This is a genomic window from Pseudomonas sp. F(2018), from assembly GCF_005508865.1.
Lineage (GTDB): Bacteria > Pseudomonadota > Gammaproteobacteria > Pseudomonadales > Pseudomonadaceae > Aquipseudomonas.
On the sequence record NZ_SCOM01000002.1, the window covers coordinates 606,306 to 661,553 of the forward strand.

The 55,248-nt window shown below is 65.7% G+C and carries 60 protein-coding genes (2 of these 60 running past the window's edge); 54 read left to right on the plus strand and 6 right to left on the minus strand.

Annotated elements, in window-relative coordinates; all coding sequences use genetic code 11:
- The 17 genes from fliF to flhB form a co-directional block, all read left to right on the plus strand.
- On the plus strand, window positions 1-885 hold the final stretch of the coding sequence (fliF, locus tag FFS62_RS10900) for a flagellar basal-body MS-ring/collar protein FliF (protein ID WP_137972840.1). It extends 912 nt beyond the left edge of the window; only the last 885 of its 1,797 coding nucleotides appear in the window; its start codon lies beyond the left edge, outside the window; its stop codon occupies window positions 883-885.
- Window positions 878-1,894, plus strand: coding sequence for a flagellar motor switch protein FliG (fliG, locus tag FFS62_RS10905; protein WP_137972841.1), 1,017 nt, complete (start codon window positions 878-880; stop codon window positions 1,892-1,894). Before fliF ends, fliG begins: the two co-directional genes overlap by 8 nt.
- 3 nt (window positions 1,895-1,897) lie before the next feature.
- On the plus strand, window positions 1,898-2,680 hold the full coding sequence (gene fliH / locus FFS62_RS10910) for a flagellar assembly protein FliH (RefSeq protein ID WP_371920119.1): 783 nt from the start codon (window positions 1,898-1,900) through the stop codon (window positions 2,678-2,680).
- Complete coding sequence (gene fliI, locus FFS62_RS10915; RefSeq protein WP_137972842.1) at window positions 2,670-4,028, plus strand: flagellar protein export ATPase FliI; 1,359 nt, start codon at window positions 2,670-2,672, stop codon at window positions 4,026-4,028. The genes fliH and fliI overlap by 11 nt, the downstream gene beginning before the upstream one ends.
- 3 nt (window positions 4,029-4,031) lie before the next feature.
- A complete protein-coding gene (fliJ, locus tag FFS62_RS10920; protein WP_137972843.1) occupies window positions 4,032-4,481 on the plus strand; it encodes a flagellar export protein FliJ in 450 nt (149 codons plus the stop codon).
- Between the two features lie 70 nt (window positions 4,482-4,551).
- Entirely contained in the window at window positions 4,552-4,857 is a 306-nt protein-coding gene (locus FFS62_RS10925; RefSeq protein WP_137972844.1) for an STAS domain-containing protein, read from the plus strand.
- Window positions 4,858-4,862: 5 nt separating this feature from the next.
- The gene (locus FFS62_RS10930) at window positions 4,863-6,557 is read left to right on the plus strand and encodes a fused response regulator/phosphatase (protein ID WP_137972845.1); all 1,695 of its coding nucleotides are present in this window, start codon (window positions 4,863-4,865) and stop codon (window positions 6,555-6,557) included.
- A gap of 29 nt (window positions 6,558-6,586) precedes the next feature.
- Complete coding sequence (locus tag FFS62_RS10935; protein ID WP_137972846.1) at window positions 6,587-6,937, plus strand: Hpt domain-containing protein; 351 nt, start codon at window positions 6,587-6,589, stop codon at window positions 6,935-6,937.
- Window positions 6,938-7,007: 70 nt separating this feature from the next.
- Entirely contained in the window at window positions 7,008-8,300 is a 1,293-nt protein-coding gene (locus FFS62_RS10940; protein ID WP_137972847.1) for a flagellar hook-length control protein FliK, read from the plus strand.
- 209 nt (window positions 8,301-8,509) lie between these two features.
- A complete protein-coding gene (fliL, locus tag FFS62_RS10945; RefSeq protein WP_137972848.1) occupies window positions 8,510-9,046 on the plus strand; it encodes a flagellar basal body-associated protein FliL in 537 nt (178 codons plus the stop codon).
- A gap of 12 nt (window positions 9,047-9,058) precedes the next feature.
- Entirely contained in the window at window positions 9,059-10,030 is a 972-nt protein-coding gene (gene fliM / locus FFS62_RS10950) for a flagellar motor switch protein FliM (RefSeq protein ID WP_137972849.1), read from the plus strand.
- Between the two features lie 85 nt (window positions 10,031-10,115).
- Window positions 10,116-10,592: a flagellar motor switch protein FliN gene (gene fliN / locus FFS62_RS10955; protein WP_137972850.1), complete on the plus strand. Its 477-nt coding sequence runs from the start codon at window positions 10,116-10,118 to the stop codon at window positions 10,590-10,592.
- Window positions 10,593-10,596: 4 nt separating this feature from the next.
- Entirely contained in the window at window positions 10,597-11,037 is a 441-nt protein-coding gene (fliO, locus tag FFS62_RS10960) for a flagellar biosynthetic protein FliO (RefSeq protein ID WP_171016307.1), read from the plus strand.
- On the plus strand, window positions 11,034-11,789 hold the full coding sequence (gene fliP, locus FFS62_RS10965; RefSeq protein ID WP_137972852.1) for a flagellar type III secretion system pore protein FliP: 756 nt from the start codon (window positions 11,034-11,036) through the stop codon (window positions 11,787-11,789). The genes fliO and fliP overlap by 4 nt, the downstream gene beginning before the upstream one ends.
- Before the next feature lie 11 nt (window positions 11,790-11,800).
- Entirely contained in the window at window positions 11,801-12,070 is a 270-nt protein-coding gene (fliQ, locus tag FFS62_RS10970; RefSeq protein ID WP_137972853.1) for a flagellar biosynthesis protein FliQ, read from the plus strand.
- A complete protein-coding gene (fliR, locus tag FFS62_RS10975) occupies window positions 12,070-12,846 on the plus strand; it encodes a flagellar biosynthetic protein FliR (protein WP_137972854.1) in 777 nt (258 codons plus the stop codon). Before fliQ ends, fliR begins: the two co-directional genes overlap by 1 nt.
- 12 nt (window positions 12,847-12,858) lie before the next feature.
- Window positions 12,859-13,995, plus strand: coding sequence for a flagellar biosynthesis protein FlhB (flhB, locus tag FFS62_RS10980; protein ID WP_137972855.1), 1,137 nt, complete (start codon window positions 12,859-12,861; stop codon window positions 13,993-13,995).
- A gap of 4 nt (window positions 13,996-13,999) precedes the next feature.
- Here the strand turns inward: flhB and sodC are convergent, their stop codons facing one another.
- Entirely contained in the window at window positions 14,000-14,521 is a 522-nt protein-coding gene (gene sodC / locus FFS62_RS10985; RefSeq protein WP_137972856.1) for a superoxide dismutase family protein, read from the minus strand.
- 181 nt (window positions 14,522-14,702) lie between these two features.
- Between sodC and flhA the strand changes: the two genes are divergently transcribed.
- From flhA to FFS62_RS11060, 15 genes are all read left to right on the plus strand, one after another.
- Complete coding sequence (gene flhA, locus FFS62_RS10990) at window positions 14,703-16,826, plus strand: flagellar biosynthesis protein FlhA (protein WP_137973406.1); 2,124 nt, start codon at window positions 14,703-14,705, stop codon at window positions 16,824-16,826.
- A 12-nt stretch (window positions 16,827-16,838) separates the two neighbouring features.
- Window positions 16,839-18,164: a flagellar biosynthesis protein FlhF gene (flhF, locus tag FFS62_RS10995; RefSeq protein ID WP_137972857.1), complete on the plus strand. Its 1,326-nt coding sequence runs from the start codon at window positions 16,839-16,841 to the stop codon at window positions 18,162-18,164.
- Between the two features lie 96 nt (window positions 18,165-18,260).
- Window positions 18,261-19,094 carry a flagellar synthesis regulator FleN gene (gene fleN / locus FFS62_RS11000; RefSeq protein WP_137972858.1) on the plus strand — a complete coding sequence of 278 codons (834 nt, stop codon included), beginning with the start codon at window positions 18,261-18,263 and terminating at the stop codon, window positions 19,092-19,094.
- Window positions 19,091-19,837 carry an RNA polymerase sigma factor FliA gene (gene fliA / locus FFS62_RS11005; RefSeq protein WP_137972859.1) on the plus strand — a complete coding sequence of 249 codons (747 nt, stop codon included), beginning with the start codon at window positions 19,091-19,093 and terminating at the stop codon, window positions 19,835-19,837. The genes fleN and fliA overlap by 4 nt, the downstream gene beginning before the upstream one ends.
- Window positions 19,838-19,920: 83 nt before the next feature.
- Window positions 19,921-20,295 (plus strand): chemotaxis response regulator CheY, encoded by a 375-nt coding sequence (locus tag FFS62_RS11010; RefSeq protein ID WP_171016308.1) that lies wholly within the window; start codon window positions 19,921-19,923, stop codon window positions 20,293-20,295.
- Window positions 20,296-20,314: 19 nt separating this feature from the next.
- On the plus strand, window positions 20,315-21,103 hold the full coding sequence (locus FFS62_RS11015; protein ID WP_137972860.1) for a protein phosphatase CheZ: 789 nt from the start codon (window positions 20,315-20,317) through the stop codon (window positions 21,101-21,103).
- A 29-nt stretch (window positions 21,104-21,132) separates the two neighbouring features.
- Window positions 21,133-23,355, plus strand: coding sequence for a chemotaxis protein CheA (locus FFS62_RS11020; protein WP_137972861.1), 2,223 nt, complete (start codon window positions 21,133-21,135; stop codon window positions 23,353-23,355).
- A gap of 39 nt (window positions 23,356-23,394) precedes the next feature.
- A complete protein-coding gene (locus FFS62_RS11025) occupies window positions 23,395-24,516 on the plus strand; it encodes a chemotaxis response regulator protein-glutamate methylesterase (protein WP_137972862.1) in 1,122 nt (373 codons plus the stop codon).
- The gene (locus tag FFS62_RS11030) at window positions 24,516-25,256 is read left to right on the plus strand and encodes a flagellar motor protein (protein WP_137972863.1); all 741 of its coding nucleotides are present in this window, start codon (window positions 24,516-24,518) and stop codon (window positions 25,254-25,256) included. The genes FFS62_RS11025 and FFS62_RS11030 overlap by 1 nt, the downstream gene beginning before the upstream one ends.
- A 14-nt stretch (window positions 25,257-25,270) precedes the next feature.
- Window positions 25,271-26,155: a flagellar motor protein MotD gene (motD, locus tag FFS62_RS11035; RefSeq protein WP_137972864.1), complete on the plus strand. Its 885-nt coding sequence runs from the start codon at window positions 25,271-25,273 to the stop codon at window positions 26,153-26,155.
- Window positions 26,156-26,207: 52 nt separating this feature from the next.
- Window positions 26,208-26,996, plus strand: a complete 789-nt coding sequence (locus tag FFS62_RS11040) for a ParA family protein (protein ID WP_137972865.1) — start codon at window positions 26,208-26,210, stop codon at window positions 26,994-26,996.
- 85 nt (window positions 26,997-27,081) lie between these two features.
- The gene (locus FFS62_RS11045; RefSeq protein ID WP_137972866.1) at window positions 27,082-27,906 is read left to right on the plus strand and encodes a CheW domain-containing protein; all 825 of its coding nucleotides are present in this window, start codon (window positions 27,082-27,084) and stop codon (window positions 27,904-27,906) included.
- A gap of 79 nt (window positions 27,907-27,985) precedes the next feature.
- Entirely contained in the window at window positions 27,986-28,465 is a 480-nt protein-coding gene (locus FFS62_RS11050) for a chemotaxis protein CheW (RefSeq protein WP_137972867.1), read from the plus strand.
- A 3-nt stretch (window positions 28,466-28,468) separates the two neighbouring features.
- Window positions 28,469-28,873: a DUF2802 domain-containing protein gene (locus FFS62_RS11055; protein ID WP_137972868.1), complete on the plus strand. Its 405-nt coding sequence runs from the start codon at window positions 28,469-28,471 to the stop codon at window positions 28,871-28,873.
- Between the two features lie 119 nt (window positions 28,874-28,992).
- Window positions 28,993-29,460: a rhodanese-like domain-containing protein gene (locus FFS62_RS11060; protein WP_137972869.1), complete on the plus strand. Its 468-nt coding sequence runs from the start codon at window positions 28,993-28,995 to the stop codon at window positions 29,458-29,460.
- Here FFS62_RS11060 and FFS62_RS11065 read toward each other — a convergent pair.
- Both FFS62_RS11065 and FFS62_RS11070 read right to left on the minus strand, forming a co-directional pair.
- Window positions 29,414-29,758: an EscU/YscU/HrcU family type III secretion system export apparatus switch protein gene (locus FFS62_RS11065; RefSeq protein ID WP_137972870.1), complete on the minus strand. Its 345-nt coding sequence runs from the start codon at window positions 29,756-29,758 to the stop codon at window positions 29,414-29,416. The genes FFS62_RS11060 and FFS62_RS11065 overlap by 47 nt on opposite strands.
- A complete protein-coding gene (locus FFS62_RS11070) occupies window positions 29,755-31,305 on the minus strand; it encodes a flagellar hook-length control protein FliK (protein ID WP_137972871.1) in 1,551 nt (516 codons plus the stop codon). Before FFS62_RS11070 ends, FFS62_RS11065 begins: the two co-directional genes overlap by 4 nt.
- A gap of 149 nt (window positions 31,306-31,454) precedes the next feature.
- Between FFS62_RS11070 and ccmA the strand changes: the two genes are divergently transcribed.
- The 10 genes from ccmA to FFS62_RS11120 are packed head-to-tail and all read left to right on the plus strand — an operon-like array spanning window position 31,455 to window position 38,665.
- The gene (gene ccmA, locus FFS62_RS11075) at window positions 31,455-32,090 is read left to right on the plus strand and encodes a cytochrome c biogenesis heme-transporting ATPase CcmA (RefSeq protein ID WP_137972872.1); all 636 of its coding nucleotides are present in this window, start codon (window positions 31,455-31,457) and stop codon (window positions 32,088-32,090) included.
- Window positions 32,087-32,758 (plus strand): heme exporter protein CcmB, encoded by a 672-nt coding sequence (gene ccmB / locus FFS62_RS11080; RefSeq protein ID WP_137972873.1) that lies wholly within the window; start codon window positions 32,087-32,089, stop codon window positions 32,756-32,758. Before ccmA ends, ccmB begins: the two co-directional genes overlap by 4 nt.
- A gap of 13 nt (window positions 32,759-32,771) precedes the next feature.
- Window positions 32,772-33,530: a heme ABC transporter permease gene (locus FFS62_RS11085; protein ID WP_171016309.1), complete on the plus strand. Its 759-nt coding sequence runs from the start codon at window positions 32,772-32,774 to the stop codon at window positions 33,528-33,530.
- Window positions 33,527-33,703 carry a heme exporter protein CcmD gene (gene ccmD, locus FFS62_RS11090; protein WP_137972875.1) on the plus strand — a complete coding sequence of 59 codons (177 nt, stop codon included), beginning with the start codon at window positions 33,527-33,529 and terminating at the stop codon, window positions 33,701-33,703. Before FFS62_RS11085 ends, ccmD begins: the two co-directional genes overlap by 4 nt.
- A complete protein-coding gene (gene ccmE, locus FFS62_RS11095) occupies window positions 33,700-34,155 on the plus strand; it encodes a cytochrome c maturation protein CcmE (RefSeq protein WP_137972876.1) in 456 nt (151 codons plus the stop codon). The genes ccmD and ccmE overlap by 4 nt, the downstream gene beginning before the upstream one ends.
- Window positions 34,156-34,166: 11 nt before the next feature.
- Window positions 34,167-36,140 carry a heme lyase CcmF/NrfE family subunit gene (locus tag FFS62_RS11100; RefSeq protein WP_137973407.1) on the plus strand — a complete coding sequence of 658 codons (1,974 nt, stop codon included), beginning with the start codon at window positions 34,167-34,169 and terminating at the stop codon, window positions 36,138-36,140.
- Window positions 36,137-36,670 (plus strand): DsbE family thiol:disulfide interchange protein, encoded by a 534-nt coding sequence (locus FFS62_RS11105; RefSeq protein ID WP_137972877.1) that lies wholly within the window; start codon window positions 36,137-36,139, stop codon window positions 36,668-36,670. The genes FFS62_RS11100 and FFS62_RS11105 overlap by 4 nt, the downstream gene beginning before the upstream one ends.
- Window positions 36,667-37,149: a cytochrome c-type biogenesis protein gene (locus FFS62_RS11110; RefSeq protein WP_137972878.1), complete on the plus strand. Its 483-nt coding sequence runs from the start codon at window positions 36,667-36,669 to the stop codon at window positions 37,147-37,149. Before FFS62_RS11105 ends, FFS62_RS11110 begins: the two co-directional genes overlap by 4 nt.
- On the plus strand, window positions 37,149-38,345 hold the full coding sequence (gene ccmI, locus FFS62_RS11115; RefSeq protein ID WP_137972879.1) for a c-type cytochrome biogenesis protein CcmI: 1,197 nt from the start codon (window positions 37,149-37,151) through the stop codon (window positions 38,343-38,345). The genes FFS62_RS11110 and ccmI overlap by 1 nt, the downstream gene beginning before the upstream one ends.
- Entirely contained in the window at window positions 38,342-38,665 is a 324-nt protein-coding gene (locus tag FFS62_RS11120; protein WP_137972880.1) for a hypothetical protein, read from the plus strand. Before ccmI ends, FFS62_RS11120 begins: the two co-directional genes overlap by 4 nt.
- Here the strand turns inward: FFS62_RS11120 and FFS62_RS11125 are convergent.
- Window positions 38,662-39,276 (minus strand): hypothetical protein, encoded by a 615-nt coding sequence (locus FFS62_RS11125; protein ID WP_137972881.1) that lies wholly within the window; start codon window positions 39,274-39,276, stop codon window positions 38,662-38,664. The two genes, FFS62_RS11120 and FFS62_RS11125, sit on opposite strands and share 4 nt — an antisense overlap.
- 185 nt (window positions 39,277-39,461) lie before the next feature.
- Here FFS62_RS11125 and smc point away from each other — a divergent pair, with 185 nt between their 5' ends.
- The 3 genes from smc (at window position 39,462) to ligA (ending at window position 46,380) form a co-directional block, all read left to right on the plus strand.
- Complete coding sequence (gene smc / locus FFS62_RS11130; protein WP_137972882.1) at window positions 39,462-42,950, plus strand: chromosome segregation protein SMC; 3,489 nt, start codon at window positions 39,462-39,464, stop codon at window positions 42,948-42,950.
- 185 nt (window positions 42,951-43,135) lie between these two features.
- Window positions 43,136-43,942 carry a cell division protein ZipA gene (gene zipA / locus FFS62_RS11135; RefSeq protein ID WP_137972883.1) on the plus strand — a complete coding sequence of 269 codons (807 nt, stop codon included), beginning with the start codon at window positions 43,136-43,138 and terminating at the stop codon, window positions 43,940-43,942.
- A gap of 68 nt (window positions 43,943-44,010) precedes the next feature.
- Complete coding sequence (gene ligA, locus FFS62_RS11140; RefSeq protein WP_137972884.1) at window positions 44,011-46,380, plus strand: NAD-dependent DNA ligase LigA; 2,370 nt, start codon at window positions 44,011-44,013, stop codon at window positions 46,378-46,380.
- A 36-nt stretch (window positions 46,381-46,416) separates the two neighbouring features.
- Here ligA and FFS62_RS11145 read toward each other — a convergent pair whose 3' ends face one another.
- Window positions 46,417-46,725: a TRL-like family protein gene (locus FFS62_RS11145; RefSeq protein WP_137972885.1), complete on the minus strand. Its 309-nt coding sequence runs from the start codon at window positions 46,723-46,725 to the stop codon at window positions 46,417-46,419.
- A gap of 130 nt (window positions 46,726-46,855) precedes the next feature.
- The gene (locus tag FFS62_RS11150; protein ID WP_137972886.1) at window positions 46,856-47,731 is read right to left on the minus strand and encodes a response regulator transcription factor; all 876 of its coding nucleotides are present in this window, start codon (window positions 47,729-47,731) and stop codon (window positions 46,856-46,858) included.
- Window positions 47,732-48,136: 405 nt separating this feature from the next.
- Between FFS62_RS11150 and FFS62_RS11155 the strand changes: the two genes are divergently transcribed.
- The 9 genes in view from FFS62_RS11155 to FFS62_RS11195 are tightly spaced (at most 37 nt apart) and all read left to right on the plus strand, a layout consistent with a single transcriptional unit that may run on beyond the window.
- On the plus strand, window positions 48,137-48,346 hold the full coding sequence (locus tag FFS62_RS11155; protein WP_137972887.1) for a Flp family type IVb pilin: 210 nt from the start codon (window positions 48,137-48,139) through the stop codon (window positions 48,344-48,346).
- A 21-nt stretch (window positions 48,347-48,367) separates the two neighbouring features.
- Window positions 48,368-48,913, plus strand: coding sequence for a prepilin peptidase (locus tag FFS62_RS11160; RefSeq protein WP_137972888.1), 546 nt, complete (start codon window positions 48,368-48,370; stop codon window positions 48,911-48,913).
- Between the two features lie 12 nt (window positions 48,914-48,925).
- Window positions 48,926-50,245: an AAA family ATPase gene (locus FFS62_RS11165; RefSeq protein ID WP_137972889.1), complete on the plus strand. Its 1,320-nt coding sequence runs from the start codon at window positions 48,926-48,928 to the stop codon at window positions 50,243-50,245.
- 12 nt (window positions 50,246-50,257) lie between these two features.
- Entirely contained in the window at window positions 50,258-51,058 is an 801-nt protein-coding gene (gene cpaB / locus FFS62_RS11170; RefSeq protein ID WP_137972890.1) for a Flp pilus assembly protein CpaB, read from the plus strand.
- Window positions 51,059-51,095: 37 nt separating this feature from the next.
- On the plus strand, window positions 51,096-52,571 hold the full coding sequence (locus FFS62_RS11175) for a type II and III secretion system protein family protein (protein WP_137972891.1): 1,476 nt from the start codon (window positions 51,096-51,098) through the stop codon (window positions 52,569-52,571).
- Between the two features lie 13 nt (window positions 52,572-52,584).
- The gene (locus FFS62_RS11180; protein ID WP_137972892.1) at window positions 52,585-52,854 is read left to right on the plus strand and encodes a hypothetical protein; all 270 of its coding nucleotides are present in this window, start codon (window positions 52,585-52,587) and stop codon (window positions 52,852-52,854) included.
- Window positions 52,855-52,866: 12 nt separating this feature from the next.
- Window positions 52,867-54,288 (plus strand): TadE/TadG family type IV pilus assembly protein, encoded by a 1,422-nt coding sequence (locus tag FFS62_RS11185; RefSeq protein WP_137972893.1) that lies wholly within the window; start codon window positions 52,867-52,869, stop codon window positions 54,286-54,288.
- 11 nt (window positions 54,289-54,299) lie between these two features.
- A complete protein-coding gene (locus tag FFS62_RS11190) occupies window positions 54,300-54,800 on the plus strand; it encodes a TadE/TadG family type IV pilus assembly protein (RefSeq protein ID WP_256662192.1) in 501 nt (166 codons plus the stop codon).
- On the plus strand, window positions 54,797-55,248 hold the 5' portion of the coding sequence (locus tag FFS62_RS11195; RefSeq protein WP_137972894.1) for a TadE/TadG family type IV pilus assembly protein. It continues 64 nt past the right edge of the window; 452 of the gene's 516 nt are visible here — the first part of the coding sequence; it begins with the start codon at window positions 54,797-54,799; the stop codon falls past the right edge of the window. The genes FFS62_RS11190 and FFS62_RS11195 overlap by 4 nt, the downstream gene beginning before the upstream one ends.

Consider the following 55,248-nt stretch of genomic DNA (forward strand, 5'->3'; position numbering starts at 1 on the left):
GCTCTGCGCAGCGAGCAGCAGGTCAACGAGCAGCGCTCCAGCAGTATGCCGCCGCAAGGCGTGCCGGGTGCCCTGAGCAACCAGCCGCCGGGTGCCGCCTCCGCTCCCGAGCAGGCCGCAGCCGCCGCACCGGCGCCGGCCGGCCCGGTCGCCCCCGGCCAGCCGCTGCTGGATGCCAACGGCGCGCAAATCATGGATCCGGCCACCGGCCAGCCGATGCTGGCGCCGTATCCGGCGGATAAGCGCGAGCAGTCCACCCGCAACTTCGAGCTGGACCGTTCGATCAGCTACACCAAGCAGCAGCAGGGCCGCCTCAAGCGCCTGTCGGTGGCTGTGGTGCTGGACGACAAGGTCAGCATCAATCCCGAAACCGGCGAGACCACCAGCAGCCCCTGGGGCGCCGATGACCTGGCGCGCTTCACCCGCCTGGTACAGGACTCGGTGGGCTTCGACGCCAGCCGCGGCGACAGCGTCAGCGTGATCAACGCGCCGTTCTCCGCCGAACTCGGTGAGGTCATCGAGACCCCCTGGTATCAGAGCGAGCTGTTCCTGATGGGGATGGGCGCCCTGAAGCAACTTTTCCCCGCGCTGTTGATCTTCCTTCTGGTGTGGTTCGTTTTGCGCCCGGTGCTCAACAACATTGCCGGTGGCGGCAAGAACGCCGCGGGCGAAGGCCGCGAGGGCGATGTGGAGCTGGGCGACATGGGTGGCCTGGAAGGCGAGCTGTCCTCCGATCGGGTAAGCCTCGGCGGCCCGCAGAGCATCCTGCTGCCAAGCCCCTCCGAGGGTTATGATGCACAACTGAACGCCATCAAGAGTCTGGTGGCGGAAGATCCGGGCCGCGTCGCCCAGGTAGTCAAAGAGTGGATCAACGCCGATGAGTGACAATCGCACCGCCGTCAAGCTGAACAAGGTCGACAAGGCCGCCATTCTCCTGCTGTCCCTCGGCGAGACGGACGCGGCGCAGGTGCTGCGTCACCTCGGGCCGAAGGAAGTGCAGCGGGTCGGCGTGGCCATGGCCGGCATGCGCAACGTGCAGCGCGAGCAGGTCGAGCAGGTGATGGGCGAGTTCGTCGACATCGTCGGCGACCAGACCAGCCTGGGCGTGGGCTCTGACGCCTATATCCGCAAGATGCTCACCGCAGCGCTGGGCGAGGACAAGGCCGGCAACCTGATCGACCGCATCCTGCTCGGCGGCAGCACCAGCGGCCTGGACAGCCTGAAGTGGATGGAGCCACGCGCCGTGGCCGACGTGATCCGCTACGAGCACCCGCAGATCCAGGCCATCGTGGTCGCCTACCTCGATCCGGACCAGGCCGGCGAGGTGCTCAGCCACTTCGACCACAAGGTGCGCCTGGACATCATCCTGCGCGTTTCCTCGCTCAACACCGTGCAGCCGGCGGCGCTCAAGGAGCTCAACCAGATCCTCGAGAAGCAGTTCTCCGGCAGCGCCAACACCACCCGCGCCAACCTGGGCGGCGTGAAGCGCGCGGCGGACATCATGAACTTCCTCGACAGCTCGGTGGAGGGCCAGCTAATGGACTCCATCCGCGAGGTCGACGAGGACCTGTCCAGCCAGATCGAGGACCTGATGTTCGTTTTCGACAACCTGGCCGACGTCGACGACCGCGGCATCCAGGCGCTGCTGCGCGAGGTCTCCTCGGACATCCTGGTGCTGGCCCTCAAGGGCGCCGACGAGGGCATCAAGGAGAAGGTCTTCAAGAACATGTCCAAGCGCGCCGCCGAGCTGCTGCGCGACGACCTGGAGGCCAAGGGCCCGGTGCGCGTCAGCGAAGTGGAGACGGCGCAGAAGGAAATCCTCACCATCGCCCGGCGCATGGCCGAGTCCGGCGAGATCGTCCTCGGCGGTGCCGGTGGCGAGGCGATGATCTAAACCATGGTGCCGCCCAAGGATGCCCCCAGCGAGCTGATCCGCGCCAAGGACGTGGCGGGCTTCGACCGCTGGGCCATACCCAGCTTCGATCCCGAGGTTGAGACCCCGCCCGAACCCGAGCCGGAACCCGCGCCGGCGGTCGAGGCCGAGCAGGTTCAGGTGGAGGAGGTGGCGGTCGAGGACGTCAAGCCGCTGACGCTCGACGAACTCGAGGCGATCCGCCAGGACGCCTACAACGAAGGTTTCGCCACCGGCGAGAAGGACGGCTTCCGCGCCGGCCAGCTCAAGGCCAAGCAGGAGGCCGATGCCGCCCTGGCCGGCAAGCTGGCGCAGCTGGAACAACTCATGGGCCATCTGATGGCACCCATCGCCGAGCAGGACCAGGAACTGGAGAAGGCGCTGGTCAACCTGGTCAGCCAGATGACCCGCCAGGTGATCCAGCGCGAGTTGGCCAGCGACTCCAGCCAGATTCGCCATGTGCTGCGCGAGGCGTTGAAGCTGCTGCCCATGGGCGCCAGCAACGTGCGCATCCATATTCATCCGCAGGACTTCGAGTTGGTGAAGGCCCTGCGCGAGCGCCACGAGGAGAGCTGGCGCATCCTCGAGGACGACTCCCTGCAGCCCGGCGGCTGCCGGGTCGAGAGCGAGCACAGCCGCATCGACGCCAGCGTCGAGACGCGCATGGCCATGGCCCTCAAGCAGCTGTTCGAGCAGCAGCGGGCCCAGGCCACCAATCCGCCAGAGGCTGATATCCAGGTCGATCTGGAGAGCCCCGATGCGCCTTGAGCGCACCAGCTTCGCCAAACGCATGGCCGGCTACGAAGAGGCCGTCGAGCTGCCGACCCAGCCGGTGGTGGAAGGCCGCCTGCTGCGCATGGTCGGCCTGACCCTGGAGGCCGAGGGCCTGCGCGCCGCGCTGGGCAGCCGTTGCCTGGTAATCAACGACGACAGCTACCATCCGGTGCAGGTCGAGGCCGAGGTGATGGGCTTCTCCGCCGGCAAGATCTATCTGATGCCGGTCGGCAGCCTGGCCGGCATCGCCCCTGGCGCCCGCGTGGTGCCGCTGCCGGACACCGGCCGCCTGCCCATGGGCATGTCCATGCTCGGCCGGGTGCTGGACGGTGCCGGCCGCGCCCTGGACGGCAAGGGCGGGATGAAGGCCGAGGACTGGGTGCCGATGGACGGCCCGACCATCAACCCGCTCAATCGCGACCCGATCCATGAGCCGCTGGACGTCGGCATCCGCTCCATCAACGGTCTGCTCACCGTCGGTCGTGGCCAGCGCCTGGGCCTGTTCGCCGGTACCGGCGTGGGTAAATCGGTGTTGCTGGGCATGATGACCCGCTTCACCGAGGCGGAAATCATCGTGGTCGGCCTGATCGGCGAGCGGGGCCGCGAGGTCAAGGAGTTCATCGACGAGATTCTCGGCGAGGAGGGCATCAAGCGCTCCGTAGTCGTCGCCTCGCCGGCGGACGATGCGCCGCTGATGCGCCTGCGCGCCGCCATGTACTGCACACGCATCGCCGAATACTTCCGCGACAAGGGCAAGAACGTCCTGCTGCTGATGGATTCGCTGACCCGCTTCGCCCAGGCCCAGCGCGAGATCGCCCTGGCCATCGGCGAGCCGCCGGCGACCAAGGGCTATCCGCCGTCGGTGTTCGCCAAGCTGCCGCGCCTGGTGGAGCGAGCCGGCAACGCGGAGCAGGGTGGCGGTTCGATCACCGCCTTCTACACCGTGCTCAGCGAGGGCGACGACCAGCAGGACCCGATCGCCGACGCCGCCCGCGGCGTGCTCGATGGTCACTTCGTGCTGTCGCGCCGTTTGGCCGAGGAAGGTCACTATCCGGCCATCGATATCGAGGCCTCGATCAGCCGGGTCATGCCCCAGGTGGTCAGCCCCGAGCACCTCAAGCAGGCCCAGCGCTTCAAGCAGCTGTGGTCGCGCTACCAGCAGAGCCGCGACCTGATCAGCGTCGGCGCCTACGTGCCGGGCGGCGATCCCGACACCGACCTGGCCATCGCCCGCCAACCGGCCATGGCGCGCTACCTGAAGCAGAGCCTGGGCGAGAGCGAGTCGATGGCCGAGAGCGTCAGCCAGCTGGCGCAGGTGTTCAACCCGCAGGCGCAGGCCTGATAGATGGCCAACAGCCGCGCCGCGCGCCTGGCGCCGGTGGTCGAGATGGCCGAGCGCGCCGAGCGCGAAGCGGCCCGCCAGATGGCGCATATGCAGGGTCTACTGGCCAAGGCCGAGGCGCAGCTGGGCGAACTGGAGCGCTACCGCGCCGATTACCAGCAACAGTGGATCAGCGAAGGCAGCAAGGGCGTGTCCGGGCAATGGCTGATGAACTACCAGCGTTTCCTCAGCCAGCTGGAAACCGCCATCGGCCAGCAGCTGCAGAGCATCAACTGGCACCGGCAGAACCTCAACAAGGCCAGGGCCGCCTGGCAGCAGCGCTATACGCGGGTGGAAGGTCTGCGTAAGCTCGTCCAACGCTACCTGGACGAGGCGCGTGCGGCCGAGGACAAGCGCGAGCAGAAGCTGCTCGACGAGCTGTCGCAACGCCTGCCGCAACGCGAGCAGAATTGACGCGCGGTTGCCGCCGTCACTTGCGGGTGCTACATCTTCTCTTTGCATAAGAATCAACAAGGAGTGCTACATGGCCATCACCGCGCTACCTTCGGGCGACGGGCAGGAGCTGACCATTCACATCCAGGGACGCTTCGATTTCTCTGCGCACCAGGAATTTCGCGATGCCTACGAGCGGGTGAGCGCGACTCCCAAGCGCTACGTGGTGGACCTCAAGGGCGCCACCTACCTGGACAGCTCGGCCCTGGGCATGCTCCTGCTGCTGCGTGACCACGCCGGCGGCGATCATGCGCGGATCAGCCTGGTGAACTGCAATCCGGACGTGCGCAAGATCCTCTCGATCTCCAACTTCGAACAGCTGTTCCAGATCGGCTGACCGCCATGCCCAACCGCCTGTCCATCCTGATCGCCGAGGACAGCGCAGCGGACAGGATGCTGCTGTCCACCATCGTCAGCCGTCAGGGGCATCGGGTGCTCACCGCCAGCAACGGCTTGGAGGCGGTCGGCCTGTTCGAGCAGGAGCGTCCGCAGCTGGTGCTGATGGACGCGCTGATGCCGGTGATGGACGGCTTCGAGGCGGCGCGACGGATCAAGGAGCTGGCTGGCGAGGCGCTGGTACCGATCATCTTCCTCACCTCGCTGACCGAGAGCGAAGCGCTGGTGCGCTGTCTGGAGGTCGGTGACGACTTCCTCGCCAAGCCCTACAACCAGGTCATCCTGCAGGCCAAGATCAGCGCCATGGACCGCCTGCGCCGCCTGCAGAAGACGGTGCTGGAACAGCGCGACCTGATCGCCAAGCACAACGAGCACCTGCTCACCGAGCAGCGGGTGGCCAAGGCGGTGTTCGACAAGGTGGCCCACTCCGGTTGCCTCAGCGCGGCGAACATCCGCTACCTGCAATCGCCCTTCGCCCTGTTCAACGGTGACCTGCTGCTGGCCGCGTTCAAGCCCTCCGGTGGCATGCATGTGCTGCTCGGCGACTTCACCGGCCACGGCCTGCCGGCGGCCATCGGGGCCATGCCGCTGTCCGAGGTGTTCTACGGCATGACCGCCAAGGGTTTTTCCATGGCGGAAATCCTTCGCGAGATGAATGCCAAGCTCAAGCGCATCCTGCCGGTGGGAGTGTTCTGCTGCGCCACCATGCTCAACCTGAGTTTCCAGCGCCGGGTGGTTGAGGTGTGGAATGGCGGCCTGCCGGATGGCCACCTGCTGCGCGTCAGCAGCGGCGAGCGGGTGCCGCTGGTATCGCGCCACCTGCCGCTGGGCGTGCTGGACCCGGCGTCCTTCAACGAGGCCTATGAGGTTCATCCGCTGCAGCCTGGTGATCGCATCTTCCTGCTTTCCGACGGTGTGCTGGAGACCCGCGACGCCAGCGAGCAGCTGTTCGGCGAGGAGCGCCTGTTGCAGGTGTTCACCAGTGGTCACCCGCCGGAGCGCCTGTTCGAGGAGATCCAGCGGGCGCTGACGGCGTTCCGTGGCGAGGCCCAGGACGACGTCAGCATGATCGAGCTGAGCATGGTCGACGACTCCGTGCTCAGTCGCCCGCCGCTGGCCTTCTCCGACAGTGGCCAGAGCAGCCCGCTGGACTGGTCGGCCAGCTTCGAATTCCGCGCCGAGGCGCTCAAACGCTTCAACCCTCTGCCGTTCCTGCTCCAGTTGCTGATGGAGGTGCGTGGCCTGCGTGCCCAGGGCGGTGCGCTGTACACGGTGATGGCCGAGTTGTATTCCAACGCCCTGGAGCATGGTGTGCTGGGCCTGGACTCCAAACTCAAGTCCGATGCCCAGGGCTTCGCCCAGTACTATCGTGAGCGCAGCCAGCGCCTGCTGACGCTGCAGGAGGGCTTCGTGCGCTTCGACCTGGAGCTGTTGCCGGAGGCCGGTGGTGGCTGCCTGCGCATCCATGTGCAGGACAGCGGCGCTGGTTTCGACGTAAGCCGTGCCCTGGATCGGCAGCGCGACTGCGACAGCCTCAGCGGGCGTGGCCTGCGCCTGATCTGCCAACTTGCCGACCGGTGCCAGTGGTCGCCCGACGGGCGTGGCGCCATCGTGGAGTTTCGCTGGGTGGCTCAGGCATAATCGGCGCTTCCCGATCATGGAGTGAGCTGGTGTCCGATTCCCATCTCGATCAGAGCGTGCTGGCTTCCCTGCTGGATGTCATGGGGGAGGAATACCCCGTGCTGCTGGATACCTTCCTGCTCGACTCTGAGGAGCGCCAGCGCCATATCCACGAGGCCATGGCCGCCGAAGACGCCCAGGCCCTGCGCCTGGCCGCCCACAGCTTCAAGGGGAGCTGCAGCAACATGGGCGCCACGCTGCTGGCCGGCCTGTGCAAGAACCTGGAAGAGGCCGCCCGTCGCGAGCGACTGGACGAGGCGCCGGCACTGATCGAGCAGATCGGTCGCGAGTTTGCCATCGTGCGCATCCTGCTCAAGTCCGAGCGCCAACGCTATCGCTGAGTACGTCGGGCAAAGTTGGCCCGGCCCTTGCTCTATCACCGGTACGATCCCTCACTAACGGAGAGTACCCATGTCCGTTGCACCCGACTTTCTCCTTCAGTCCGCGCCCGAAGTGCGGCCGAAGACACCTGCGGCCAAAGCCCCGACCAATACCCCTGAACCCCGCAACAACGAGGCCTCCAGCTTCGCCGAGGTCTACGCCAAGGAGCGTCAGAGCAAGGCCGCAGAGCGCAAGGAGGCCAGCGCCAAGGCCGCCGAGGAGCGCTCTGCCGAGGCCAAGCCGGCAGACGAGGCGACGGCCGAGCCTGCCGCCGAACAGCCGGTCGTTGCCGAAAGCGGCAATGCCTTGCCGGAGGAGTCGGCCGAGGGCGGCGAGGAGGGTGTCGATCCGTTGCTGCTGATGGCCATGACGGGCCAGCTGCCGACGGCCGAGACGGTCGATCCGCTGGCTGCCCAGGGCGAGGTTCCGGTCGAGGGGGGCGATCCTCTGTTGCAGGCGACCACGCCGACCGTGGCCAGCGCCGCGCCGGCGACCATGACCGAAGCCAGTCACGATCCCGAACTGGACATGCTCAACAGCCTGCCGGCGGTGAAACTGGCGCTTGAAATGGGCGCGCAGGAGAAGGCTGCCGCACAGCAGCAGTTGAGCCCTGGAGCGGTAGCCGCGGAGAAGTCGGCCAATGCCAGCCAGGGCTTCGCCAATGCCCTGGCCGCCTTCTCCGGCGATGCCGTGCCCAGCGAGGAGACATCGACCGAGGGGCTGGAGGGCGAGCTGCTCGTCGAAGGGCTGGACAGTTCTCTGTCCAGCGTTCGCGAAAGCCAAGCTGACGCACGTGCCGAGGCCTTCGCCAGCAAGCTCAGCGCCTTGAGCCAAGCCATCAACCAGCAGAACAACGTGCAGCGCCTGCCGCTGGTGCCCGGCCAGCCGGTACAGGTGAACCATCCCGGCATGAGCGAGGCGGTGGTCGACAAGGTGATGTGGCTGTCCAGCCAGAACCTCAAGTCGGCCGAGATCCAACTCGACCCCGCCGAGCTGGGACGCATGGAAGTGCGCATCGAGTTGAACAAGGACCAGGCGGCCCAGGTCACTTTCATCAGCGCCAACGCCAGCGTGCGTGACCAGCTGGAAGGCCAGGTCCATCGTCTGCGCGAATTGTTCGCCCAGCAGGGCATGAACCAGCTGGACGTCAATGTCTCCGACCAGTCCATGGCCCGTAGTTCCCAGGGCGGCGGAGAGGAGGGGCGCAGGCATTCCGGCGGTCGTGGCATGGGCGGCGGCGATGAAGAGGTGCTGAGCGGCGTCAGCGAACTGCGCGGCCAGTCGTCTGCCGCGTCGCGTGGCCTGGTGGATTACTACGCCTGACGCTTCGCCAAGCCCCGCAATATCCTGCGCCCGGTGCCGATAAAGCACCGGGCGCAGTCGTTTTCGGGTGACAGGCGGTCGTTGCCTTGGTATATCGGCTGCCTGTGTCGGGCGGGGCGATAGCGGCTATCTTGTTTACAAGATGGCATAACACTTGCTCCTAAGCCCTTGACCAGGGACAAAACACTGAATAGTGACGGATTTTTGGCATGGCAAAGAAACCAGCTCCTAAACCCCCGGCAGCCGAAGGCGGCGAAAAAGCCGGTGGCAAGGGCAAGCTCAAACTCATCATCCTGATCGTGGTGGCATTGCTGCTGGCGATTGGGGTGTCCGTGGGCGCGACCTGGTTCCTGCTCGGCAAGGACAAGGGTGCGGAAGAAGACAAGCCGGCCGAGGAAACCAGCGAAAGCGCGGCCCCGGTCAAGCAGCCGGCGCTGTACGAGAGCATCGCTCCGGCCTTTATCGCCAACTACAAACACCAGGGCAGGGCGCGCTACATGCAGGTCAGCGTGGCGCTGATGGCGCGCAACCAGGCCGAGCTGGACGCCCTCAAGGTGCATATGCCGCTGATCCGCAACCGCCTGGTGATGCTGTTCTCCGGCCAGGACTTCGGCGCGCTGATGACGCCGGTCGGCAAGGAAATGCTGCGCAGCCAGGCGACCGCCGTGGTGCAGGAAGTGGCGCAGAAAGAAACCGGTAAAACCGTGGTCGAACAGGTACTGTTCACCAACATCGTGCTGCAGTAGCAGGAGCCCCGCATGGCCGTACAAGACCTGCTGTCACAGGATGAGATCGATGCGCTGCTGCATGGCGTCGACGATGGCCTGGTCGAGACCGAGGCCGATGCCGACCCCGGCAGCGTCAAGAATTACGACCTGACCAGCCAGGATCGCATCGTCCGCGGACGCATGCCGACCCTGGAGATGATCAACGAGCGCTTCGCCCGCTACACCCGCATCAGCATGTTCAACCTGCTGCGCCGCTCCGCCGATGTGGCGGTGGGCGGGGTGCAGGTGATGAAGTTCGGCGAATACGTGCACTCGCTGTACGTGCCGACCAGCCTCAACTTGGTGAAAATGAAGCCGTTGCGCGGCACCGCCTTGTTTATCCTCGACGCCAAGCTTGTGTTCAAGCTGGTGGACAATTTCTTCGGCGGCGACGGCCGCCACGCCAAGATCGAGGGCCGTGAGTTCACCCCGACCGAGCTGCGCGTGGTGCGCATGGTCATCGACCAGGCCTTCGTCGATCTCAAGGAAGCCTGGCACGCGGTGATGGACGTCAACTTCGAGTACATGAACTCGGAAGTGAACCCGGCCCTGGCCAACATCGTCAGCCCCAGCGAAGTGGTGGTGGTGTCCACCTTCCATATCGAACTGGACGGTGGTGGCGGCGATCTGCACATCACCATGCCCTATTCGATGATCGAGCCCATCCGCGAGATGCTCGACGCCGGTTTCCAGTCCGATGTCGACGATCAGGACGAGCGCTGGATCAAGGCCCTGCGCGAGGACATCCTCGACGTCAACGTGCCGCTTGGCGCTACCCTGGCGCGTCGCGAACTCAAGCTGCGCGACATTCTGCACATGCAGCCCGGCGACGTGATTCCGGTGGAGCTGCCGGAACAGATGATCATGCGCGCCAATGGCGTGCCGGCATTCAAGGTCAAGCTGGGTGCCCACAAGGGCAACCTGGCCCTGCAGATTCTCGAGCCCGTAGAGCGCCTGCGCTAAGGCGTGGTGCCCCGGGTCGTTAACCCAGCCGGTCGGGCTTGCAGCCCGGCCAGCCCTCAGATAAACAGCCAGCCGAGGTAGAGCGATGGCAGACGAAAACGAAGGCACCAGCCCAGAAGAGCAGGCCCTGGCCGACGAGTGGGCCGCAGCCCTCGCCGAGGCCGGTGATGACGCCGGCCAGGCGGACATCGATGCGCTGATGAACCAGGGTGCTGGCGCCGCGGCTCCGGCCGCACCGCGCATGGCCATGGAGGAGTTCGGTGCCGCGCCCAAGCCTGGCAACGGTCCCGTGTCGCTGGATGGGCCGAACCTGGACGTGATCCTCGATATTCCGGTGTCCATCTCCATGGAAGTGGGCAGCACCGAGATCAGCATCCGCAACCTGCTGCAGCTCAACCAGGGCTCGGTGGTGGAGCTGGACCGTCTGGCCGGCGAGCCGCTGGACGTGCTGGTCAACGGCACCCTGATTGCCCACGGCGAAGTAGTGGTGGTCAACGAGAAGTTCGGCATTCGCCTGACCGATGTGATCAGCCCCAGCGAACGCATCAAGAAGCTGCGCTGAGGCGATGATGCGCGCACTCTGCAGCCTCTTCCTGCTGGCACCCTTGACGGCGCTGGCCGCCGAACCGGTCGCCAAGGCGGTGACCACACCCATGGCCAGCAGCGACATCGGCAGCCAGCTGGCGCAGCTGCTGCTCGGCCTGTTGCTGGTGATCGGCCTGATCTTCGCTCTGGCCTGGGTGATGCGCCGGGTGCAGCAGATCGGCCCGCGTGGCAACCAGGCGATCAAGCTGGTGGCCAGCCAGGCCCTCGGCCCGCGTGATCGCCTGTTGCTGGTACAGGTTGGTGGCGAGCAGGTGCTGCTCGGCCTAACTGCCGGCCGCATCACGCCGCTGCACGTGCTCAAGGAGCCGGTGAGCCTCGAAACTGCCGAGCCCGCCACGCCCGAGTTCGCCCAGCGCCTGATGGAGCTGCTCGGCAAGGACCAGAAGGACCACAAGGAATGAGCGCCTGGCGCATTCTGCTGACGCTGTTGCTGGTCATCGCCGCCCCGCTGGCGTTCGGTGCCGACGATCCGCTGTCGATTCCCGCCATCACCCTGAGCACCAACGCCGAAGGGCAGCAGGAGTACTCGGTCAGCCTGCAGATCCTGCTGATCATGACGGCGCTGAGCTTCATCCCGGCGTTCGTCATGCTGATGACCAGCTTCACCCGGATCATCATCGTGTTCTCCATCCTGCGTCAGGCCCTGGGCCTGCAGCAGACACCGTCGAACCAGATCCTCATCGGCCTGGCCCTGTTCCTGACCATGTTCATCATGGCCCCGGTGTTCGACAAGATTAACCAGGACGCCCTGCAGCCCTACCTCAACGAGCAGCTGCCGGCCCAGCAGGCCATCGCCAAGGCCGAGGTACCGATCAAGGAGTTCATGCTGGCACAGACCCGTGCCTCCGACCTGGAGCTGTTCGTGCGTCTGTCCAAGCGCACCGACATCGCCTCGCCTGAGCAGGCGCCGCTGACCATCCTGATCCCGGCCTTCGTCACCTCGGAGCTGAAGACCGCGTTCCAGATCGGTTTCATGATCTTCATCCCGTTCCTGATCATCGACATGGTGGTGGCGAGCATCCTCATGGCCATGGGCATGATGATGCTGTCGCCGCTGATTATTTCCCTGCCGTTCAAGATCATGCTGTTCGTCCTGATCGATGGCTGGGCGCTGATCATGGGCACCCTGGCCGGCAGTTTCGGCACGTTATAGAGGACGCGCAGATGACCCCCGAAGTCGCCGTCGACCTGTTTCGCGAATCGCTCTGGCTGACCGCCCTGATCGTCGGCCTGCTGGTGCTGCCGAGCTTGCTAGTGGGCCTGCTGGTGGCGATGTTCCAGGCCGCCACGCAGATCAACGAACAGACCCTGAGCTTCGTTCCGCGCCTGCTGGTGATGCTGCTGACGCTGATGTGGGCCGGCCCCTGGCTGGTGCGCGAGCTGATGGAGTACACCCAGACGCTGATACAGAACATTCCGCTGTTGATCGGCTGATGCTCGAGCTGACCAACATGCAGATCGGCGGCTGGGTGGGCCAGTACCTCCTGCCGCTGTTCCGCATCGCCTCCATGCTGATGGTCATGCCGGTGATCGGCACCCAGCTGGTGCCGATGCGGGTGCGCCTGTACCTGTCCCTGGCGATCTGCCTGGTGCTGGCGCCGAACCTGCCGCCGATGCCACAGGTGGACGCCGTGAGCTTGCAGTCCATGCTGCTGATCGGCGAGCAGGTGCTGGTCGGGGTGATGTTCGGCTTCATTCTGCAGTTGTACTTCCACCTCTTCACGGTTGCTGGGCAACTGATTGCCACGCAGATGGGCCTGGGCTTCGCGTCTATGGTCGATCCGGCCAACGGCGTGTCGGTACCGGTGCTGGGCCAGTTCCTGCTGATGCTTGTGACCCTGCTATTCCTGGCCATGAATGGCCACCTGGTGGTGTTCGAGGTGCTGGCGGAAAGCTTCGTCACTCTGCCGGTTGGCGAGGGCCTGCTGCTGGATCACTACTGGACGATGGCCGGCAAGCTGACCTGGGTGATTGCCGCAGGCCTGTTGATCGCGCTGCCAGTAGTTACCGCGCTGTTGATCATCAACCTAGCCTTCGGTGTGATGACCCGAGCGGCGCCACAGTTGAACATCTTTTCCATCGGCTTCCCCTTGACCCTGGTTATGGGCCTGCTGATTTTCTGGATAGGGCTTTCAGACTTCCTCGCGCATTTTCAGACGCTCACCAGCGAGGCTCTGCAACAACTGCGCGAACTGGCGCGCGTACGCTGAGGAGGCTCTGCGATGGCTGAGAGCGAAAGCGGCGCTGACAAGAGCGAGGAACCCACTGGCAAGCGCCTGGAAGAGGCGCGCAAGAAAGGCCAGATAGCTCGCTCCAAGGAGCTTGGCACCTTGGCGGTGACCTTCGGCGGCGCCGCGGCGCTGCTGATTTACGGTGCAGACATAGGCCAAGTGTTGCTGGGCACGATGCGCGGCAACTTCTCTCTGCCGCGAGAGGTACTACTGGACGACGGCTCCATGGCCCGCCAGCTGGTCGCTACAGGGTTCGAGGCTCTGCTGGCGCTGCAGTCATTCTTTGTCGTGATGCTCATTGCTTCTGTCATCGGCCCCGTGGCGCTGGGTGGCTGGCTGTTCTCCGCCGAGGCGCTGCAGCCTAAGTTCAGCCGGATGAACCCGCTGGAAGGGCTCAAGCGTATGTTCTCCACCAAGGCCCTTGTGGAGTTGCTCAAGGCCCTGGCCAAGTTCGTGATCATCCTGATGGTGGCCCTGGCGGTGCTCAAATCGGACCAGGACGACCTGCTGGCCATCGCCAACGAGTCGGTCGAGTCGGCGATCCTGCATGCCATGCAGGTGACCGGCTGGAGCCTGCTGTGGATGGCCTGCGGGCTGATCCTGATCGCCGCCGTGGATGTGCCGTTCCAGCTCTGGGACACCAAGCAGAAGCTGATGATGACCAAGCAGGAAGTCCGCGACGAGTACAAGGACAGCGAGGGCAAGCCCGAGGTCAAGTCGAAGATCCGCCAGTTGCAGCGGCAGATGGCCGAGCGGCGGATGATGCAGCAGGTGCCCGAGGCCGACGTGGTGATCACCAACCCGACCCACTTCGCCGTGGCGCTGAAGTACGACCCGGCCAAGGGCAATGCGCCGATGCTGCTGGCCAAGGGCGGCGACTTCCTGGCGCTGAAGATCCGCGAGATCGCCCAGGAGCACAAGGTCACCCTGCTCGAATCGCCGGCCCTGGCGCGGGCGGTGTTCTATTCCACCGAAGTGGACCAGGAGATTCCCGCCGGCCTGTACCTGGCGGTGGCCCAGGTACTGGCCTACGTCTACCAGCTCAAGCAGTTCCGCTCCGGCAAGGGCAAGCGTCCGGCGCCGCTGTCGAATCTGCCCATCCCGCCGGACCTGCGTCGCGACGAGTGACGCGTCACTCGATCACGCCACAGGCCACGCGTACACCACCGCCGCCCAGTGGCTTGGGATGGTCGGCATGGTTGTCACCGCCGGCGTGGATCATCAAAGCATGGCCCTTGAGCTCGTCCAGGCTCTTCAGGCGCGGCGCCAGCACCGGCTGCCCGGCGCTACCGTTGGCGTCCACATACAGAGCTGGCAGGTCGCCACGATGGCCGTCGTCCTGCCATGGCGTGCCGTGCTTGCCGGCGCCATCCGGATCCCAGTGGCCGCCGGCCATTTCGGCGGCCGAGGGTTGGCCGTCCTTGCTGCCGGGCGCGCAATCCGGGTTGGTATGCAGGTGGAAGCCATGAATGCCCGGTGCCAGGCCGGACAGGGCAGGGGTGAATACCAGGCCATAGCGGCTCTGCTCGACCTTGACCGTGCCGACCTGCTGGCCGGTGCCTTTGGCATCCACGGCGTGGAGCGCAATGGTGAGCGGGGCGGCCTGTACGCTGCCGGCCGCGACGAGCAGGGCGGCGAGGGTCCATTGGCGCATAGCGGTTCTCCTGATAGGTGGTTGGAGAACTTGTGACTGCCAGGCGCTGCCAGGGTTTCCTGTTTCGGATGTAAGCCCTTGTTTTTCAACAGCCTGGAAAATCTGGCCGGGTTCTTGCTCTGACCTGCCCGTGGCGCCTTTCGCGTCAAAAGATTGAACTGGCTGGGGTAATCAAGTGGCAGTGGATCGGGCGCAACTCATCGGTGATGTACGCAGCAACCTGGCGGGGTTGCGCCACGGCAATCTGGGCATTCCGCTGCTGCTGCTGGTCATGCTCGCCATGGTCATGCTGCCGATTCCGCCGTTCCTGCTCGACGTGCTGTTCACCTTCAGCATCGCCCTGTCCATCGTGGTTCTGCTGGTGGCCATCTACTCCCTGCGGCCACTGGACTTCGCCGTATTCCCCACCGTGCTGCTGGCCGCGACCCTGCTGCGCCTGGCGCTGAACGTGGCCTCGACGCGGGTGGTGCTGTTGCACGGCCAAGAGGGCCACGACGCCGCGGGCAAGGTGATCCAGGCCTTCGGCGAGGTGGTGATCGGCGGCAACTACGTGGTCGGTGCCGTGGTGTTCGCCATCTTGATGATCATCAACTTCGTGGTGGTCACCAAGGGCGCCGGGCGCATCTCCGAGGTGAGCGCACGTTTCACTTTGGACGCCATGCCCGGCAAGCAGATGGCCATCGACGCCGACCTCAACGCCGGCCTGATCGACCAGTCCGAGGCCAAGAAGCGCCGCGTCGAGGTGGCCCAGGAGGCCGACTTCTACGGTTCGATGGACGGTGCCTCGAAGTTCGTTCGTGGCGACGCCGTCGCCGGCCTGCTGATCCTGTTCATCAACCTGATCGGTGGCATGGCCATCGGTGTGCTGCAGCACGACCTGGCCTTTGCCGAGGCCGGGCGCATCTACACCCTGCTGACCATCGGTGACGGCCTGGTGGCGCAGATTCCTTCGCTGCTGTTGTCTACCGCCGCGGCGATCATGGTGACCCGCGTTTCGACCTCGGAAGACATGGGCGCCCAGGTCAGCCGGCAGATGTTCGCCTCGCCCAAGGCTTTGGCCGTGTCGTCGGCGATCATGATCGCCATGGGCCTGGTGCCGGGCATGCCGCACTTTTCCTTCATCAGCCTCGGCCTGGTGGCGGCCGGCGCGGCCTACTGGATCGCGCACAAGCAGCGCAAGACCAAGGAGGACGCCGTCAAGGAAGTCCAGCGCCAGCAGGAGCTGCTGCCGGCGCAGAAGGCCCAGGAGGTCAAGGAGCTGGGCTGGGATGACGTGACCCCGGTGGACATGGTCGGCCTGGAAGTGGGTTATCGCCTGATCCCGCTGGTCGACCGCAACCAGGGTGGCCAGCTGCTGGCGCGGATCAAGGGCGTGCGCAAGAAGCTGTCCCAGGAAATGGGCTTCCTGATGCCATCCGTGCATATCCGCGACAACCTCGACCTGTTGCCCAACGCCTACCGTTTGACCCTGATGGGCGTCAGCGTGGCCGAGGCCGAGGTGTATCCGGAACGCGAGCTGGCGATCAATCCCGGCCAGGTGTTCGGCACCCTCAACGGCATCGCCGCCAAGGATCCGGCGTTCGGCCTGGAAGCGGTGTGGATCGATCCGACCCAGCGCGACCAGGCGCAGTCGCTCGGCTACACGGTGGTGGACGCCAGCACCGTGGTCGCCACCCACCTCAACCAGGTCCTGCACAAGCATGCCCATGAACTGCTTGGCCACGAAGAGGTCCAGCAATTGATGCAGCTGCTGGCCAAGAGCTCGCCGAAGCTGGCCGAGGAGCTGGTGCCGGGCATGGTCTCGCTGTCGACCCTGCTCAAGGTGCTGCAGACCCTGCTGCAGGAGCAGGTGCCGGTACGCGACATTCGCAGCATCGCCGAGGCCATCTCCAACGTGGCCGGCAAGAGTCAAGATCCCGCCGCGATGGTGGCCGCGGTTCGCGTCGCGCTTTCCCGCGCAATCGTGCAAAGCATTGTGGGACTAGAGCCGGAGCTGCCTGTGATCACTCTGGAACCCAGGTTGGAACAGTTATTGCTCAATAGCCTGCAGAAGGCCGGTCAGGGCTCCGAGGATGGCATCCTCCTCGAGCCCGGCATGGCCGAGAAGCTGCAACGCTCTCTGGTGGAAGCGGCGCAGCGCCAGGAAATGCTCGGCAAACCGGTGATCCTGCTGGTGGCCGGTCCGGTCCGGGCGATGCTCTCGCGATTCGCGCGGCTCGCCGTACCGGCCATGCACGTACTGGCCTACCAGGAAATACCGGATAACAAGCAGGTCACGATCGTTGCTACGGTCGGCCAGAACTGAGGGTTCTAAGCCATGCAAGTCAAACGCTTCTTCGCCGCCGATATGCGTACCGCCATGAAACTGGTGCGTGATGAGCTGGGCGCCGATGCCTCCATCATCGGCAATCGCCGTGTGGCCGGTGGCGTGGAGCTGACCGCTGCCCTGGACTACCAGCCGACTGCCCCGGCGCGTCAGGCCAACCCGGCGCTGGAAGCCGAGCTGCGCAAGACCCAGGCGAAGATCGCCAATGCCCAGGCCGAACTGACCATTCGCACCGTGGCCGACGAGCGCAAGGACCGCCAGCTGTTCGCCAACGAATCGCTGGTCGCCCCGGAGCTGCCGGCCACCGCCGTCAAGGCCCAGCGCCCGGTGGCTGCCGCACAGCCCGCCATCAAGCCGGCTGCCGCTGCGGTGGATCAGCGCGCCCTGGATGCCATGCGCTTCGAGCTGCATGGCCTGCGCGAGTTGATCGAAGTACAGCTGGGCTCCATCGCCTGGGGCCAGCTGCAGAATCGCAAGCCGCAACAGGCCAACCTGTGGCGCCGCCTGCAGCGCATGGGCCTGTCCGCCGAGCTGTCCAAGGCGCTGCTGGAGCGCGTGGCCAAGGTCGCCGAGCCGCGCCAGGCCTGGCGCATGCTGCTGGCCCACCTGGCTCACGCGATCAAGACGCCCGAAGTGGAGCCGCTGGAAGAGGGCGGTGTGATCGCCCTGGTCGGCCCGGCCGGCATGGGCAAGACCACCACTCTGGCCAAGATGGCGGCGCGCTACGTGCTGAAATATGGCCCGCAGAGCATCGCCCTGGTCAGCATGGACAGCTTCCGCATCGGCGCCCAGGAGCAGATCAAGACCCTCGGCCGCATCCTCAACGTACCGGTGACCCAGGTCGACCCCGGCCAGTCCCTGGTCCAGGCCCTGGCCCCACTGGCGCGCAAGAAGGTCGTGCTGATCGATACCGCCGGCCTACCAGGCAACGATCCGGCTCTGCGTCTGCAGTTGGAGAGTCTGGCCGCGCGTGGGGTCAAATCGAAAAACTATCTGGTGCTGGCCGCTACCAGCCAGGCTCAGGTGCTCAAGGCCGCCTATCACAGCTACAAGCAGTGCGGCCTGGCCGGGTGCATCCTGAGCAAGGTCGATGAAGCCGCCAACCTGGGTGAAGTTCTGGGGCTGGCTATCAGCCAGCATCTACCGGTAGCCTATCTGGCAGATGGGCCGAAGATTCCGGACGATCTGCAGGTGCCGCGCAGCCATCAGCTGGTGAGCCGCGCTGTGAGCCTGCAGACCGCCGAAGATCCGAGCGAGGAGGCCATGGCGGATATGTTCGCCGGCCTGTACCACCACCCGGCGCGCCGCGTGGGGTAAGGCAGGCGGCAGCGTGCAAGGCGTTCTAGTGTTAGGAAAGGGTCGGTGTGGTTGCCCGACCAGCCCAGTCCAGGCAAGTCAAGGTAAGAGAAGAACATGGGTAGTATGCATCCCGTACAGGTGATCGCAGTCACAGGCGGCAAGGGCGGTGTCGGCAAGACCAATGTGTCGGTGAATCTGTCGCTGGCGCTGGCCGACCTCGGTCGCCGAGTCATGCTGATGGACGCCGACCTGGGCCTGGCCAACGTCGACGTCCTGCTCGGCCTGACCGCCAAACGCACCCTGGCCGACGTGATCGCCGGCGAGTGCGATCTCAAAGATGTGCTGATCCAAGGCCCCGGCGGCGTACGCATCGTGCCGGCCGCCTCGGGCACGCAGAGCATGGTGCAGTTGTCGCCGGTGCAGCATGCCGGCCTGATCCAGGCCTTCAGCGACATCAGCGACAACCTCGATGTCCTGGTCATCGACACCGCCGCCGGCATCGGCGACGGCGTGGTCAGCTTCGTGCGCGCGGCGCAGGAAGTCATCGTGGTGGTCTGCGACGAGCCGACCTCGATCACCGACGCCTATGCGCTGATCAAGCTGCTCAATCGCGACTACGGCATGAGCCGCTTTCGCGTGCTGGCCAACATGGCCCACACGCCGCAGGAAGGGCGCAATCTGTTTGCTAAGCTGACCAAGGTAACCGACCGTTTTCTCGATGTGGCTTTGCAATACGTCGGGGCAGTGCCCTACGACGAGTCCGTACGCAAGGCCGTGCAGAAGCAGCGCGCGGTATACGAAGCCTTCCCGCGCTCGAAATGCGCACTGGCGTTCAAGGCGATCGCCCAGAAAGTCGACACCTGGCCGCTGCCGGCCAACCCGCGCGGCCATCTGGAGTTCTTCGTCGAGCGTCTGGTGCAGCAACCGATCGCGGGTACGGCCGTATGACAGCAGCCAGTGGACTACGCATGTACAACAAGGCGCAGGCGCAGGATTCCCAGCACCAATTGATCGAGCGCTACGCGCCCCTGGTCAAGCGCATCGCCTATCACCTGCTGGCACGCTTGCCGGCCAGCGTGCAGGTCGACGACCTGATCCAGGCGGGCATGATCGGTCTACTGGAAGCTTCGAAAAAATACGACGGCAGCAAGGGCGCCAGCTTCGAAACCTACGCCGGCATCCGCATCCGCGGCGCCATGCTGGACGAGGTGCGCAAGGGCGACTGGGCGCCGCGTTCGGTACACCGCAATACCCGCATGGTCAGCGACGCGATTCGGGCAATCGAGGCGCGCACCGGAAGAGACGCTAAAGATCAAGAGGTTGCGGCCGAACTCCAATTGAGTCTCGAGGATTACTACGGCATCCTTGGCGACACTCTGGGCAGCCGCCTGTTCAGCTTCGACGACCTGGTTCAGGACGGCGAGAGCGGCGGTCTGCACGAGGATGTCAGCAGCAGTCACGGAGGGCCCCTGCATGGTCTGGAAGATGAACGCTTCCAGGCGGCCCTGGCCGATGCCATCGCCAACCTGCCGGAGCGCGAGCGCCTGGTGCTGTCGCTGTACTACGACGAAGAACTGAATTTGAAGGAAATCGGCGAAGTCCTGGGGGTCAGCGAATCCCGGGTCAGCCAGTTGCACAGCCAATGCGCCGCACGTCTGCGGTCCAGGTTGGGCGAGTGGCGGGCCAGCTGACGGCTAGCCGGTTTCATGATTTGCGACGCTACCGGGCTGCCGGAGGCGTTTAGGACTGTACGGAGGTCGACTTGGACAAGAACATGAAAATCCTCATCGTTGACGATTTTTCGACGATGCGACGGATCATCAAGAACCTCCTGCGTGATCTGGGGTTCACCAACACCGCGGAGGCCGACGACGGCAACACCGCTCTGCCCATGCTGCAGAGCGGTAGCTTCGACTTCCTGGTGACCGACTGGAACATGCCCGGCATGACCGGCATCGACCTGTTGCGCGCGGTGCGCGCCGACGACCGCCTGAAGACCCTGCCGGTGCTGATGGTGACTGCGGAAGCCAAGCGCGAGCAGATCATCGAGGCCGCCCAGGCCGGTGTGAATGGCTATGTGGTCAAGCCGTTCACCGCCCAGGTGCTTAAGGAGAAGATCGAGAAGATCTTCGAACGGGTTAACGGCTGATGTCTGCCGCGAGGGCGCTATGGCAAACGATGATTCAACCCTGGGCGAACTCGAATCGACCCTGAAGACACATGCTACCCAACTCGTCGACAGTCTCGAGAAGGGCCGTTTCGGCGAAGCGGTACAGCTGATCCATGAGTTGAGCAAGGCGCGCGATCATGGCCTGTACCAGGAAGTCGGCAAGCTCACCCGCGAGCTGCACAACGCGATAGTCAATTTCCAGATCGACCCGCACATGCCGGGCGCCCAGGAAATCTCGCAGATCTCCGATGCCACCGAGCGTCTGTCCTACGTGGTCAAAATGACCGAGAAGGCGGCCAATCGCACCATGGACCTGGTCGAGCAGAGCGCACCGCTGGTCAACGACCTGGGCGACGAGGCGCAGAGCCTGTCGGCCGAATGGGGCAAGTTCATGCGCCGCGAGATGGGCGCCGAGGCCTTCCGCGACCTGGCTAAACGCATCGAGCTGTACCTCGCCCGCAGCGAGCGCGACAGCCAGAAACTGTCCGGCCACCTGAACGACATCCTGCTGGCGCAGGACTTCCAGGACCTCACCGGGCAAGTGATCAAGCGCGTGACCCAGCTGGTCACCGAAGTGGAAAGCAATCTGCTCAAGCTGGTGCTCATGGCCAGCCACGTCGACCGTTTCGCCGGCATCGAACACGACCATGCTGTGCTCCGCGCCGAGCAAGAACAACAAAAAGAGCCTTCCAAGGGTGAAGGTCCGCAGATTCATGCCGATAAGCGTGAGGACGTGGCGTCCAGTCAGGACGACGTCGACGATCTGCTGTCCAGCCTTGGATTTTAAGGCTCTAACAGAGCCTTTGGAGCGCACCGATGAGCTTCGACGCCGATGAAGAAATCCTCCAGGACTTCCTGGTAGAGGCCGGCGAAATTCTTGAGTTGCTGTCCGAGCAACTGGTCGAGCTGGAAAGCCGACCCGATGACATGGACCTGCTCAATGCGATTTTCCGTGGTTTCCACACCGTCAAGGGTGGCGCGGGCTTCCTCCAGCTGAACGAGCTGGTGGAGTGCTGCCACATTGCGGAGAACGTGTTCGACATCCTGCGCAAGGGTGAGCGTCGTGTTACCGCTGAGCTGATGGACGTGGTGCTGCAGGCGCTGGACTCGGTCAACGAAATGTTCAGCCAGGTGCGCGAGCGTACTGAAGTGACTCCCGCGACTCCCGAGCTGCTGGCCGCGCTGTCGCGCCTGGCCGAGCCGGAGAGCGCCGACGAACTGGTCGCCGCGGCCGAGCCGGAGCCGGAGCCGGAAGCGGCCGCCGATGAAGACATCTCCGACAGCGAGTTCGAACAGCTCCTGGATGCCATCGGCGATCAGCCGGCAGAAGCGCCCGCGCCGGCCGCCGGTGGCGACGAAATCACCGACGACGAATTCGAAGCGCTGCTCGACCAGTTGCATGGCAAAGGCAAATTCGCTGCGGACGAGGCTCCTGCCGTTTCGGTTAAGCCTGCCGCTCCTGCGCCGGCAGCCGGCGGTGACGAGATCACCGACGACGAGTTCGAAGCGCTGCTCGACCAGCTGCACGGCAAGGGCAAGTTCTCCGCCGAAGAGCCGGCACCTACGCCCAAGCCGGTAGCCGCCGCACCCGCAGCTGCTGGTGGCGACGAGATCACCGACGACGAGTTCGAGGCACTGCTCGATCAGTTGCATGGCAAGGGCAAGTTCACCGGGCCCGACGAGGGCACCGCGCCGGCTGCCAAGCCTGCCGCCGCTGCCCCGGCCGCCAAGAGGGCGGAGCCGAAGAAGGCCGAACCGGCCAAGCCTGCCGCCAAACCGGCGGCCAAGCCCGAGCCGGCCAAGGCCGCCGCTGCGGCGCCTGCGCCAGCAGCAGCTGCCGCAGGTGGTGCGCCAGCCGGTGCCGCCAGCGAGGCGGAAACCACGGTGCGGGTCGATACCGCGCGCCTGGACGAGATCATGAACATGGTCGGCGAGCTGGTGCTGGTGCGTAACCGCCTGGTGCGCTTGGGCCTGAACAGCGGCGACGAGGCCATGGCCAAGGCCGTGTCCAACCTCGACGTGGTCACCGCCGATCTGCAGACCTCGGTGATGAAGACCCGCATGCAGCCGATCAAGAAGGTCTTCGGGCGCTTCCCGCGCCTGGTCCGCGATCTGGCGCGCAACCTGAAGAAAGAGATCAATCTGGAGCTGGTCGGCGAAGAGACCGACCTCGACAAGAACCTGGTCGAGGCCCTGGCCGACCCGCTGGTGCACTTGGTGCGCAACGCCGTCGACCACGGCATCGAGGGGCCGGACGAGCGCGAAGCCGCAGGCAAGGCGCGCGGTGGGCGAGTGGTACTGTCCGCCGAACAGGAAGGCGACCATATCCTGCTGTCGATCTCCGACGACGGCAAAGGCATGGATCCGGAAATCCTCCGCGCCAAGGCGGTGGAGAAGGGCCTGCTGGACAAGGACGCGGCCGATCGCCTGAGCGAGACCGAGTGCTACAACCTGATCTTCGCCCCCGGCTTCTCGACCAAGACCGAGATTTCCGACGTGTCCGGCCGCGGCGTCGGCATGGACGTGGTGAAGACCAAGATCTCCCAGCTCAACGGTATCATCAACGTGCACTCGGCCAAGGGCCAGGGCTCGAAGATCATTATCAAGGTGCCGCTGACCCTGGCGATCATGCCGACCCTGATGGTGATGCTGGCCAACCAGGCCTTTGCCTTCCCACTGGTCAACGTCAACGAGATCTTCCACCTCGACCTGTCGCGCACCAACGTGGTGGACGGCCAGGAAGTGGTGATAGTGCGCGACAAGGCACTGCCGCTGTTCTACCTCAAGCGCTGGCTGGTCAATGGCGCCTCCAGCGAGGAGCAGCGCGAGGGGCATGTGGTGATCCTCACCGTGGGCAGCCAGCGCATCGGCTTCGTGGTCGATCAGCTGGTGGGCCAGGAAGAGGTGGTGATCAAGCCGCTCGGCAAGATGCTGCAGGGCACGCCCGGCATGTCTGGCGCTACCATTACCGGTGACGGGCGCATCGCCCTGATCCTCGACGTGCCGAGCATGCTCAAGCGCTACGCGCGTCGCATCTGATTGATCGCGGCTGGCCCGGCCAGTCGCTCTGGAGTGTTTATGGCAGTCAAGGTCCTGGTGGTGGATGATTCCGGCTTCTTCCGCCGCCGGGTCTCGGAGATTCTCTCCGCCGACCCCGATATCCAGGTGGTCGGTACCGCCACCAACGGCCGCGAGGCCATCGATCAGGCCCTGGCACTGAAGCCGGACGTGATCACCATGGACTACGAAATGCCGATGATGGACGGCATCACGGCCGTGCGGAACATCATGCAGCGCTGTCCGACGCCGGTACTGATGTTCTCCTCGCTGACCCACGAGGGCGCTCGTGTCACCCTCGATGCGCTGGATGCCGGTGCGGTCGACTACCTGCCGAAGAACTTCGAAGACATCTCGCGCAACCCCGAGAAGGTCAAGGCCATGCTGTGCGAGAAGGTACATACCATCGCCCGCAGCAACCGCCGCTACAGCACCTTCAGCGCACCACCCAGCGCGGCGCCTGCCAGCAGCACGTCCAGCGCCTCGGCGCGTCCGGCGCCTGCCGCACCTGCGCCGGCCGCCAGCCGGCCGAGCGCGGCTCCTGCACCGGCGGCGCCCAGTGGTGGCGCCCCAAAGCGTAAATCCTACAAGCTGGTCGCCATCGGCACGTCCACCGGCGGCCCGGTCGCCCTGCAGCGGGTGCTGACCCAGCTGCCGGCCAATTTCCCGGCGCCCATCGTGTTGATCCAGCACATGCCGGCGGCCTTCACCAAGGCCTTTGCCGAGCGCCTGGACAAGCTGTGCCGGATTACCGTCAAGGAAGCCGAGGACGGCGATCTGTTGCGCCCAGGCCTCGCCCTGCTAGCTCCCGGCGGCAAGCAGATGATGGTCGACCCGCGCGGCTCTGTGCGCATCCTCCCGGGCGACGAGCGCCTGAACTACAAGCCCTGCGTCGATATCACCTTCGGCTCCGCCGCCAAGTCGTTCAGCGACAAGGTGCTCGCCGTGGTGCTCACCGGCATGGGCGCCGATGGCCGCGAAGGCGCGCGCCTGCTCAAGCAGGGCGGCAGCCAGGTGTGGGCCCAGGACGAAGCCAGCTGCGTGATCTATGGCATGCCCATGGCGGTAGTGAAGGCCAACCTGGCCGACGCCGTGTACGGGCTGGACGATATCGGCCGGCACCTGGCCGAGGCCTGTATCTGATGGATGTACTGAGCCTCATCGGGATCATCCTGGCGTTCGTCGCCATTCTGGGCGGCAACTACCTGGAAGGCGGCCATGCCGGGGCACTGCTCAACGGCCCGGCGGCGCTGATCGTGATCGGCGGTACTCTCGGTGCGGCGTTTCTGCAGGCGCCGATGAGCGTGTTCAAGCGTTCCCTGGTCATCCTGCGCTGGATCGTCTTCCCGCCGCGCGTCGACCTGGCCGGCGGCATTGCCAGCGTGGTCGGCTGGAGCATGGTGGCGCGCAAGGAGGGACTGCTCGGCCTCGAACCGGTCGCCGATGCAGAGCCGGATCCCTATGCCCGCAAGGGCCTGCAGCTGCTGGTGGACGGTGCCGAGCCGGAAGCCATTCGCAGCATCCTTGAGGTCGACCTGTACACTCAGGAAGGGCGCGATATCCAGGCGGCCAAGGTGTTCGAAAGCATGGGTGGCTATGCGCCGACCATCGGCATCATCGGTGCGGTGATGGGCCTGATCCACGTTATGGGCAACCTGGCCGACCCCAGCAAGCTGGGCGCCGGCATCGCCGTGGCGTTCGTCGCCACCATCTACGGCGTGGCCTTCGCCAACCTGCTGCTGTTGCCGATTGGTAACAAGCTCAAGTCGATCGCGGCGCGTCAGTCGCGTTACCGCGAAATGCTCCTGGAGGGCATCCTCTCCATCGCTGAGGGCGAGAATCCGCGCTCCATCGAGTTGAAGCTGCAAGGCTTCATGGACTGACGGGGTAGACCGACATGGCCCGGCGGCGCCACCACGAGGAACACGAGAATCACGAGCGTTGGCTGGTGTCCTACGCGGACTTCATCACCCTGCTGTTCGCCTTCTTCGTGGTGATGTACTCGATTTCCTCGGTCAACGAGGGCAAGTACAAGGTGCTCTCGGAAAGCCTGGTCGGCGTGTTCAGCGAGCCGGAGCGCGCGATCAAGCCGATTCCCATCGGTGACGAGAAGCCGCGGACCACCGAACCCGATCGCTCGATGATCGAGGACAACCCCAACAGCAGCACCTCCAGCGAAGACTCCAGCGATCCGCTGCAGAAGATCGCCAGCAGCATGCGCGATGCCTTCGGCGACCTGATCGCCTCCGAGCAGCTGACTGTGCGCGGCAACGAACTTTGGGTAGAGATCGAGCTGAATTCCAGTCTGCTGTTCCCCAGCGGCGATGCGGTGCCCAACGAAATGGCCTTCACCCTGATCGAGAAGGTGGCGAAGATCCTCGCGCCCTACGAGAACCCGATCCACGTCGAAGGCTTCACCGACAATCTGCCGATCAGCACTGCCCAGTACCCCAGCAACTGGGAACTTTCCACGGCGCGGGCGGCCAGCATAGTGCGGATGCTGGCGATGGACGGAGTCAATCCCGGACGTCTGGCGGCGGTCGGCTATGGCGAATTCCAGCCGGTGGCCGACAATGCCACTGACGAGGGGCGTTCGCGCAATCGTCGCGTGGTGCTGGTGATCTCGCGCAACCTGGATGTGCGCCGCAGCGTCAGCGGCGTGGGCAGCGGCAATGCCAAGCCCGATGCCGCCCTGAGGCGGGCTGGCACGCAACCTGCACCGGCACAGCCACAGGCGGCACCGGTAAGCGGTTCCGCCAATATTCCGACGCCCGCACCCTGAGGCGTCATCCAGTTCTCGGCAGGGGGACGGCCAGGCCGGGAGGACGAAGAAGATGAAAGTCTGGGCAATAGCCAATCAAAAAGGTGGAGTCGGCAAGACCACCACCTCCATCGCTCTGGCAGGCCTGTTGGCCGATGCCGGCAAGCGCGTGGTGGTGGTCGACCTCGACCCACATGGTTCGATGACCAGCTATTTCGGCCATGATCCGGATAGCCTGGAGCACAGCAGCTTCGATCTGTTCCTGCACCAGGGTACGGTGCCGGACGGCCTGCCGGCGCGCCTGCTGCTGCCGACCAGCCACGAGAACATCTCCCTGCTGCCGTCCAGCACCGCGCTGGCGACCCTGGAGCGCCAGTCTCCGGGGCAGAACGGCCTGGGCCTGGTGGTCGCCAAGAGCCTGGCGCAGCTGTGGGAAAAGTTCGACCATGCCATCATCGACAGTCCGCCGCTGCTCGGCGTGCTGATGGTCAACGCCCTGGCCGCCAGCCAGCAGCTGGTGATCCCGGTGCAGACCGAGTTTCTCGCCGTGAAGGGGCTGGAGCGCATGGTCAGCACGCTGGCCATGATCAATCGCTCGCGCAAGCAGCCGTTGCCCTACACCATCGTGCCGACGCTGTTCGACCGCCGCACCCAGGCTTCGCTGAATACCCTGCGGGTGCTGCGCAATTCCTATCCAGAACACCTGTGGCAGGCCTACGTGCCGGTGGATACGCGTCTGCGCGACGCCAGCCGGGCAGGGCAGACGCCCTCCCAGTTCGACAACAACAGCCGCGGCGTCATCGCCTATCGCGCGCTGCTCAAGCACCTGCTGGCGGGGCAACCGGCCAGTCAGGTAGCCTGACGGAGCAGGCTATGCTGATCAGACCGGTTCAAGTCATCGGCCAACCCTGCCGATAGTCTATAAGACCTATTTCGTGGAACTCCCTATGAGCCGTACCGCCGCCACCGCCACTCGCCCACAGCAGACCCTGCAGTCCTACCTGGATGCGCTGCTGCAGGACGCGGCTGTCGAGCTGGAACAGGAGCTGAGTTTCGACGAGTTCGAGGCCGCCGTGCTCGAGGAGCAGGTGCGCGACGCTCGTCGCGTCGAGGCCAAGCCGGTACTGGCCAGGCCGCTGGCCCTGGCGGAAGCCAAGCCGCAGGTGCTGCCGACCATCGAACTGCGCATGCCGGAAGTGCCCCCGGTCATCGAGGTGCCTGTGGCACCTGCCGAGCCCGAAGTCGAAGTGCAGGAGGCGCAGGCGCCGACACCGGTCGCTTCGCCGAGCCTGGACGGACGGCCGAGCTGGGCAGAAGAGCCCTTCGAATGCCTGCTGTTCGACGTGGCCGGCCTGACGCTGGCCGTGCCGCTGGTGTGCCTGGGCACCATTCACCCGCTGGCGGGTACCGAGCTGACCCCGCTGTTCGGTCAGCCGGACTGGTTCCTCGGCCTGCTGCCGGGTCAGGACTGCAATCTGAAGGTACTGGACACGGCGCGCTGGGTGATGCCCGAGCGCTACCGCGAAGACTTCCGCGACGGCCTGCAGTACGTGATTTCCGTGCAGGGCTATGAGTGGGGCCTGGCCGTGCACCAGGTCAGCCGCTCGATCCGCCTGGACCCGAGCGAGATCAAATGGCGCAGCCAGCGCTCGCAACGCCCCTGGCTGGCCGGTACGGTGATCGAACACATGTGCGCGCTGCTGGACGTCTCGGCCCTGGCCGAGCTGATCGCCAGCGGCGCCACGCGCAACGGAGCGATCCGCGCGAATTGAATGCAACGCCCCGTTCCGTGCGGGGCTCTATAGTTAACGACAAGCGGGCACACCCGCGAACTTGACCGAGGCTAGGGACATGAAGAAATCGTCAGCGCAAGGTTCCGAAGATCCGATTCTGCAGTGGGTAACCTTCCGCCTGGATAACGAGACCTACGGCATCAACGTGATGCAGGTGCAGGAAGTGCTGCGCTACACCGAGATCGCTCCGGTTCCGGGCGCCCCGACCTACGTGCTGGGCATCATCAACCTGCGCGGCAACGTGGTCACCGTGATCGACACCCGCCAGCGCTTCGGCCTGTCGCCGGCGCCGGTCACCGACAACACCCGCATCGTCATCATCGAGGCGGACAAGCAGGTGGTCGGCATCCTGGTCGACAGCGTCGCCGAGGTCGTCTACCTGCGCCAATCGGAAGTCGAGACCGCGCCGAACGTGGGCAACGAGGAATCGGCCAAGTTCATCCAGGGCGTGTGCAACAAGAATGGCGAGCTGCTCATCCTGGTCGAACTGGACAAGATGATGAGCGAGGAAGAGTGGTCCGAGCTGGAGAGCATCTGACCCATGCTGGAGATCGCGGTGGCCGTGCTCGGCGTGTTCAGCGTGCTGCTTGCCGGCTTCTGCTATCAGTTGTCGCTGAAGCTGCGTCAGCAGGCGGAGCTGCAGAAGGAGCGCGACGCTCTCCGCGATCAACGCTTGAAAGAACTGTCCCGCCGCCTGGATGCCTACCTCACCGGTAGCATCCGCATGGGCGAAGAGCTGCATGAGCTGCGCCGCGTGGTGGCGCCGCTGCCGGACAAGCTGAACCAGATGGAGCAGCGCGATCCTTCCAGCCTGTCCTTCACCCAGGCCGCCCGCCTGGTGGGGATGGGCGCCAGCGTCGATGACCTGACCCATTCCTGCGGCCTGACCCAGGCCGAGGCCGAGCTGGTCAGTCGCCTGCACAAGGCGCCAAAGCAGCGTTCTTGAGCCTCTCCCTTACATCCTTCGGTTCTGACTTTCCCATCGCGCGGCGCTAACCGTTCCAAGCGCGCGACATCCCTCTGCCTAAGCTGAATACATGGAGCTGACTTCCCGAGGAGGCCACCATGCGTTCTGCATTGTTGTTGCTGTTGTGCCTGGCCGTGCCGAGTGTGGGTGCCAGCGAGGCGCCGCTGGAGGTTCGCGGCGCCACCACGGTGAATGCCGTGCAGGCACGCCAGCTCTACGAGTTCGGTGTGCTGTTCATCGATGTGCGTCCGGCCCGCGAATGGGGCTGGGGGCATGTGCACGGGGCTCTGCACCTGCAGCTGGACCAGCGCTTCGCCGAGCTGTCTGGGCCGGACTGGCCGCGCAGCATGCCCATCGTTCTGTACTGCGACAGCGAGGTCTGCCCAGAGAGTGCCGAGGCCGCGCGCCTGGCCGTGGGCTGGGGCTTCCAGCAGGTGTATTACTTCCGTTCCGGCTACTTCGCCTGGCAGCTGCTGGATTTCCCCCAGGGCCGGGGGCAGGAGGGCGAGCTGTTCGCCTTTATCGCTGGGGAGCCGCCAACAGCGGCCGGTCAGACGGCGGAGTGACGTCGCGCTCCGCCGGATCCTCGACGAAGCCGGCCGGGCGCTTGCCCTTGAGGTACCAGGCGAAGGCGATGATCTCGGCGATGGTGCGGTACAGAGGCTCGGGAATCGCATCGCCTAGCTCCAGGCGCGCCAGTAGGCGCACCAGTTCGGCGTTCTCGTAGATCGGTACTTCGTACTCGCGGGCGATGGCCAGGATCGCCTCGGCCAGCTCGTCGTCGCCCTTGGCAGTGAGGCTGGGCGCATTGCTGCCGTCGTAGGAGAGGGCGATGGCCTGGCGCGGGGCTTTGTCCTGCTTCATGCGGTTTCATCCACCCAGCGCTGTTCCAGATTGGTCTTCGGGCCTTGTGGTGGCATGCCCTGGCGACAGCTCAGCTCGCCCACCTCCAGGCCGGCGCCGAGCAGGCGCTGACGCAGGTTGTCCAGCTCCTGGTCGATCAGCTGCGCGGTGTCCGCGCGCTCGGCCCACAACTGGCTGGACAGGCTGCCGCGCAGCAGCTGCGCCTGCACCTGCAGCGGGCCCAGCGGGTCGAGATCGAAGGCCAGGTCGATGCGCCACAGCGTTTCCTTCTGCTCCTTCTTGTTGCCGGTGTTGCCCGGCTCCTCACGCTGCAGCTTCACCTGCAGCGGCACCACGTCGTGCTGGTTGCGCATCGGCAGCTCCAGCTGCCAGGTGGTCAGCAGGTTGCCTTCGGGCGTTACCTGGGACTGGGCCAGGCTCGACAGCTGGTGAGTCTGCAGGCGCGACACGGCGGCGGCGGCCAGCTTCAGCAGGGCCTCGAGATCGGCTTCCTCGTCCATCGACTGCAACAGGCGCGAGGGCAGGGGGAAGCTCATGGCCTGCTGGCGCAGGCCGGCCTGGCCGAGTGCACCGAGGGCGTTGCGCACGAAGGCGGGCATGGCCTGGGCCAGTGCACCGCCGGCGCTGGCTGAAGGCATCGGGCCGCCGCCCGGCAGTGTAGGCAGCAGCTGGGCGACCAGGCGCAGCAGGCTGGCCTTGAGGTCCTGCGGCAGGTTCTGGGTCTGCCCGCTGAGCAACTTGGCCTCGAGAAACACGCCGCTCTGCTCCATGGCCTTGGCCAGGCCTTCGGCGCTGCCCAGCTGCTTGCCGTCCGGCAGCATGCCGAGCAGCTTGTCGATGCTGGTGCGCAGCTCGGTCGGCAGGCCGTCCTGCTGGGCCATGCCCTGCAGGCCCTTGAACAGGCCTTCGAGCGAGCCCTGGCGACTCTGCTGGGCGGCCAGTTGCTGGCCCAGCACCAACTGGTCCAGGCGCCCGCTCAGCGGCAGGAAATTGAGCGCCTGGCTGCCCTGCACCTGGGCGGTGAGCAGGCTGCCGATCGGCAGTGGCAGTGGGGTTTCCACGCTCAGCTTGCTGCCGGACAGCGAGGTGTTGAGCAGATTGACCACCACCCGGTAGAGCGCCTGCTGAGTCTTGAGCTGGGCGATCTGCTCGCGGGATTCGACCTTGCCCTGCAGCAGGGTGCCGACCGGCAACTGTTCCAGGTCCAGGCTGGTCAGCAGTCGCGTGTCGCCACCCTGCAGGGCCACGGCCAGACGTGTCTCGGACAGCGCGGTGACGGCCAGCGTGGTGCCCTGGGCCAATGGGCGTGGACTGCTGGCCTCGAGGGTGGTCTGCTTGCCGCCGTTCAGGGTCAGCTTGAGCAGCAGCTGGAAGCTTTGCGCCACCTCCTTGGCTGCCAGCACCTCGGCCTTGGCGGTTTCGCCGGCGGCCAGCATGCCTTCCAGGGGTTGCAGCAGCTTCACCGCCAGATCGGCGGCGTTGGGCGTGGCGGGGCGGACGACCGGCGACGTCGCGGGAAGCGGGCGAGGACTGCTGATTTCTGCCATGGCCGGGTCACACCCTGTCAAAAAGCCGGCTTCGGAGGGTAAAGCCCGGCATGTATAATGCCGGCCGTTTCGGGCTGGCTGTACGGTCAACTTGCCACAGTATAGCGGCCAGCCCCCCTCTGACTTGAACCCCTCCGGGATGCCATGCAGTGATCAGTCCACGACTCCAAGCCGTTGCCCTCGCCTGCGAGCGGGACTGGCGTCTGCTGTTCGAGCACCTGGAGTTGGACCTCGCCGGCGGCACCCTGTTGCAGGTGTCTGGTCCCAACGGCAGCGGCAAGACCAGCCTGCTGCGCCTGCTGGCCGGGCTGATGCAGCCGACCTACGGTGAAGTGCTGCTGAACGGCAAGCCGCTGGCCAGCCAGCATGGCGAACTGGGGCGCAGCCTGCTGTGGATCGGCCACGCGGCCGGCATCAAGGGCCTGCTCACCGCCGAAGAGAACCTGGCCTGGCTCTGCGCCCTGCATCAGCCGGCTGCACGCGATGCCATCTGGCAGGCGCTGGAGGCGGTCGGTCTGCGCGGCTTCGAAGACGTGCCCTGCCACACCCTGTCCGCCGGCCAGCAGCGTCGCGTGGCCCTGGCCCGCCTGTATCTCGATGCGCCACCGCTGTGGGTTCTCGACGAGCCCTTCACCGCCCTGGACAAACAGGGCGTTGCGCAGCTGGAGGCGCACCTGGCCCGCCATTGCGAGCAGGGCGGCCTGGTGGTGCTGACCACCCACCACAGCCTGAGCGAAAAGCCTGCCGGCTATCGCGAACTGGACCTGGGGCGGCGCAGCGCATGAACAACGTCTTCCTCCTGCTGCTGTCGCGCGAGGCGCGCCTGCTGTTCCGCCGCCCGGCCGAGCTGGCCAACCCGCTGGTGTTCTTCGCCATCGTCATCGCCCTGTTCCCGCTGGCCGTCGGTCCCGAGACCAATCTGTTACAGACCTTGTCGCCCGGGTTGATCTGGGTAGCGGCGCTGTTGGCCGTGCTGCTCTCGCTGGACGGGCTTTTCCGCAGTGATTTCGAGGATGGCTCGCTGGAGCAGTGGGTCCTTTCGTCGCACCCGCTGCCCCTTCTGGTCCTGGCCAAGGTGCTGGCACACTGGCTGTTCTCGGGGTTGGCCCTGGTGCTGCTGGCGCCGCTGCTGGCCCTGATGCTCGGTTTGCCCGGACGCTGCCTGCCGGTGCTGCTGGCCTCGCTGCTGCTCGGTACCCCGGTGCTGAGCCTGCTCGGCGCAGTGGGCGCGGCGCTGACCGTCGGTCTCAAGCGCGGCGGGCTGCTGCTGGCGCTGTTGATTCTGCCGCTGTACATCCCGGTGCTGATTCTCGGTACCGGGGCGCTGCAGGCGGCCCTGCAAGGATTGCCGGCGGCCGGTCACCTGTTGTGGCTGGCCAGCCTGACTGCCCTGGCGGTCACCCTGACACCCTTTGCAATCGGCGCCGGGCTGCGAATCAGCGTCGGCGAATAACTAAAGAGTCACCGTGATGAGATGGACCTGGTTTCACCAGTGGGGTTCGCCCAAGTGGTTCTATGAGCGCAGTGGCCGCTGGCTTCCGTGGCTGGCCGCGGCTGCCGTCGTGCTGCTGGCCGTCGGCATCGTCTGGGGCCTGGCCTTCGCGCCGCCCGAGAAGTATCAGGGCAACAGCTACCGGATCATCTACATCCACGTGCCGGCGGCATTCCTCGCTCAGTCCTGCTACCTGATGATGGCGGTGGCCGGCCTGGTCGGCCTGGTGTGGAAGCTGAAGCTGGCCGACGTGGCCCTGCAGCAGGCCGCGCCCATCGGCGCCTGGCTGTGCTTCGTCGCGCTGGTCACCGGCGCCATCTGGGGCAAGCCGACCTGGGGCACCTACTGGATCTGGGACGCGCGCCTGACCTCGATGCTGATCCTGCTGTTCCTCTACTTCGGCGTCATCGCCCTGGGCAATGCCATCTCCAACCGCGACAGCGCGGCCAAGGCCTGCGCCGTGCTGGCGCTGGTCGGTGCGGTGAACATCCCGATCATCCAGAAGTCGGTGGAGTGGTGGAACACCCTGCACCAGGCGGCCACCTTCAAGGTCACCGGCAAGGCCAGCATGAGCATGGAGATGTGGTTGCCGCTGCTGCTCTGCGTACTCGGCTTCTACTGCTTCCTCGGCGCCGTGCTGCTCTATCGCATGCGCACCGAAGTGCTCAAGCGCGAGGCCCGCAGCAGCTGGGTGAAGGCCGAGATCGGCCGTCTGGTGGAGGGCAGGGCATGAGTTTCGCCTCCTTCGCCGAATTCCTCGCCATGGGCCACCATGGCGCCTACGTGTGGTCGGCCTACGGCATCAGCCTGGCGGTGCTGGCCCTCAACGTCGCGCTGCCGATCCTGGCCCGCCGGCGTTACCTGCAAGACGAGGCGCGCCGTCTGCGCCGGGAGAAGCAACAGTGAACGCGGTCCGCAAGAAACGCCTGTACATCGTCCTGGCCATCCTCGTCGGCGTTTCCGCCGCGGTAGGCCTGGCCCTCAGCGCGCTGCAGGAGAACATCAACCTGTTCTATACCCCGACCCAGATCGCCAACGGCGAGGCGCCGCAGGACACCCGCATCCGCGCCGGTGGCATGGTCGCCAAGGGTTCGGTCAAGCGTTCCGCCGACTCGCTGGACGTCGAATTCGTGGTCACCGACTTCGCCAAGAACGTGACCATCCGCTACCGCGGCATCCTGCCGGACCTGTTCCGCGAGGAGCAGGGCATAGTCGCCCTCGGCAAGCTGGGCGCCGACGGCGTGCTGGTGGCCGATGAGGTGCTGGCCAAGCACGACGAGAACTACATGCCGCCGGAAGTCACCAAGGCCCTGAAGGACAGCGGCAAGCTGCCGGCCGACGGCGAGGCCAAGCAATGAACGCCGCGCTGATGATTCCCGAGCTGGGCCATGTGGCCCTGATCCTCGCCCTGTGCCTGGCCCTGGTGCAGGCGACCCTGCCGCTGATCGGCGCCTGGCTGGGTGACCGCCAGTGGATGGGCCTGGCGCAGCCGGCGGCCTGGGGCCAGTTCGCCATGCTGGCGTTCGCCTTCGCCTGCCTGACCTGGGCCTTCATGGCCGATGACTTCTCCGTGGCCTACGTGGCCAACAACTCCAACAGCGCCTTGCCCTGGTACTACAAGTTCAGCGCGGTATGGGGTGCCCACGAGGGCTCGCTGCTGCTGTGGGCCCTGATCCTCAGCGGCTGGACCTTCGCCGTGGCGATCTTCTCGCGCCAACTGCCGGACGTGATGCTGGCCCGCGTGCTGGCCGTGATGGGCATGATCAGCGTCGGCTTCCTGCTGTTCCTGATCATCACCTCCAATCCCTTCGAGCGCCTGCTGCCGGACGCGCCGCTCAACGGCCGCGACCTCAACCCGCTGCTGCAGGACTTCGGCCTGATCGTCCATCCACCGATGCTGTACATGGGCTACGTCGGCTTCTCGGTGGCCTTCGCCTTCGCCATCGCCGCGCTGCTCGGCGGCAAGCTGGACGCCGCCTGGGCACGCTGGTCGCGGCCCTGGACCATAGTCGCCTGGGCCTTCCTCGGCATCGGCATCGCCCTGGGCTCCTGGTGGGCCTACTACGAACTGGGCTGGGGCGGCTGGTGGTTCTGGGACCCGGTGGAGAACGCCTCGTTCATGCCCTGGCTGGTCGGCACCGCGCTGATCCACTCGCTGGCCGTGACCGAGAAACGTGGCGTGTTCAAGAGCTGGACCGTGCTGCTGGCCATCGCCGCCTTCTCCCTGAGCCTGCTCGGCACCTTCCTGGTCCGTTCCGGTGTGCTGACCTCGGTGCATGCCTTCGCCAACGACCCGGCGCGTGGCGTGTTCATCCTGATCTTCCTGCTGGTGGTGGTTGGTGGCTCGCTGGCGCTGTTCGCCGTGCGCGCGCCGGTGGTCAAGAGTCAGGTCGGCTTCGCCCTGTGGTCGCGCGAGACCCTGCTGCTGGCCAACAACCTGATGCTGGTGGTGGCGGCCTCGATGATCCTGCTCGGCACCCTCTATCCGCTGGTGCTCGATGCGCTGTCCGGCGCCAAGCTGTCGGTCGGTCCGCCGTACTTCAACGCGCTGTTCGTGCCGCTGATGGCGCTGCTGATGCTGGTGATGGCCGTCGGCGTGCTGGTGCGCTGGAAGGACACTCCGGTGCAATGGCTGCTGGGCATGCTTACGCCGGTACTGGTCGGCAGTGTGGTGCTCGGTTTCCTCGCCAGCTGGCTGTTCGGTGACTTCCACTGGAGCGTGCTGGCGGTGTTCCTGCTGGCCTTCTGGGTGTTGCTGGCCGGTGTGCGCGACCTGCTCGACAAGTGTCGCCACAAGGGCCTGCTGAAGGGCATCCGTAGCCTCTCCAGTAGCTACTGGGGCATGCAGCTGGCGCACCTCGGCATCGCCGTGTGCGCCATCGGCGTGGTGCTGGTCAGCCACGGCAGCGCCGAGCGTGACCTGCGTCTGGCACCGGGCGAGTCCCTGGAGCTGGGCGGCTATGTGTTCGTCTTCGAGGGCGCCAAGCACTTCGAGGGCCCCAACTTCACCTCGGACAAGGGCACCGTGCGCGTGCTGCAGGATGGCGAGGAAGTCGCCGTGCTGCATCCGGAGAAGCGCCTGTACACCGTGCAGCAGATGCCGATGACCGAGGCCGGCATCGACGCCGGGCTGACCCGCGATCTCTACGTCGCCCTCGGCGAGCCGCTGGAGAATGGCGCCTGGGCCGTGCGTGTGCACATCAAGCCCTACGTGCGCTGGATCTGGCTGGGCGGCCTGATGATGGGCCTCGGTGGCCTGCTGGCGGCCTTCGATCCGCGCTATCGGGTCAAGGTGCGTAGCCGCGTACGCGATGTCCTGGGCATGCCGGAGGCGACTGCATGAAACGCCTGATCCTGCTGTTGCCGCTGGCGCTGTTCCTGGCCATGGCGGTGTTCCTCTACCGCGGCCTGTTCCTCAATCCGCAGGAGCTGCCCTCGGCGCTGATCGACAAGCCGCTGCCGGCCTTCAGCCTGCCGGACCTGAAGAACGAGCAGCGCCTGATCACCGAGAAGGACCTCAAGGGTCCGGCGCTGGTCAACGTCTGGGCCACCTGGTGCCCGACCTGCAAGGCCGAGCACCAGATGCTCAATCGCCTGGCCGAGGCCGGCGTGGTGATCCACGGGGTCAACTACAAGGACGATAGCGAGGCCGCGCGCAAGTGGCTGAAGGACTACCTCGACCCGTACCAGGTCAACGTTGCCGACCCGCAAGGCTCGCTCGGCATCAACCTGGGTGTGTACGGCGCGCCGGAGACCTTCCTGATCGATGCCCAGGGCATCATCCGCCACAAGTACGTCGGCGCCATCGACGAGAACGTCTGGCGCAAGGAGCTGGCGCCGCGTTACCAGGCCCTGCAGGAGGAGAAACCGTGAAGCGCCTGCTGATCGCCTGCCTGCTGGGGCTGAGCCTGGTCGGCGCCGCCCGCGCCGCCATCGACACCTACCAGTTCAAGGACGAGGTCGAGCGCGAGCGCTTCCGCGGTCTCACCGAAGAGCTGCGCTGCCCCAAGTGCCAGAACCAGAACATCGCCGACTCCAACGCGCCGATCGCCACCGACCTGCGCCGCGAGATCTTCCGCATGCTGGAGGAGGGCAGGAGCGACAAGGAGATCGTCGATTTCCTGGTCATGCGCTACGGCGATTTCGTGATGTACAAGCCGCCGCTGGACAGCCGCACCTGGCTGCTCTGGTACGGCCCCTTCGGCCTGCTGGGCCTGGGCGCCATCGTGCTCTGCGTGCTGGTGCTGCGCCGTCGCAAGGTGGAGCAGGCGCCGGCACAGGTGGCCCTGAGCGCCGCCGAACGTGAGCGCCTGGACGCTCTGCTGAAAGAAACCCGGGATACCCAAGACTGATGATCGAATTCTGGCTCGCCGTCGGCCTGCTGCTGCTGGTCGGCACGGCTTTCCTGCTGATCCCCGTGCTGCACGGCCGTCGCGCCCAGGCCGAGGAAGACCGCACCGCTCTCAACGTCGCCCTGTACCAGGAGCGCCTGGCCGAACTCACCGCCCAGCGCGATGCCGGCACGCTGACGGTCGAACAGTTCGACGCCGGCCAGGCCGAGGCCGCGCGTGAGCTGCTGGCCGACACCGAGGGTGCCGGCAATGGCCGCGGCCGCCTGCTGGGCAAGGCCTTGCCGCTGTTGATCGCCCTGGCGCTGCCGGGCCTGACCTTCGGCCTGTACTGGCACTGGGGCGCCAGCCAGGACCTGGCCGCCATGCAGGATCGCCCTAGCATCGACCAGATGACCGCGCGCCTGGAGCAGGCGGTCAAGGACAACCCGGATTCCGCCGAGGCCTGGTACTACCTGGGCCGCATCTACATGGGCAACGGCGACGCCGGCAAATCCGCCATGGCCTACGAGCAGGCGGTGCGCGCCGCCGGCCGCGCGCCCGAGCTGCTCGGCCTGTGGGCCCAGGCGTTGTACTTCGCCGCGGACAAGCAGTGGAGCGCGCAGATGCAGGCGCTCACCGACGAGGCGCTCAAGGCCGACCCCAACGAGGCCACCAGTCTCGGCCTGCTGGGCATCGCCGCCTTCGAGGAAGAGCGCTTCGCCGAGGCCATCGACTACTGGCAGCGCCTGTCGGCGCAGATGCCGGCGGAAGACCCGGCCCGCGCCTCGATCCAGGTCGGCATCGAGCGTGCCCGCGAGCAGCTGCAGGCCGCCGGCCAGCCGGCGCCGGGCGAAGTGGTGAACAAATCCATGGCGCTGATCCGGGTCAGCGTCGATCTGGCTCCTACACTCAAGTCCAAGGTACAGCCGGGCGATACGGTGTTCGTCTTCGCCCGCGCCGCGTCTGGCCCGCCCATGCCGCTGGCGGTCAAGCGCCTGACCGTGGCCGACCTGCCGGCCACGGTCGAACTGAGCGACAAGGATGCGATGATGGAGCAACTCAAGCTTTCCAGCTTCCCGCAGATCCAGCTGGTGGCGCGAATCTCGCGCAGTGGCGTGGCGACCCAGGGTGAGTGGGTCGGCCGTGGTCAACCGATCGCCAGCAGCACCAGCGAACCCCAGCAACTGCTGATCGACAGCCCGGAGCAAGCGCAATGAACAAGTCGCTGGTTTCCCTGAGCCTGCTGCTCGCCCTGAGCGGCTGCGCCCTGCAGCCGGGCGTCACGCCCAAGGGCGGCGAGCCCGCGCAGAAGCAGCAGAGCCACCCGCGCTACGCGCCGCCACCCGGTGGCAATGCCTACTGGGACCCAGCGCTGGGCGTGTACGTGATCCAGGGCAGCACCAAGCTGTACTACCGCGAGCGCGTCTACTACCGCTGGGATCGCGGCTGGAACTGGGCCAGCAGCCCGAACGGCCCCTGGCAGCCCACCGACAATAGCGGTGTGCCGGCCGGTCTGGGCCGCACCATCGCCGACTAACTCTCCAGCTTCGCCAGAGCAGCCTGCAGGTTGCGTCGGGCCGGCGCCTCCCACAGCTCCGCCAGCGGTGCGTGGTGATAGAGCGCCGGTGCATCCAGCAACTGGCGCAACAGCTTGGCGCGGCCGGCGCGGAACAGCGGCTCCGGCACCCAGGCGTACTCGGCGCGCACGGCCGCCTCGTAGCCCGCATACACCGACGCATCGCTGGCCAGGATCGACAGGTCGATATCCACCACCAGCGCCGCATCGGCGTCGTCCGGGGCCTGCTGGTGGCGGGTGGCGAGAATCATCTCGCGTAGCGCTGCAGCCCGTGCGCCCAGACCTGCGTCCTCCAGCCACTGGCAGGAACGCTCGGCGCTGATGGCCTCGTTGTCCTGGCGGCGGGTGTCGTAGATCAGGTCGTGGGTCCACAGCGCCAGCTCCACCAGTGCCGGGTCCCTGGCCAGATGTCGCCAGCGTTGCAGGTGGGCCAGGCAGGCCTGGATATGGCTGACGCCGTGGTAGTGGCGGTCCGGCGCGGCATAGGCCGCCGAGAGCTCAGCGAAGCTGCCGGCAGGGGCCGAGCCGCCAAGTTCCTGCCAGAGCGCTTGCCAGCGTGTTTCCGAGAGCATCCTTCACCTCGCCATGATCGGGGCCGCCAGCATAGCGCGGGGGCGGCTCTTGGCCGCGAAAAACCCTGTGATACACTCCGCCGACCCCCAGATTTGCCCCCTTTTCCAAGGAAATCCATGAGCTTCATGGCAGCGGATAGCCGCGTTCTGCAGTCTTCCCGATCCGCGCCCGCGGAGGCCCTGGCATGCGCCTGAAGTGCATCAAGCTGGCGGGCTTCAAGTCCTTCGTCGACCCCACCACGGTCAACTTCCCCAGCAACATGGCGGCAGTGGTCGGGCCCAACGGCTGCGGCAAGTCCAACATCATCGACGCCGTACGCTGGGTGATGGGCGAAAGTTCGGCGAAGAACCTCCGCGGCGAGTCGATGACCGACGTCATCTTCAACGGCTCCAACACCCGCAAGCCGGTGACCCAGGCCTCCATCGAGCTGATCTTCGACAACTCCGACGGCAGCCTGGTCGGCGAGTACGCGGCCTTTGCCGAGATATCCATCCGCCGCCGGGTGACCCGCGACTCGCAGAACACCTATTTCCTCAACGGCACCAAGTGCCGCCGCCGCGACATCACCGACATCTTCCTCGGCACCGGCCTGGGCCCGCGCAGTTACTCGATCATCGAGCAGGGCATGATTTCCAAGCTGATCGAGGCGAAACCCGAGGATCTGCGGAATTTCATCGAGGAAGCCGCGGGCATCTCCAAGTACAAGGAGCGCCGCCGCGAGACCGAGAGCCGCATTCGCCGCACTCAGGAAAACCTGGCGCGCCTGACCGACCTGCGCGAAGAGCTGGAACGTCAGCTCGAACGCCTGCATCGCCAGGCCCAGGCCGCCGAGAAGTATCAGGAATACAAGGCCGAGGAGCGCCAGCTCAAGGCCCAGCTGTCGGCCCTGCGCTGGCAGGCGCTGAACCTGCAGGTGGGCAGCCGCGAGCAGGTGATCGGCGACCAGGAAGTGGCCTACGAGGCCCTGGTGGCCGAGCAGCGCAGCGCCGACGCCAGCATCGAACGCCTGCGCGACGGCCATCACGAGCTGTCCGAACGCTTCAACCAGGTGCAGGCGCGCTTCTATTCGGTGGGCGGCGATATCGCCCGGGTCGAGCAGAGCATCCAGCACGGCCAGCAGCGCCTGCGCCAGCTGCAGGACGATCTCAACGAGGCCGAGCGCGCGCGCCTGGAAACCGAGTCGCACCTGGGCCACGACCGCACTCTGTTGGCCACCCTGGGTGAAGAGCTGGCCATGCTCGAACCCGAGCAGGAGCTGACCAGCGCCGCCGCTGAGGAATCCGCCGCGGCCCTGGAAGAAGCCGAAGGCGCCATGCACGGCTGGCAGGAGCAGTGGGAAGGCTTCAACCAGCGCAGCGCCGAGCCGCGCCGCCAGGCCGAAGTGCAGCAATCACGCATCGCCCAGCTGGAGCAGAGTCTGGAGCGCCTGGTGGAGCGTCAGCGCCGCCTGAGCGACGAGCTGGCCCAGCTGGCCGCCGATCCTGAAGACGCCGCCATCCTCGAACTGGCCGAGCAACTGGCCGTCAGCGAGATGCAGCTGGAAGAGCTGCACGCCGCCGAAGCGGGCCAGGCCGAGCGCCTCGAACAGCTGCGCGGCGAACTGCAGCAGGCCAGCCAGGCCCAGCAACAGGCCCAGGGCGAACTGCAGCGCCTCAACGGCCGTCTCGCCTCGCTGGAGGCGCTGCAGCAGGCCGCGCTGAATCCCGGCAAGGGCGCCGCCGAATGGCTGCGCGAGCAGCAGCTGAGCAATCGCCCGCGCCTGGCGGAAGGCCTACGCGTGGAGAGCGGTTGGGAGCTGGCGGTGGAGACGGTACTGGGCGCCGATCTGCAGGCCGTGCTGCTGGACGATTTCAATGGCCTGAACCTGAACGACTTCGATCAGGGCGAGCTGCGCCTGATCAATCCGCAAGCCGGCGGCGCGCGCATGGCCGGCAGCCTACTGGACAAGGTCGAGGCGAATATCGACCTGGCGCCCTGGCTGGGCCAGGTGCGCCCGGTGGAGAGCCTGGACCAGGCCCTGGCCCAGCGCCTGCAGCTGGGCGATGGCGAGTCGCTGATCAGTCGCGATGGCTACTGGGTCGGCCGGCAGTTCCTGCGGGTGCGGCGCGCCAGCGAGGCGGAGAGCGGCGTGCTGGCGCGCGGCCAGGAGCTGGAGCGGCTGCAGGCCGAGCGTGATGAACACGAGGCGAACCTGGCCGATCTCGAGGAGAACCTGCAGCGCCTGCAGGCCGCACAGCGCCAGCAGGAAGAGGCTCGCGAACAGCAGCGTCGTCTGGTGCAGGACGAAGCACGGCGCCAGGGCGAGCTGAAGGCCAAACTCTCTGCCGGCCAGGCCAAGGCCGAGCAGCTGGCGCTGCGTCGCCGCCGCCTGGAGGAAGAGCAGGGCGAGGCCGCCGAGCAGCGCGAGCTGGAGCAGGAGCAGCTGGGCGAGTCACGCCTGGTCCTGCAGGACGCGCTGGACGCCATGGCCATCGACACCGAGCAGCGTGAGCAGCTGCTGGCCAGCCGCGACCAGCTGCGCGAGCGCCTCGACCGGGTGCGCCAGGAGGCGCGCCAGCACAAGGATCACGCCCACCAACTGGCCGTGCGTCTCGGTTCGATCAAGGCTCAGCACGAGTCCACGCGCCAGGCCCTGGAGCGTCTGGAGCTGCAGTTCGAGCGCGCCATCGAGCGTCGCGAGCAGCTCAACCTCAATCTGGAGGAGGGCGCCGCGCCGCTGGAAGAGCTGCGCATGAAGCTCGAAGAGCTGCTGGAGAGGCGCATGGGCGTGGAGGACGAGCTCAAGCTCGCCCGTCTGGCCCTGGAAGATGCCGATCGCGAGCTGCGCGACGCCGAGAAGCGCCGCAGCCAGGCCGAGCAGCAGGCGCAACTGCTGCGTGGCCAGCTGGAACAGCAGCGCATGGACTGGCAGGGCCTGAACATACGGCGCAAGGCGCTGCAGGATCAGCTGCTGGAAGACGGCTACGACCTGCACGGGGTACTCGCCACGCTGCCTGCCGAGGCCAGCGAGGCGGCCTGGGACCAGCAGCTGGAGCAGCTGGCGGGGCGTATCGCCCGCCTGGGTGCGATCAACCTGGCGGCCATCGACGAGTACCAGCAGCAGTCCGAGCGCAAGCGCTACCTGGATGCGCAGAATGCCGACCTGGTGGAAGCGCTGGAGACCCTGGAAAACGTCATCCGCAAGATCGACAAGGAAACCCGCAACCGCTTCAAGGAGACCTTCGATCAGATCAACTCCGGCCTGCAGGCGCTGTTCCCCAAGGTCTTCGGCGGCGGCCACGCCTACCTGGAGCTGACCGGCGAAGATCTGCTGGATACCGGCGTGGCGATCATGGCGCGGCCGCCGGGCAAGAAGAACAGCACCATCCACCTGCTCTCCGGTGGCGAGAAGGCGCTGACCGCCCTGGCGCTGGTGTTCGCCATCTTCAAGTTGAACCCGGCGCCGTTCTGCATGCTCGATGAAGTGGATGCACCGCTCGACGACGCCAACGTCGGCCGTTATGCGCGGCTGGTCAAGGAGATGTCGGAGACGGTGCAGTTCATCTATATCACCCACAACAAGATCGCCATGGAGATGGCCGATCAGCTGATGGGGGTGACCATGCACGAGCCGGGTTGCTCGCGCCTGGTGGCGGTGGATGTCGAGGAGGCGATGACCCTGGTAGAGGCCTGAGCAAGGCATTAAGCGCGGCAAAATGCCTTGCAACGGTGCACATTTACCGTTCGTCGTGCTAGCTTAGGACCCACTTTTGTTACGCGCGAAAAATACCTGTAGAAACATACAGTTGTTCGCGTTCCAAAGGGGCAGGAAGCCCTTATTTTCATTACATATTCATCTTTCAGGGGCTTGGGAGTTTCATGGAGCTGCGCTATTGGCTGATCGTCGTTGGTGTCATCGTCATCGTCGGCATTCTGTTTGATGGCTGGCGTCGCATGCGTGGCGGCAGTGGCAAGCTGAAGTTCAAGCTGGACCACAGTTTCAGCAACCTTCCCGACGACGATTCCGATCCCGACCTGCTTGGCCCCGCGCGCGTCATCGATCGCAAGCGCGAACCCGAATTCAACGAAGCGGATATGCCCACCGTCAGCGCCAGCGAGCTCAATCGCAAGCGCAACCTCGAGCCTAAGCAAGGCGACCTGGGGCTGGACGCCGACGAACCGGTGCCGACCCTGCTGATCCCGGTCGAGGATGACGATGAGCTGCCCACCCAGGCCCGCGAGGCGCTGCCGGTAGAGGAAGTTCTGGTGATCAACGTGATCGCCCGCGATGCCGACGGCTTCAAGGGCCCGGCGCTGCTGCAGAACATCCTGGAGAGTGGCCTGCGCTTCGGCGAGATGGACATCTTCCACCGCCACGAGAGCATGGCCGGCAACGGCGAGGTGCTGTTCTCCATGGCCAACGGCGTCAAGCCGGGCACCTTCGACCTTGACGACTTCGAGCTGTTCTACACCCCGGCGGTGAGCTTCTTCCTCGGCCTGCCGGGCCCGCGCCATCCGAAGCAGGCCTTCGATGTGATGATCGCCGCCGCCCGCAAGCTGGCCCACGAGCTGAACGGCGAGCTGAAGGACGACCAGCGCAGCGTGATGACCGCGCAGACCATCGAACACTACCGTCAACGTATCGTCGAGTTCGAGCGCAAGAAGCAGCTCGCCGGCAAGCGCTGACCGCTTCAACGCATGCAATCCCAAGAGCAGCCTAGGCTGCTCTTGTCGTTTTCAAGGACACACGCACCATGACCGACGCCGCCCAACGCATTGCCGACCTCCGTGCCGAACTGGATGAGCACAACTACCGCTACTACGTGTTGGACCAGCCGAGCGTGCCGGACGCCGAGTACGACCGCCTGTTCCGCGAGCTGCAGGCCCTGGAGGCGGAGCATCCCGAGCTGGTGACGCCGGAGTCGCCGACCCAGCGTGTGGGTGGCGAGGCGCTCAGCGCCTTCGGCGAGGTGCGCCACGAGGTGCCCATGCTCAGCCTGGGCAACGGTTTCGAGGAAGAAGACCTGCGCGCCTTCGACCGCAGTGTGCAGAGCGGCCTCGGTATTTCCGGCGGAGCCCATACCGGAGACCTGTTCGGTGGCGGCGCCGAGGTGGAATACAGCTGCGAGCCCAAGCTCGATGGCCTGGCCGTCAGCCTGCTGTACCGCGACGGCCAACTGGTACGTGGTGCCACCCGTGGCGACGGCAGCACTGGCGAAGATATCAGCGCCAACGTGCGCACCATCCGCAACGTACCGCTCAAGCTGCAGGGCTCAGGCTGGCCGGCGCTGTTGGAAGTGCGTGGCGAGGTGTACATGCCCAAGGCCGGCTTCGACGAGCTCAACGCGCGCCAGGCCGAGAGCGGCGGCAAGACCTTCGCCAACCCGCGCAACGCCGCCGCCGGCAGCCTGCGTCAGCTCGACTCGCGCATCACCGCCAGCCGCCCGCTGGAGTTCTGCTGCTACGGCGTCGGCCAGGTCAGCGGCGAGCTGCCGGCCACCCAGGTCGGCATGCTGCAGCAGCTCAAGGCCTGGGGCGTGCCCATCAGTCGCGAGCTGAAACTGGCCAAGGGTGTGGAGGCCTGTCTGGACTACTACCGCGACATCGGCGAGCGGCGCATGGGCCTGGCCTATGACATCGACGGCGTGGTGTTCAAGGTCAACAACATCGAGGACCAGCAGCAGCTGGGCTTCCGCGCGCGCACCCCGCACTGGGCGCTGGCCCACAAGTTCCCGGCCCAGGAAGAGCTCACCGAGTTGCTGGATGTGGAGTTCCAGGTCGGCCGGACCGGCGCCGTCACGCCGGTGGCGCGCCTCAAGCCGGTCAAGGTGGCTGGCGTCACCGTGGCCAACGCTACCCTGCACAACATGGACGAAGTGGCGCGCCTGGGCCTGATGATCGGCGATACGGTGATCATCCGCCGCGCCGGCGACGTGATCCCGCAGGTGATGCAGGTGGTGGCCGAGCGTCGTCCCGCCGATGCACGCCCGGTGCATGTGCCGGAGCAGTGCCCGGTGTGCGGCTCCGCGGTCGAGCGTACCCAGCTGATCAAGCGCGCCAAGGGTAAGGAGACCACCAGCGAAGGCTCGGTCTACCGCTGCGTCGGCCGCCTGGCCTGTGGCGCCCAGCTGAAGCAGGCGATCATCCACTTCGCCTCGCGCCGCGCCCTGGATATCGAGGGCCTGGGCGACAAGATCGTCGAGCAGCTGGTCGACACCGGCCTCGTGGCTTCGCCGGCCGATCTGTTCACCCTGACCTACGAGCAGGTGGTGGCGCTGGAAGGCTTCGCCGATCTGTCCACCCGCAACCTGCTGGCGGCGATCAAGGCCAGTGCCAGGCCGACTCTGGCGCGCTTCATCTATGCCCTGGGCATTCCTGACGTGGGCGAGGAAACCGCCAAACTGCTGGCTCGCGCCCTCGGTTCCCTGGCGCGCATCCGCGTGGCCCTGCCGGAGGTGCTGACCTACCTGCCCGATGTGGGCCTGGAAGTGGCTTTCGAGATCCACAACTTCTTCGGCGACTCGCACAACCTCAAGGTCATCGACGACCTGCTGGCCCGCGGCGTCGAACTGCAGGACGAGGGCGAGCTCAGCGCCGAATTCGCCGCCTGCGCGACCCTGCCGGGCTTTATCGACAAGCTCAACATCCCCTTTATCGCCGCCACCGGTGCCGAGAAACTGGCGGCCAAATTCGGCAGCCTGGAGGGCGTGATCAAGGCCGACTGGCTGGACCTGCGCCAGGTGGAGCGCCTCAACGAGAAGGCCGCCAAGTCCCTGCGCGACTTCTTCGATGTGCCGGCCAACGCCGAGCGCGCCGCGCGTATCGAGGCGCAGCTGCGCGACTTCGGCATGCACTGGACGAGCGAGAAGAAGGTGGTCGAGGGCTTGCCGCTGGCGGGGCAGACCTGGGTGCTGACCGGCACGCTGGAGACCATGAGCCGCGATGTCGGCAAGGACAAGCTGGAGGGCCTCGGCGCCAAGGTGGCGGGATCGGTATCGGCCAAGACTCACTGCGTGGTGGCCGGGCCGGGCGCCGGCTCCAAGCTGGCGAAAGCCAGTGAGCTGGGCGTGAAAGTAATGGACGAGGCGGAGTTCCTGCAGCTGCTGGCCGGCTACGGGCTCTGAGCTAAGATGCCCCGGCGAGCGCCGGGGCCCTGACCATTACTGGCCGGTGACGTTGACGCAGGTCTTGCCGTAGAAGGGGTAGAAGCCCTTGGTGTGGTAGTCGGCGGTGGCAACGGTGGAGATGCTGCCGTTGGCCTTGGCGGCTTCGATGGAAGCGTCGCCCTTGTTGATCAGGCCGATGATGGTGGTGGCGCAGGAGGTGCCCTGCTTGCCGCCCTGGGCGGTGGTGGCGGTGATCGGGCCTTTGACGTCGGTGATCAGGCCTACACCTACCGGCGACAGACCGTTGGCGCAGCCGCTCAGCAGGGTGGCGAAGGCAGTGGCAGTCAGAATACGTTTGATCATGATGTAGCATCCTTGGCTTTTTAATACGACCCGGCCCAATACCGGGCTCGCGGCGACCTTAACCAAGGACGGGCTGCGGAGCAAACGCGCTTGCCCGCAGCGTTGACTGGTTCAAATTCTGCGCATCTGCTCAGGTATTTGCTAGCAATCCCAGGTTGCCCTCCTGCAGCGAGCTACCAACGAGTCCGGGCAGCGGTGGGCGGCTGGCGTCTCGGTATTCGCTGGGCGTGCAGCCCAAGCACTGCTTGAAGGCGCGGGCGAAGTAGGAGGGATCCTTGAAGCCGGCCTCGTAGCCGATGCTGGTGACCGGCATCTGGCTGTTGTTGAGCAGCTCCTTGGCCAGGTCCATGCGCTTGCGCAGCACATATTCCATGAAGCCCAGGCCGTGTACCTCCTTGAACAGCCGCGAGAAGCGAAAGGGCGTCATGCCGCAGCGCTGGGCCAGATCCTTCTGATCGATGCCTTCGCGATAGTGCTGGTCGATGTAGCAAATGGCCTTCTGCAGGGCATGGTGCTTCTGGTGTTCCTTGGTCAGGCGAATGCTGTCCGGCAGGTTGCCGCAGCGCTCGACCTGCGGCTTCTTGGCGTGGATGTCTTCCTGCCAACGCAGCTGGCAGAGGTGCTGCAGCGATTGCAGATAGCGGTTCTTCTCCTGGTTGCCCAGTGGCAGCACCAGATACTCCCAGACGCCGGAGCGCATGGCCCAGACGGCCAATTCCTCGGAGTGCTGCACGGTGAACATGGTGATGGGAATGGAGGGCGCGGTGCGCTTGACCTCCAGAACCAGATTCAACCCCAGGACATCGGGGCGATCGAAGTGCATGCAGATCATGTCCGGCTGCTGGCCGGCCTCGCGCGCGGGCAGTCCGGATTCCTTGGCCAGCCGACAATCGCAGGCCAGGCGGAACTGTTCCATGAGCTCCTCGGTGGAGCGGTCATGGGTCAGGTCCAGCCATAGCAGCACTGGCTTGCGCTGGTTGTTGTTGGTGGCCGAGTTAGACTTCATTCACTTAGCTCTGCACATTTTTTCTGGCTCCCCAATGTGAGGAGTATTGTCAATGTGCCATCAGTACAAATACGTAATCGAAATATCGCCGATGCGCTTAGTTCTGTTGCGTTTTATGGAATATAAGCATCTGATTTTTAAACTTTTATATTTTAAAAGCTGACCATTTCTCGGGGCGCTTCAGCGCTCCGCTTGTCGCTTGCGAATCGTTTACAGAACCGTCTAAGAGGAGGTTCCGTTTATTCGCCTGAGCAGACTTTCCACAGAGCGTAGCCGGGATGCAAAAAAGTCCTAGCGATGCGCAAAAAACTCCTAACCGCAAAATTCCGCCTCCACTAGCGTGAACCTCAAGCCGACAAGTTGCTCGGCTGCCGGGTGATGTAACTATTGAGTGAGGTGGCCAAAATGAAACTGGAAAGCATCAAGTCAGCGATAGGCAAATTCCTGCAGGATGAAGAGGGCCTGACCATCGTCGAGTATGCGGTGGCCGGTGGTCTGGTGACCCTGGGCGTGGTCACCGTATTCATCCTCCTTGGTAATAATGTCTGCGGTGTCATTACCAGCCTGAAGGATGCAGTGCTTGGTATTAACACTCCTGTTGCCGCTTGCGCCTGATTTGCACGGGCGTTTGTTGCCATGGCCAGGGCGCAGGTCTTCACTGCGGCGTTGCTGCTAGGTCTGCTGGCGATTGCGGTGGTGAGCGATGTACGCCGCCACCGCATTCCCAACCAGCTGATCCTGGCTGGTCTGGCGGTGGCACTTACGCTGCAGCTGTATGCCGGGGGTATCGCCGGGCTTGGCAACCTGGTGCTTGGCGTGCTGATCGGCTTCGGCCTGTTCATCCCGTTGTACGCATTAGGTGGCATGGCTGCCGGCGACGTGAAGCTGATGGTCATGGCCGGTGCCTTCCTGACGCCCACCCATGCCGTGTGGATGGCCTTCTTCAGCCTGATCGCCGGCTCCCTGTGCGGCCTGCTGATCATCCTGGCACGCGGTCAGCTGACGCTGACCCTGTCACGCTACTGGCTGATTCTGCTGTCGCGCACTCCTGTGGCGCCTGCCGTCGATGAAGTCGCCGGCAAGCCTTTTCCCTATTCGGTCGCCATCTTCCTCGGCGTGCTGCTGGCTCTGGTCTGGCGGCCCTTCGATCCCTGGCTGATCCTGGGATACGCCTTCGGCTGAGGAGGGCACGTCATGTATGCGATCAGCGACAGCGGCTCCTACCCCAGCGAACGCGAGGCCGTGCAGCGCCTGGCGCCGCAGCCGAAGAGCATCGGCGAGACCGGACTCAACGAGAATTTTCTTGGCGACCTGCTGTGCAAGCACCTGCACGACGCCGGTGTGCTCGACCTGCCACGCCTGGTCGAGCGCCTCGCGCTGACCGGAGCGGTGGTCGAGGAGATCCTGCAGTTCCTGCGCAAGCAGGGACGGGTCGAGGTTCTTGGCCAGACCGGTGGCCTGGCCCTGCGCTATGGCCTGACCGAGCGCGGCCGCGTGGCCGCCCGCGATGCCTTCGAGCGCAGCGGCTACCTGGGCGCCGCGCCATTCCCGGTGAGCGCCTATCGCTCCCTGCTCAAGGTGCAGACTATCCACCACGGCCGCATCACCGCGCGCGACATGCGCAATGCCTTCAGTGGCGTGGTGCTCACCGATGGCATGCTCGACCAGCTCGGCGTGGCCATGAATTCCGGCCGCGCCATCATGATCTACGGCCCGGCGGGCACCGGTAAGACCTATATCAGTACGCGCCTGATCCGCCTGTTCGCAGAGGCCATCTGGGTGCCCTATGCCATCGCGATCAACGAGTCGGTGGTAGAGGTCTATGACCCCCAGGTGCACCAGAGCCTGGAGGAGACCCAGCAGAACCCGCTGATGCTCGACGAGGGCATCGATCGCCGCCTGCTGTGCTGCAAGCGGCCGATCGTGATCACCGGCGGCGAGCTGAGCATGGAGCAGCTGGATATCCGCTACGACCCCTACAGTCGCCAGTACCAGGCGCCGCTGCAGCTGAAGGCCAGCAACGGCCTGTTCATCATCGACGACATGGGTCGCCAGCGCATGGCCCCGGCCGAGCTGCTCAACCGTTGGATAGTGCCGATGGAGGAGAAGCGCGACTTCCTCAACCTCGGCGGCGGGCGCCACTGCGAGCTGCCCTTCGACTTGGTGTTGGTGTTCTCCACCAACCTCAATCCGCTGGAGCTGGCAGACGAGGCCTTCCTGCGGCGGATTGGCTACAAGCTGCATTTCAACTACCTCAAGCCCGAGGACTACGAGCGCATCTGGCACCAGGAGTGCGATCGCCTCGGCGTGACGTTCGATCCCCTGTTGCTGCGCTACGTGCTGCAGGGGCTCTACGAGGCGGAGGGCATGCCGCTGGTGCCCTGTCATCCGCGCGACCTGCTGAGCATGGCGCTGGATCGCCAGCGTTACCTGGACGGCTCCGGCCCGCTGTCGCCACGGGAGCTGGAATGGGCCTGGCACAACTATTTCGTGCAGCTGGATTTTCTCGGCTGAGGAGATGCAGAGATGAGTGCTCGTACTCTCACGCTGGTGGTGCTGTCCCTGGTTATGGGCCTGGGGGCCGCCTGGATGGCCAACAACTGGCTGAGCAACCGGCTCAGCGGTGGCCCCGATGACGACATGCAGAGCGTCATGGTGGCAGCGGTGGAGATTCCTTTCGGCACCATGCTTGAGGCCCAGCACGTGTCCCAGGTGCGCATGCCCAAGGGCACCGCTCCGGACGATTCCTTCGACAGCCCGGAGAAGGCCATCGGCAAGATCGCCACCTTCTCCATGCTGCGTGGCGACATCCTGCGCAGTGCACGCCTGGCCGAACACCTTGGTGGCAGCACCCTGGCCTCGCTGATCGAATCCGACAAGCGCGCAATCTCGGTGCGGGTGGACGATGTGGTCGGCGTGGCCGGCTTCCTCCTGCCAGGCAACCGGGTCGATGTGCTCGCCACCAAGAAGTCCAGCAACGCCAACGCCCAGTCCGAGACCATCCTCGAGGACCTGCGAGTGCTGGCCGTCGACCAGACCTCCAGCACCGACAAGACCCAGCCGGTAGTGGTGCGCGCGGTCACCCTGGAAATGACTCCCGAAGAGGCCGAGGTGCTGGTCAAGGCCATGGCCGAAGGACGCCTGCAGCTGGCCCTGCGCAACCCGCTGGACAACCAGAAGCGGCCACCGGAGCCACCGCCGGTGGCGGATAAGCCGGCACCGGCTCCCGCTCCGGCGCCAGTCAAACCGGTGGTCAAGCGCAGCAGCGGCGGGGCCGGGGTGACCATCATCCGCGGCACGGCGGTGAACGTGGCCAAAGTGCACTAGCCCGGATGGCGGGCGACCTCTAGACAAGGAGAGGCACATGCAAAGCATTCGATTGATGAGTTCGCTGCTGATCTGCCTGGCGGCAGGCCTGCTGGCGCTGCCCGTAGCGGCAGCCGAGCCGCAGGCCGAGGTCAGCGTCATGCCGGCCGCCAACACCGGCAGTATTCAGGTGCCGATCTACAAGTCGCGGGTGCTGAGTACCCGGGCCGCGGTGAAGCGCATCTCCGTGGGCAATCCGGAGATCGCCGACATCCTCATCACCAGCCCGCGCCAGCTGTATCTGCTGGGCCGCTCGCTGGGCAGCACCAACGTGCTGTTGTGGGACGGCAACAACAAGCTGATCGACAGCCTCGACCTGGACGTGGTGCATGACCTGGGCGGCCTCAAGAGCAAGCTGCACCAACTGCTGCCCAACGAGAACATCGAGGTCTTCAGCGCCCAGGGCGCCCTGGTCCTGCGCGGCCAGGTGAGCAGCGCGGCGGCGATGGACTCGGCGATGAAGATCGCCAAGAGCTACGCCGCCCAGAGCACCAGCATCGCTCAGGGTGAAGGCGAGAAGGCCGAGGCCGGCCCCAGCGACTCGCTGGAAGTGGTCAACCTGATGACCGTCGGTGGCGGCCAGCAGGTGATGCTCGAGGTCAAGGTGGCCGAGATGCAGCGCAACCTGGTCAAGCGCCTGGGGGTGAACTTCCTGGCTCTCGGCTCGGCCGGCAACTGGGACCTCGGCTCCTTCAACGGCGGCTCTTCCATCGCCGACAACGGCCTTCTGCGCGACAGCAAAGGATTCCTGGCGCAGTTCGCTTCCGGCAGCTTCCTCTTTGACGTGGTGCTCGAAGCGGCCAAGGACGACGGCTCGGCCAAGGTACTGGCCGAACCCACCCTGGTCACCCTCACCGGGCAGCAGGCCGAGTTCATTTCCGGCGGCGAATTCCCGGTGCCGATCACCGAGGACGACGGCATCACCATCGAGTACAAGGAGTTCGGCGTCGGCGTGCGATTCCTGCCGGTGGTGCTGGATGCCGGGCGCATCAACCTCAACCTCAACGTCGAGGTCAGCGAGATCTCCAACGCCAATGCCCTGGTGCTGGACACCGGCCTGGAGACCCCGCTGGGCGACGGCGTGGGCCAGGTCATCCCGTCGCTGACCAAGCGCAGCGCGCAGTCGACCGTGGAGCTGGGCGACGGCCAGACCATCGCCATCGCCGGCCTGATCAACGAGAGCACCCGCGACCTGGTCAGCCGCTTCCCCGGCCTGGGCGACATCGCGGTGATCGGTCACCTGTTCCGCAGCCAGGAGTTCATCAAGGGCGAGACCGAGCTGGTGATCCTGGTGACCCCGCACATCGCCAAACCGGTGGACGCCAAGCTGGTGCGCCTGCCCACCGAGCGCTTCGTCGAGCCGGGCGACATGGACTTCTACCTGCTGGGCAAGACCAAGGGCGACCAGCCCGGTCGCGCGGTGCCGGTCAGCCTGGGTGTGACCGGCAGCAGCTTCGGCCATGACCTCAAGTGATGGAGGCGAGACGATGAAGACGCTGATGATGCTGATACCGCTGGTGCTGCTGCCGGCCGGCTGCATGACCTATGACGAGGGTCGGGTCGGCGAGCTGGGGGACACGGTGTACGCCACCCACTACGAACAGATCGCCGACAAGCAGCGGGCCGCCAACCCCGGCACAGAGCCTGCCGCCGACGGTACCGACGGACCGCTGACCGAGAAGGTGCTGGAGGGCTATCGCGGCAAGACCAGCGATGCCCGTCAGGTCGGTCAGCCGATCCAGATCAACATCGAGTAGAGGTGCCCGGCCATGATCCCCCGCACGCCGCGCCGCCATCACGGGTTGCCGCAACGCCAGCGGGGCGCGGTGCTGGTACTGATCGTCATCGCCCTGGTGTCGATTCTGATGATGGCTGCCCTGGCCCTGGACGGCAGTCATATGCTGGTCAACAAGACTCGCCTGCAGAACGCCGTCGATGCGGCCGCGCTGAGCGGTGCGCGGACCCTCAGCGAAATGTCCGGCGGCAACATGAACGTGGCAGCCGATGCGGCGCGCACCGAGGCCCTACGGGTGCTCGACCTGAACGCCGCGGCGCCGGGCAATGGCGAGCTGGCCGGCGTCAGCGGGCTGGCCCTGGTGCAGTTCGCCGACAGCGTCTACGGTCCTTTCGACTCGCTGGCCTCGGCCGATGCCCGCTACGTGCGGGTCACGGTGGCGGACATGCCGCTGGCAGGCTTCTTCTGGGGTGTGCTGCAGGCGTTCGGCAACGACATCGAGAAGGCCGTGGCGGCCATCGCCACAGCCGGCCCGAGCCCGACCAACCCCTGCGACCTGGCGCCAGTGATGGTCTGTGGCCAGTCGGTGCCTGGCACCTTCTTCGGCTTCACCTTCGGTCAGCTGCAGGTACTCAAATCAGCTTCCCACCAAAATGCCGGCATCGGTCCGGGCAACTTCCAGCTGCTGGACTTCGGCTCCGGTGGCAAGACGGTGCGCGAGCTGATGGCCGGTGGCGGCGCCATATGCCCGGAAGTGGGCGACAACGTGCAGACCAAGCCCGGCAGCACGGTCGGTCCGGCTTTGCAGGGGCTGGACATGCGTTTCGGCGAACAGTCCGGCGGCAACCTGGATGCCAGTCAGTATCCGCCGGACCTGGTGACGACCTACAGCCAGGTTTCCAACAAGGGCGCGCTCAGCCTCGACTCCAGCGGCAGCATTGTCTACGGCGCTACCGGCAATGGCAGTGGTGGTGGCGGAAACGGCAATGGCGGCGGAGGCAAGGGCAATGGCAACGGTGGAGGTAGTTCCGGCGGAGGAAGCACCGGTAGCGGCGGCGAGGCCGTGTCGGCCGACTCCGGTGGCTACATCACCACGGCCAGCGGCATCGACGTATTCGATTACAACGACTGGCGGCAGGACACCGCCGATTGCCTAGCCGGCGGTGGCGGCTGCCAGAGCAACGGGGTGGCAGAGCGGCGCATCCTGCGGGTGGTGATCGGGCAGTGCTCGGGCACCGACAGTGGCACCAGCCAGATTCCGGTGCTGGGTTTTGGCTGCTACTTCGTGCTGCAGCCGACCGGCAACGGCAACAACGCCAACATCTTCGGCCAGTTCGTTCGCGAGTGCGCCAGCGACGGCGTACCCGGCCCGGACCCAGCCGGCTCATACGGCCCGCAGATCATCCAGCTGTACAAGACCTATCTCGACAGCGGCGATCCGAGCACGGATTCCTGAGGGGCACGGCCATGATCCAGGCGAGGGTAAACAGCGGCAGGCAGGGCGGGGTGGCGATGGTTGAGTTCGCCGTGACCCTGCCGTTGCTGCTTCTGCTGCTGCTCGGCATTGGTGAGTTCGGACGCATGCTGTTCCAATACAACAGCCTGCTGCAGGCCAGTCGCGACGCCGGCCGCTATGCCGCGAGCCAGGCTTGGGACGCCACCCTGGGCAGGGTGGAGCTGGGCAGCACGCTGCAGACCGAGATCAAGAACGTCGCCGTGTATGGCGTGCCTTCGTCCACGGCCGGCTTCGGCGTGCTGGTGCCGTGCCTCACGGTTGACGACGTGGCGGTCAGCGCGCCGGACAGCGAGCACGTGCAGGTCAGCATCAATTTCGCCTTCCGCTCGATCCTCGGCAATCTCGGGGGGGATGGCTGCACGGCCGCCGCGGCGAGCCTGCCGAACCTGTTCGGCGATCCGATTCCGCTGGCACTGACGCTGACCAGTTCCGTCGTGATGAGGGCCCTCTGATGAAGCGGCAGATGCACGGGGTTTACGTGGTCGAGTTCGCCATCATCGGCGTGCTGCTGTTCGTCATGCTGTTCGGCGTGCTGGAGATGGGGCGCCTGTATTTCACCGTCAACACCCTCAACGAGACGGTGCGTCGTGGCGCGCGGCTGGCCGCGGTGTGCGACCCGACCCAGCCCACCGAGGTGGAGAAGATCCTGCGCCGGGCGATCTTCAACGACATCACCGACAGCGGTGCCAGCAACCTGGTTGCGGGTCTGGAAACCGCCGACCTGACCCTGACCTATCTGGATGCCGATGGTGCGCAGGTGCTCACGCCCAGCGATACCACCGGCAGCGACGGTTTTCGCGCCATCCGCTATGTGCAGCTGAGGGTGGACAATTTTCCCTTCGACCTGTTGATCCCCGTGTTCGGCCAGTCGCTGACCCTGCCCAGCTTCCGCGCGATCCT

Coding starts and splice junctions, on each gene's coding strand:
- fliG (WP_137972841.1), top strand. CDS start 878: ATGAGTGACAATCGCACCGCCGTCAAGCTGAACAAGGTCGACAAGGCC.
- fliH (WP_371920119.1), top strand. CDS start 1,898: ATGGTGCCGCCCAAGGATGCCCCCAGCGAGCTGATCCGCGCCAAGGAC.
- fliI (WP_137972842.1), top strand. CDS start 2,670: ATGCGCCTTGAGCGCACCAGCTTCGCCAAACGCATGGCCGGCTACGAA.
- fliJ (WP_137972843.1), top strand. CDS start 4,032: ATGGCCAACAGCCGCGCCGCGCGCCTGGCGCCGGTGGTCGAGATGGCC.
- FFS62_RS10925 (WP_137972844.1), top strand. CDS start 4,552: ATGGCCATCACCGCGCTACCTTCGGGCGACGGGCAGGAGCTGACCATT.
- FFS62_RS10930 (WP_137972845.1), top strand. CDS start 4,863: ATGCCCAACCGCCTGTCCATCCTGATCGCCGAGGACAGCGCAGCGGAC.
- FFS62_RS10940 (WP_137972847.1), top strand. CDS start 7,008: ATGTCCGTTGCACCCGACTTTCTCCTTCAGTCCGCGCCCGAAGTGCGG.
- fliL (WP_137972848.1), top strand. CDS start 8,510: ATGGCAAAGAAACCAGCTCCTAAACCCCCGGCAGCCGAAGGCGGCGAA.
- fliM (WP_137972849.1), top strand. CDS start 9,059: ATGGCCGTACAAGACCTGCTGTCACAGGATGAGATCGATGCGCTGCTG.
- fliN (WP_137972850.1), top strand. CDS start 10,116: ATGGCAGACGAAAACGAAGGCACCAGCCCAGAAGAGCAGGCCCTGGCC.
- fliO (WP_171016307.1), top strand. CDS start 10,597: ATGATGCGCGCACTCTGCAGCCTCTTCCTGCTGGCACCCTTGACGGCG.
- fliP (WP_137972852.1), top strand. CDS start 11,034: ATGAGCGCCTGGCGCATTCTGCTGACGCTGTTGCTGGTCATCGCCGCC.
- fliQ (WP_137972853.1), top strand. CDS start 11,801: ATGACCCCCGAAGTCGCCGTCGACCTGTTTCGCGAATCGCTCTGGCTG.
- fliR (WP_137972854.1), top strand. CDS start 12,070: ATGCTCGAGCTGACCAACATGCAGATCGGCGGCTGGGTGGGCCAGTAC.
- flhB (WP_137972855.1), top strand. CDS start 12,859: ATGGCTGAGAGCGAAAGCGGCGCTGACAAGAGCGAGGAACCCACTGGC.
- sodC (WP_137972856.1), bottom strand. CDS start 14,521: ATGCGCCAATGGACCCTCGCCGCCCTGCTCGTCGCGGCCGGCAGCGTA.
- flhF (WP_137972857.1), top strand. CDS start 16,839: ATGCAAGTCAAACGCTTCTTCGCCGCCGATATGCGTACCGCCATGAAA.
- fleN (WP_137972858.1), top strand. CDS start 18,261: ATGGGTAGTATGCATCCCGTACAGGTGATCGCAGTCACAGGCGGCAAG.
- fliA (WP_137972859.1), top strand. CDS start 19,091: ATGACAGCAGCCAGTGGACTACGCATGTACAACAAGGCGCAGGCGCAG.
- FFS62_RS11010 (WP_171016308.1), top strand. CDS start 19,921: ATGAAAATCCTCATCGTTGACGATTTTTCGACGATGCGACGGATCATC.
- FFS62_RS11015 (WP_137972860.1), top strand. CDS start 20,315: ATGGCAAACGATGATTCAACCCTGGGCGAACTCGAATCGACCCTGAAG.
- FFS62_RS11020 (WP_137972861.1), top strand. CDS start 21,133: ATGAGCTTCGACGCCGATGAAGAAATCCTCCAGGACTTCCTGGTAGAG.
- FFS62_RS11025 (WP_137972862.1), top strand. CDS start 23,395: ATGGCAGTCAAGGTCCTGGTGGTGGATGATTCCGGCTTCTTCCGCCGC.
- FFS62_RS11030 (WP_137972863.1), top strand. CDS start 24,516: ATGGATGTACTGAGCCTCATCGGGATCATCCTGGCGTTCGTCGCCATT.
- motD (WP_137972864.1), top strand. CDS start 25,271: ATGGCCCGGCGGCGCCACCACGAGGAACACGAGAATCACGAGCGTTGG.
- FFS62_RS11040 (WP_137972865.1), top strand. CDS start 26,208: ATGAAAGTCTGGGCAATAGCCAATCAAAAAGGTGGAGTCGGCAAGACC.
- FFS62_RS11045 (WP_137972866.1), top strand. CDS start 27,082: ATGAGCCGTACCGCCGCCACCGCCACTCGCCCACAGCAGACCCTGCAG.
- FFS62_RS11050 (WP_137972867.1), top strand. CDS start 27,986: ATGAAGAAATCGTCAGCGCAAGGTTCCGAAGATCCGATTCTGCAGTGG.
- FFS62_RS11055 (WP_137972868.1), top strand. CDS start 28,469: ATGCTGGAGATCGCGGTGGCCGTGCTCGGCGTGTTCAGCGTGCTGCTT.
- FFS62_RS11060 (WP_137972869.1), top strand. CDS start 28,993: ATGCGTTCTGCATTGTTGTTGCTGTTGTGCCTGGCCGTGCCGAGTGTG.
- FFS62_RS11065 (WP_137972870.1), bottom strand. CDS start 29,758: ATGAAGCAGGACAAAGCCCCGCGCCAGGCCATCGCCCTCTCCTACGAC.
- FFS62_RS11070 (WP_137972871.1), bottom strand. CDS start 31,305: ATGGCAGAAATCAGCAGTCCTCGCCCGCTTCCCGCGACGTCGCCGGTC.
- ccmB (WP_137972873.1), top strand. CDS start 32,087: ATGAACAACGTCTTCCTCCTGCTGCTGTCGCGCGAGGCGCGCCTGCTG.
- ccmD (WP_137972875.1), top strand. CDS start 33,527: ATGAGTTTCGCCTCCTTCGCCGAATTCCTCGCCATGGGCCACCATGGC.
- FFS62_RS11100 (WP_137973407.1), top strand. CDS start 34,167: ATGATTCCCGAGCTGGGCCATGTGGCCCTGATCCTCGCCCTGTGCCTG.
- FFS62_RS11105 (WP_137972877.1), top strand. CDS start 36,137: ATGAAACGCCTGATCCTGCTGTTGCCGCTGGCGCTGTTCCTGGCCATG.
- ccmI (WP_137972879.1), top strand. CDS start 37,149: ATGATCGAATTCTGGCTCGCCGTCGGCCTGCTGCTGCTGGTCGGCACG.
- FFS62_RS11120 (WP_137972880.1), top strand. CDS start 38,342: ATGAACAAGTCGCTGGTTTCCCTGAGCCTGCTGCTCGCCCTGAGCGGC.
- FFS62_RS11125 (WP_137972881.1), bottom strand. CDS start 39,276: ATGCTCTCGGAAACACGCTGGCAAGCGCTCTGGCAGGAACTTGGCGGC.
- smc (WP_137972882.1), top strand. CDS start 39,462: ATGCGCCTGAAGTGCATCAAGCTGGCGGGCTTCAAGTCCTTCGTCGAC.
- zipA (WP_137972883.1), top strand. CDS start 43,136: ATGGAGCTGCGCTATTGGCTGATCGTCGTTGGTGTCATCGTCATCGTC.
- ligA (WP_137972884.1), top strand. CDS start 44,011: ATGACCGACGCCGCCCAACGCATTGCCGACCTCCGTGCCGAACTGGAT.
- FFS62_RS11145 (WP_137972885.1), bottom strand. CDS start 46,725: ATGATCAAACGTATTCTGACTGCCACTGCCTTCGCCACCCTGCTGAGC.
- FFS62_RS11150 (WP_137972886.1), bottom strand. CDS start 47,731: ATGAAGTCTAACTCGGCCACCAACAACAACCAGCGCAAGCCAGTGCTG.
- FFS62_RS11155 (WP_137972887.1), top strand. CDS start 48,137: ATGAAACTGGAAAGCATCAAGTCAGCGATAGGCAAATTCCTGCAGGAT.
- FFS62_RS11160 (WP_137972888.1), top strand. CDS start 48,368: ATGGCCAGGGCGCAGGTCTTCACTGCGGCGTTGCTGCTAGGTCTGCTG.
- FFS62_RS11165 (WP_137972889.1), top strand. CDS start 48,926: ATGTATGCGATCAGCGACAGCGGCTCCTACCCCAGCGAACGCGAGGCC.
- cpaB (WP_137972890.1), top strand. CDS start 50,258: ATGAGTGCTCGTACTCTCACGCTGGTGGTGCTGTCCCTGGTTATGGGC.
- FFS62_RS11175 (WP_137972891.1), top strand. CDS start 51,096: ATGCAAAGCATTCGATTGATGAGTTCGCTGCTGATCTGCCTGGCGGCA.
- FFS62_RS11180 (WP_137972892.1), top strand. CDS start 52,585: ATGAAGACGCTGATGATGCTGATACCGCTGGTGCTGCTGCCGGCCGGC.
- FFS62_RS11185 (WP_137972893.1), top strand. CDS start 52,867: ATGATCCCCCGCACGCCGCGCCGCCATCACGGGTTGCCGCAACGCCAG.
- FFS62_RS11190 (WP_256662192.1), top strand. CDS start 54,300: ATGATCCAGGCGAGGGTAAACAGCGGCAGGCAGGGCGGGGTGGCGATG.